The organism is Synechococcus sp. MIT S1220, assembly GCF_047303025.1.
In the GTDB taxonomy this organism is placed as follows: Bacteria; Cyanobacteriota; Cyanobacteriia; order PCC-6307; family Cyanobiaceae; genus Parasynechococcus.
In genome coordinates, this window is record NZ_CP138939.1 from 2,426,168 (window position 1) to 2,483,838 (window position 57,671).

Sequence of the window (57,671 nt, forward strand, 5' to 3'; positions counted from 1 at the left end):
TGCTGAGCAGAGGAGTTTGCCAGTAGCTTTTCTCAACGCGGGCACTATTAATCAAATGAAGATTAGAGACACCAAATTCAGCGACAGTACGAAAGATCCGGCGTAACATTTTTGGCCGTGGCAACGCAATAATCAAATCAAGACGATGACGTGGTGGCGGCAATAAGCTGAGCCGAATCCTCAAACAAACGCCATTTTGATCCACTGAAGTAACCAAACCCTCGCCGATGCGTCCGCCAACAACACCAACGTGGACCAACTGCCCAACATCCGCATGAAGGACATTGCGTAGGTGAAGGAAACGATCATCACTTAAACGAACGTTGGAAGGATCAATCCATTGATCCTTCGGATGCAGCAAAATTAAATTCATGAACGTTCACGTCAGCCTTTATCACTCCCCCCAATCAGCCTTAGCGGAACAGTCAACCGCTTGCAGATCAAAGGGCAGGTAAGCTGGTTGGATCAAAGGTGGACCCTAAAACGGAACATGGGGTTCGATCCACGGAATTGGTCTCAAGCACAAAAGGTCCGTGCCCGTGATCGGGTCACAGGCAATATTGAAGATCTGATTGCAGAGAACGCTGCACTCCAACGGGAGATCCAGCAACTCAAGCGACGTGTCCACGGCCTTGAACGTCGGCTGTTGAGCCAGGAAAATTCACAAGGGAGGACAGATCGAACTTGGGACAGAACAGAACCCAGTGTTGATCAAATCACAGCGGTACAAATTCAGCGCTGGGGTGAGATCCTTCAGCAGCAACCACATTGGATCACCCTCGATCAACAACGTTTGCAACACCTCATTGAGGACCTGAATCGACAAAGCTTCCATAGCGACCTCAGCCTGGAACAACGACTTGAGCGACTCCAACCAGGTCTGGGTCAAAGCCTGGGCCGGGCGATGGGAACACCACGAACCAAAGCTGATTGGGCAGTGAGGGCCGCTTTCGCTCTCTATGGTGTTCGCTCGATGGAATGGCTTGACGAAGATCCGAAAAGAGTCGTTGATGAACTCCAGCGAAGGCAAGGGCAACGACGAAGCGGACGTCGAACAAGAAGCGATCGACGTGCCAGTGATCGAGATCCTTCAATGGACGACAATCCCCAGATGCAAACAAGGGTTCGAAACAAGGCAGAAGCAAACGCCGTACTCGGCGTAAAAGAGGGAGCCTCAGAACAAGACATCAAACAAGCGCATCGAAAGCTGGTGAAGAAACACCACCCAGACATGGGCGGATCTGCCGAGCAGTTTCGACGTGTCAATGAGGCCTATCAATATTTAATCCGCTTAACAACAAAAGATTGAAAATCGCTTTTTGCATCAATATTAGAAGTTTGACAATCGAAAAGCAAACACAATTCATTTATGCAAATACCTGACAGCAGTTGACTCCAACAAGGCAGCAGACACATCCTGACAGTAAAAAACGAGGAACAATGACTTCTTCAAATTCATACAAATATGATCCAGGAAATTTTAAAAATAAATGCTTCTAACCATCACAACCTCACTCAATAATATAGAAGCTTTATTGAACCAATCCGATCCAGGCAATCACCAAAAAAACATGATTATTATGTAGATCGCGAATGCGGCTCTGAGTCAGCATCATTCGTGGGAGAGCCAGAAAGCTGTAACTGAATCGAATATGTGCTGTCCAGGACATCAGCATGAAGAGAATTTAAAAGGACATGGGAAACACCATCACAAGACCAATGAATCAACGTAATCGCTGATCGGTAGAACAACCTTCAAGGAACGAAGAGAAGTAGCTTGAACAAGATTCGACTCCATCAGAACATCCAGATACAGATCACTGGTCTTTGCATATTTGTTTCTCCTCACCAGAGGGTTCGCCCTATGGAACTTCTGCTTTAGTGGGCAGATTGAATTCAACATTCAAATTGTATAGATCGTTACGAAAGAGCCTATGGATTCTTTTAGTCATCATCTACCCACAAAACCATGTTTGCAGGGCAGATACGGTGACGCTCCAAAATGGGGATATTTTGCACGGAATGATCAACCTTGAGGAAAGCAGCGATGATGTGGTTGTGATAACACACCCCCAGCTTGGCAAACTAAAACTGGATCGGTCTCAGCTGAAGACACGTCCTGAATACAAGTCGTGGCAAGGAAGTCTAGCGCTTGGAATGAATGGATCGAACACAGGGGGTGATCGAAGTGGAAGCAGTTCACTCACCACAAAATGGATCTACAAAAAAGATGTGCATCAATTCAAGATCGATGGTAATTGGAATTATGGTTTATCCCGTGATCAAGGCGATTCCGATATTTCTATAGACACAAATAAAGGTGGTCTCATACTGCGCTACGACCAACAACTTAATGATCGACTGACTGGATTTGCTTCCTCGGACTATTTGATGGATGCGATGAATACAGTCGGCGTGCATGACCAAACAATATCCGTGGGATTGGGCTACACTCTGTTTAAAAACAATCGTACGAACATTAAAGTTTCAATAGGCCCTTCTATACAGTCGTTGTTCGGTGGTAAAAAGTGCAATGAAGATTCACACTGTGGACGATCGTATTTGGCGAGCACCCTCACGACTGAAATCAACTGGCTCATTAATCAATATTTCTCCATAAACATCGTTGACAGACTATCAGGAGCATATGTCAATGGCATTACGCCATCGAATGTATTATCGGCCGCATTAAAAATTCGACCTGACTCTAACTCAAAAATATTCACAACCTTAAATCTACAAACCACGTACCAACCACTGCAAAGCCCAATAACCGATAATCACTTTTCAGCACATATCGGCACAGATTTATAATAAAAAATGAACACAACTTTTTAGAACTCAACAAAAAGAATCCATTAATCTCGTGACTTATTTTTTCACTCGATTTCAGCAAAAAAATTCGTCAGTGCTTCAGATTGCAAACAATTATCAGCCCTATGCCAGCAGCAATTCAAGAATAGTATCAACGAACAAAGAAAATAGAAATGCTGAATTAGCCAAGTACAAAACAACTAAAACATCAAAAATTTCTCTTTGTCAAAAATCATGGGGTCCATGGTTCGCCAGGATCAAACTCCAAATCACGAGATTTGGAAATCCTAAATGTTAGAAAAAGCGGTTTTGAAATGACGTTATTCAATTTTGTTTCATAGGGCTAACCAAAGAGTATTGACAGATTCATCCAGAAATCGAAAAAGCACTAGTCTTCACTAGAATGCGTCTACAGAACGTTATCCTTGCAGCATAACGATCGGAAAGCCGTTCTCCAGAATCAATCCTCATGAACCAGGGCTGATCCCACCCTTGCTGGCCTGCAAGAAAAAGCCGACTTCTCTAGCACTATGAATTCGACATTTCAACATCAGCATTGGACAGTTAAAAGTGAATTAGATGGTCGTCTGCGAATTCATCATCCTGGGCTAGCAAACTCGCCCGGCTTGAGAAGGCACTGTGGTGAAACGCTGAATCATGCTCGCTGGTTATACAGTCATCGCATCAATGCTGTTGCTTCAACAGTTGTTGTACGTTTTCCAAACCATGAACGTTCGAAGTTATTAGAGTTATTAGAACGGTGTTTCGTTGATCCTTTCTCCGATACAAGCCTCGAATTTGTTCTGTCACAAGAAAACCAGTTTGCAGACATATTCCGCAGGAAGCCTTTTCAAAATGCAATTAAAGCGGGAAGCATCTGCGCAATCATTTTAATTATTGATACCGCTTTCATTTTGCCGCCGTTGGCCATGCTATCAGCGGCAATAATTTTAAGCGGGCCAACGATTGCAGAACTCTTCAAAGAGATTCAAGAGCATTATGTTAATCAAAAACACAAGAATATTATCTTGCCCCATTCCGTTTTGGAAATCGCGCTATCAAGTACATTAATCGGCAGCGGTCTAGCAAAAGAGACCCTTGTTGATGGGTTATTTGGTAGTTCAACAAATGCACTTCGTGCTTTATCTCAAAGTACAGAAGGGGGGAATCCTGAATTCCATCATTTTATTGATCGTATCAAAGAGAACGTAATGATCAAAAATATACAGGAAAACTCAAGTACAACTAAAGAGTTAAAGCTTGGAGAAGTAAAGGAAGGAATGCATTTCAAAGTGGAGGAAGGTCAACATGTATTGGTCCACTCAGAGATTATTGAAGGAGAAGTTATTGTTGTCAATAGTTTACTTGACGGTTCTACTTTGCCATGTAGATACAAAAAAGGAGATCGGGTTGAATTTGGTGCAGCAATCATCAAAGGACAGGCACTTTGTAGGGTGCTTGAGGATTTTCAATCGTGCATAGCGTTCAAATTGGATGAAACATTCCTCTCGGATTGCTCACCTGGCACAGTAGAAACCTTCAACAGCTCAACATACCAAGTTATTGCTCCCCCAATTCAACTAGCACTTGGACTTTGGTCCCTAAGCCTGGGGTTGACTGAACGAGCCATTGGTTTCTTTGCTTTTAATCCATTTAAAGACAGTCAACTTTCAAAAGATTCATGTGCTGAGACAGCTCTTGTTGATATGGCCATCAACAAAGTATTCATTTCAGATGTTAGAACTCTTGCTGAATTATCCAAGGTCACTCGAGTTCTGATAAGCATCAATATGCTTAAAAAATGTGGATCCTTCTCAACAACAGAGAATCACACCGACCAGAACCTGAGCCCTGACTTTCTGCACCAACTTTTGTATTCTGTCGTCAATTTTTTTAAAGCAGACCCAACATTAATCTTTTGGGGAATATTTACGGAATTCAATTGCGTGCCATTGGCTATCGTTGATGTAATTGACGAATTAAAGCCAGAAGAAAAATGCTGCATATACACAGTCTATTTAGAAGAGATCAAAAATCCATACATTATCCGCTTTTACCGATCACACCAATGCAAAGATTCCTTCAAGCCCAGTGCAAATTTTGTCGCGGAATTTACACACGACTCTCAATCAATTGGAACTCTTGAAGTTAATTTTACTGTTGATGAGATCTATTCGGTCGTCTTCGAGCAGCTAAAATCAATCAATATTGATTTGCAGGTTATCGGCGATATTCATCATTTCACACCAGAAATAACCAATGAAGAAGCCTTCTCCAGAGCATCAATGGTCAAGAATCTTCAAAATGAAGGTCATAAAGTGGCATATCTGGGTGATGTTATCCATGACATCGCAGCGATGGCAAAAGCTGATGTGGCCATCGGTTTTGCAGAGGATACAACTGGCTTCATTTCAAAAACTCTCTGTGATGTGACATTAGGCGGAAATATCATGTGGTTGTCTCGCTTGATGTTGCTCAGTCGAAATTTCGAGAAGGCCGCTAATTTAAATTCTATTTTAATTACTGGATCAACATTAACTGCTGCGATGATCTCATTTATTGCAGCAGCCACTCCTCTTCAATTGGTTGCATTATTTAATATCGCACCTGTCATTGCCGAAATCAACACTTTAGTCGCTCTCTCAGGGCCATCCAGCTCCCGTTTTCAACAGTTGCAGTAAGTGCTCATGAAATTGAAAATTGCGACCGACAAACAAAAAGATCAAAACAATTGCAGCTCGATCAAGTAAATTTATCATCTGACGTCCTTGACTCACATTGATGAATTGGTACTATTTCTAGACACTAAAAGCAATTAATTCATTACAATTTCAAAATCAGAACGAAGATATTAATGCTTGAATCCTAAGGTCAGATTTTCAGAGGCAATATCTAATTCTATTCCATACCCAACAATTCAAAGCGAGCGAGATATTTTTCTTGATCTCAGCAACCAAGTCAAGGTTTTTTGTAACGTTTTCAACGTCAAAACGCAAGCAGATTTGTTTCTCTTCTTAGATACTTTCAATTGGGAATTGAATTGCAATGGGAGTTGAAACAAAGTACGTACAGGAGCAATCACCTAACGAAGACAATCAATTGGTAAACAATAATTTAAAGGCCATACTGAAGTCTCAGGCGTATCAGCTGGCTCATCAAGACCAAAACCTGATGGAATCTGATTCGATGCGAGGGGTTCGGATGCTTCTTGAGATCACAAAACCACAATTGCTGTTGGAACAACACCAGATCAACTCCACTGTCATTGTCTTTGGCGGCGTGCATGTCATCGAGAAGAACACTGCGATAAATAATCTTAATCTCACAAAAACCAAGCTTGAACAGGATCCCAACAGTGAAACTTTAAAACGACAATTTCAACGTGCTGAACGACTTTTAAAACTGTCCCCCTACTACGACGCTGCACGGGAGTTCGCACAACTTGTCTCGTCCAATTCAGCAGCAGATGGTCGAAGGCATGTGATCGTGACAGGTGGGGGTCCAGGCATCATGGAAGCAGCAAACCGTGGAGCCTTTGATGTCGGTGCTCAATCAATTGGTCTGAACATCACACTGCCAGTAGAACAACATCCAAACCCATACATTACGCCAGAATTATGCTTCCAATTTAACTATTTTTCACTGCAAAAATTCCACTTTGTCATGCGTTCAGCAGCAGCTGTCTTATTCCCAGGAGGGTTTGGAACATTGGACGAATTATTTGAAGTGCTCACCCTCCGACAAACCAACATGAAACGCAGCATGCCAATCATATTGTTTGGTCGGAACTATTGGTCTCAATTAATTAACTTTGACTTCCTAGCTGATTCAGGATTGATTACCGATGAGCATCTCAATCTCTTTGATTACGCAGAAACACCACTTGAAGCGTGGGAAAAAATTCGTGATTTCGATTACGCATCCCCGACGTGACGTATCTCGCAGACAAATAGCCCAAAGCCGACTCAACGTTCAGGCGAGCCTAGGCATCGCCACGAGATAAGAAGCGCCTGAACAGTGGGGTGGCAAGGTGTGAAGCATCCTCTCCAATGGAGCTTGTGGGATGAGTGAAACCTTATGGGCAGGGCTTGTCTTTGCTGCAGGTGCTCTGGTCACCGCTGCCACGGCAGCAATGATCTTCCAAGGGCACCGGACGACGCAACGCAGTAATGCAACAGAACGGAGCTAAGCCTTGATGCTGTTTGCAACGACACCCTTCCTGGCCCCCGGAATTGCCTGGATTCTGGTCGTGATTTTTTCCGTTCTCTGGATCGCCTTGGGCATCGCCTGGGGAAAAAAGGGAGATGGCGGGGCCGACGACTTCATGCTTGCCGGGCGAAATATTGGTTTATCCCTCAGCACTGCAACGCTGATGGCCTCATGGGTGACAGGGAACACAACCCTGCTGGCACCTGAATTTGGTTATCGAAACGGACTTTGGGGAATGTTCAGTTACGCCCTGGCGGGACTTGGTTTAATCCTCTTCGCACCGCTTGCGCTGCGGATCAAGCAATTGATGCCAAAAGGGCGGACGAGCGGTGACTTCATCAGATTGCGATACGGGCGCCTTGCCTGGGTGGTGTTCATGGTGATCACAGCTTTCTACACGCTTGGCTTCCTCATGACCCAGGCCATGGGAGCCGGCATCTTGCTGGAAGCACTTTCTGGCTTTGATTACCGGCTCGGCATGCTGGTGGTGATCGGCGTGTCAACTATTTACACGCTCTATGGCGGAATGCGTGCGGTCATTGGCACTGATTTCATCCAGTCCCTTCTGATCATGGGACTGCTGGTGCTTGTTGCAGTGCTGGCGTTTCGACAATTTCCCATCGATCTTGTTCACAGCCGACTCGTGGACAGTCATCCCGAACGACTCGATTTACTGCTGCCGGCCGGACTGTTAATCGCCTGGAACGGTGCGCTCCTCTCCATGGGTGAGGTGTTTCACAACAACATCTGGTGGTCACGCGTCTTTGCCAGCCGTCAGTCCGTCGTGATCCCATCGTTCGTGCTGGGAGGGCTCGCCTGGATGAGTGTGCCTCTGGTGACCGGCTCGATCGGGTTGGTAGCGCTGGCAAGAAATCTCGAACTGGAACAGGTGAACATGGTGTTTCCCGTGATGGCAGCCGATCTGTTGGGAGCTGGTGGCGCAGCTCTTGTTTTTGTTGTGGTGTTTGCTTCTCTCACCTCAACCCTGGATTCACTCCTGGCCTCAACTGCCGATCTGCTGGCTGAAGATGTCTTTCTTGGCCTGATCAAGCCAACAGCGACGGATGCTCAGCTGAAGCTGGCCACGCGGGGGATTGTGATCGGCCTGGCTATTGCAACCCTTGCGTTGTCATGGCCACGGTTGGATTCACTTCGCTCCGTTCTGTTCTTCACCGGAGCGCTTGTGGCATCAACAATCTGGCCAGTGGCATGCGGCCTTTACTGGAGATCAGCGAATCGGTATGGAGCCATCGCTGCGATGGTGACAGGCAGTGCCGCCGGGATCATGGCCTACGTGCTGATCGCTGACTACAGCGCTGCCATTTTTTCAGCGGCGGTTTCAGCGGCAGTCATGGCTGGTTGGAGCCTATTGAAACCAGAGTCCTATGCATGGACCCAATTGAATGAGGAGGTGACGGCATGAACCCGTTCGCAATGAGCTGGATCACCAATGCGAGCCTCTTTGCTTGGATCATCAACGGAAGCCAGATCGTCCTGGCGACAGCGGTGCTCACGTTATTGATAATATGGTGGGTAGAAGTGCGCAATGGACGGGTTTGGTGAAGGCAACGCCGCCAGCCTCAAAAACTGTTTGTGACGTACATAATTCCGCGAAAACGTAGTAACGCGACACCAAAAAACCATGAATTTGGTAAAGAAGGCCACAAACAGTGGACGTGGCCTTCAGCATTGATTAACGGTGAATAGACATCGTTTCGTCCCCTCATCGACAGGTTGAGCCACGTGTTCAATTTGACCATGGGGAATGCTTATGCTCGAAATCCAAACCTGTGTGCTCGAACGGGACAGCTCGCCCATTCGATTTGCACCCTTGGGTCCGGACGTTTTCGGTCACAACCAACCGCAGCTGCTGCTCGGAACGATCGAAGAACATGGCGAGGCTCTCCTGGACCTCGTTGATCAGCATGTCGTCTCGATCATGCCGTTTCGGCCTGAAACGCTCTTGCAGCTGTTTCGGCTAGCCGCCAAATATGAAAGCAATCCAAGTCGTTACATCAGACACAACACGCCTCTGACCGGAAAAATATTAATCAACGCCTTTTACGAACCAAGCACGCGAACCAGGCTGTCATTTGACAGTGCCTGGCACAGGCTGGGTGGTGATTCGATCAACATCACAGACCGCAGTACAACTGGCTTGGCGAAGGGAGAAACACTTGAGGATGTTGCTCATATGTTTAACAACTACGGAGATTGTGTGGTCCTCCGTGACAGCGACCCAGATGCTGTTTACAAGATGTCGACGTCATTGAGAATCCCGATCATCAATGCAGGCAATGGCATCGATGAACATCCCACACAAGCCATGGCCGATCTCTACACCATCTTGAAATGGCGTCCACGATTGGCTTTGCCGGATGTTGATCCCGCTGATCAGATCAGACTGGGCATCATTGGAGTGCCATCACGAATGCGCACGCTGCGTTCACTTCTACGTATTATCTCAAAATTTCCTGGAATCATTAAAGAAGTGGTGGTTATTCACGATCCCCAAATGGATCCAGAAGAGAGTTTGTTTGATGATGGTGAAAGAGAGCAGCTGGAGCGCGCCGGATTAATCATTCGTGTCAGCGATGATCTCCATGGAGAGATCCCCGAATTGGATGTCACCTACATCAACACGATCGCTTGGGTCGGAGACAGCTACGAGGTTCACGGTAACCGTTTCCGATTAACCCGTGATCTCCCTTTCAAAGAGGAATCCATTGTTCTGCATCCACTGGCACGGGGAGCGGAATTAAGCACGTGTCTGGATGACACGCCGCACAATTGGTATTTCAGTCAGGCCCGTGGTGCTGTTTTCCTGAGAATGGCTTTGCTCACTTGCATGGTCGACAGGGCCGATCGTGTGATGGATGTGATCTGAGGAAAGAATTATGTGCGGTATTGGAGGAATTTTCAGAACACGGCCAGACGATTGCATCGACCCCCAACTGTTGGTGAACATGGCTGCCATTCAGGCTCACAGGGGCCCGGATGGATTCGGTGTCGAAACCCTGGATGAAAGTGGTGTCGGATTTTGCCATGCTCGTCTTTCGATCATTGATCTTGAGGGGAACAGAGCGCGGCAGCCTTTTCGAAGTGATGATGGTCAGATTCTTATGGCCCACAATGGTGAGTTTTACGACTTCCAGCGCATCCGCGCCGACCTCACAGCCTGTGGGGTGAAATTCAACACCAAAAGTGACTCTGAAATCCTATTGAGGTTGTATCAGAAGCAAGGTCTACAAAAAACTCTGCCCCTGCTTCGAGGAGAATTTGCATTCGCTTTGTTTGATCGTGACCAGGATTGTTTATACCTTGTACGCGATCGTTTCGGAATCAAACCGCAATATTGGTCCTTAACGGAAGATGGCTTGATTTTTGGCTCAGAACTAAAAGTCCTCTTCGCGCATCCAGCTGTTGAGCGCCGCTTTACATCGGTAGGTTTATTCCATCAACTCATGCAAACGATGGTGCCAGGAACCACCGCCTTTGAAGGGGTTCATCAAGTCAAGCCTGGACATGTTGTGAAAGTGCAGCGCACTAACGAAAAATTAGAAGTTTCAGAATGGAAATATTGGGATGTTGATTTTCCAAGACAGGAAGAACGAAATCAGAGTCTCGACGAACAGCATCATATTGCCGCAATACGTAAGGCTCTACTTGAGGCCGTTGAGTTGAGGATGGTGGCAGATGTCCCCGTTGGTTGTTATTTATCTGGTGGAATCGACAGTTGCTCCATCCTGGGACTCGCCTCCGCTGTGAGCCAGAGTCCAGTGAAAGCCTTCACGATTGGCTTCGACGACAAACGCTATGACGAATCACCGATTGCCAAAGAAATGGCAGATGCCACCGGTGCTCAACAGGATGTGATGCGTTTATCTGGACAAGAGCTGTATGGACATATGGAGCAAACGATCTGGCATGCAGAGCGCACGATTTACAACACTCTTGCCGTTGCCAAATATCTAATGAGTCGCCACGTCAATGCTGTTGATTACAAAGTTGTGATGACTGGCGAAGGTTCAGATGAATTGTTTGGAGGCTATCCAGCCTTTCGACGAGACATGTTTCTGCACGGATTGGATGACATGCCGTTGCAAGATCGCGCAGCGTGGGAGGAACTTCTGCAACAGTCCAATGCCCTAGTGCAGGGGGCCATGCTTGCAGCCGATGAAGTGAATGATCCGGACATCGCATCCGTGGTTGGCTTCACACCGAGCTGCCTGCAGCCATGGCTGGCCTGTGCTCCCGAGGTGCCGGCTCTGCTGTCGCAATCGCACCGCGACAACCTTGGGGATTACTCACCAGGGCGGGCCATCGCAGAGCAACTGGATCGCGATCAGCTCGAAGGCCGCCATGCACTCGACAAAGCTCAGTACGTCTGGATCAAAACGATGTTGGAGGGGCAGATCCTGACCTGGGGAGGCGACCGCGTGGATATGGCGAATTCAATGGAGGCCAGGCCTGCCTTCCTGGATCACCACCTTGCGGCCGTCGCGGTCCAGGTGCCCCCGGAGCTACGGATCAAGGGCAAAACCGAAAAATACGTGCTCAGAGAAGCCATGGCAGGACTGCTTCCTGAGGTGCTCTACCAGCGCGAAAAATTTGCCTTTATGGCTCCACCCGCTCACACCGAGCCTGAGAAGTGGGAGCAAATGAAAAGGCTCGCCGCTGATTACCTCAGCGATGCCTCGATTGAGGAAGCCGGTCTCCTTGACAAGGCTGGGGTGAAGGAACTCTTCGAACGCCATGAAGACCCCAAGACATCCGATGCAGATCGTGTGCAAATGGACGCTCTGATCAATCATCTCTTAGGTGTTCAGATGCTGCATCGCCTGTTCGTCGAGAACGACGTTCCCGCTCAGGCACAACAAATGGCAGAGGACTTGGACTGGAAAGTGCCAGTCAAGGCCTGAACAGGCGAAAATTTCCTTCGAGCATCAAGAAAGTCTTCTTTGATACCAATCCCAAGGGATTTTCAGGCGAAATTGTTACTGACCTGTAGGAACAATTCTTTGCCTGCTCAGCTGACTGAACTGAAACGCCCTACAAACACTCAGTCAGCGCAAGGATCTTACAAAATTAATGGCTCACGACTAGTCCAGTTTCTCGATGAGATGGCTTCCATCGGGGCGCAACCAGACGGCAGTGTTTCCCGTCGAGGGTTTAGCGAAACCGACATATTGGGCCGAAAGCGCATGGCGGAATGGATGCGGCAGAGCGGACTGGCCGTACGGATTGATCCCGCAGGAAACCTGATTGGAAGGCTTGAGGGCTCCGATGCTGGATTACCGGCACTCATGACCGGCTCCCATCTCGACACGGTGCCAACCGGCGGTCGTTTTGATGGAGTTCTCGGTGTTCTGGCTGGATTGGAAGTGGCAATGACCCTGCAAGATCTCGGCCTGAAACTGCGCCACACGCTTGAAGTTGTGGTGTTTGCAGATGAGGAATCAACCATGATCGGTTGCAAAGGGATGGCAGGAACCGCCTCATCCGATCCAGCGGAATTCGTCACCAGCAGCCGCACTCCAATTCAGACCAATCTTGAGAAACTTGGCGGCCAATGGTCCGAGCTTCCCTCTGCTCGGCGCTCAGATGGTGCGATTGCAGCCTTCCTGGAATTACATGTAGAGCAGGGTGCCGTTCTGCAGAGCAGACATGATGTGATCGGTGTCGTGGACGGTGTCGTGGGGCAACGGCGGTTCACAATCACCATCGAAGGGCAAGCCAACCATGCTGGAACGACACCGATGTCGGCACGCTGCGATGCCCTCGCTGCCGCTGCCCAGGTGATCCTTGGCGTGCAGACCATGGCCTTGAACCACCCGGGTGACCCAGTCGCAACTGTGGGACGGATTCAGATTGCGCCCAACGCCGCCAATGTCGTCCCAGGTTCAGCTGAACTCACCGTTGATGTACGTGATCTCGACCCAGGGGTTCTTGATGAACTCACTGAAACGTTGATGAACTTGCTCGAACGCATTGGGGAGACGTCTGGTTGCGCAATCTCTCTTGATCCACAATTCAAAGTTGAACCCACACCAGCTCACAGAACCGTCCAGATGGCAATCCGAGCCTCCGCCGAAGCTCTTGGCTTGCCAACATCAGATCTACCGAGCCGGGCCAGTCATGACGCACAGGAGATGGGCCGCCGTTGGCCCATGGGCATGATTTTTGTGCCAAGCCGTGATGGCTTGAGCCATTCGGCAAAAGAATTCACAGAGCCAGATCATTGCATTGATGGCACCAACGTTCTACTGAACTCTTTGCTGCGTTTGGATCGAGCACTATGACCTATTCGATCCTGGCGAAAGACCCGAAAAACGGACGTTTTGGAGTTGCAGTTGCCAGTGTTCATCTGGCGGTCGGCTCAACTGTTCCGCATATTCGTTCGGGCATCGGAGCTGTAGCCACACAAGCTCACACCAATCCTTATCTGGGAATTTGCGGACTAGAGCGCCTCGAAAACGGAGACAATGCTGAGTCGGTGTTAGCCAGTCTTTTGGATGATGATCAGGATCGTGAACGACGACAGTTTCATCTGATTGATGCAAACGGACGAACCAGCGGATGGACCGGACAAGACTGTACCGGCTGGGCAAATCATCTCTGCGACCAGAATCTTTCTGTTGCTGGAAATTGTCTCGCTAATAATGTCGTATTGGAACGTATGCAAAAAACCTTTCTTGACTCTGATCCCACCTGGAAACTTGGCCGAAGACTGATGAAAGCGCTACTGGCCGGAGAGCATGCAGGGGGAGATCATCGTTCGGAACGAGCCACTTCAGCGGCAATCCAAATCAGTGGTGAGTCTGCATTTCCATTGCTCGACCTAAGAATCGACTTCCGGAATAATGCCGTTGATGAGCTGAGCGAGTTATACCAACGAAGCCAAGATCAATGGGCCCAGCAATGGCGCAATGAACTAGCCGATCTCAAAACATTGAATCGTTTCGTCGCATGAACACAACAATCAACATAGATAACACTTACAAATGCCAAAAAAATCACCATAAATTCACCCCTCATCGAATTATCTATTGGGTGAATATCCCTCCCCATCTCTGACTACTTAAAAATCTACCAACCTAAGATTTCTACGTTCAATCCATTCTCTCCAAGGTCCAACCCTGATCCCTCGCAGGACGAAAGCAGCAAGATTGCCACTCAAGAATCAGCAATGCTCAAAGATGCCGGGTGTTGCGTGGTCAGGATCGATGCTGGGATTCGTCATCTTGTTCAAATAGGCACGATCAGCTTCTTGCATCGCCTGAAACTCATCTTGGAACCAGCAGCCATACATCAAATTCAGAACACGCTCTACATCCAATTCACGGTCGCCAACATCCTGCCAGAGCCTTCTGGACAGCTCATTGTCGGCCAACTGAAATTGAGCTATAGCCAAATTGCGTGCACAGGAGAAATACACCTCCTGCTCACGTTGGGCCGGCGATTCGTACCGCAGCAATCGGCTCTGAAGGGTGTGCAGGAATGACATAGCTCTGATTCATCTCTCACCAGACTGGGTAGCAACGACGACAAATTCAATCAGCGTTAATGCTGATGTAACCCATAACCACCGCCACCAGGAGTCAGAAGCCGAATCGCTTCCCCAGCTCGCAGCTGCAGGTGAACACATCCCGGCAGAACCTGCACATCTCCATCTTTGAGCAGCAACTCAGTGCGGCCACTGGCCCCTGGATCTCCACCCTCAAGTCCAAAAGGAGCCACACGACGGGATCCACAGATCAGCGAAACATCCATGGGTTCCAGAAATCGCAAGGTTCGGACCAAACCATCACCACCACACCACAGGCCAGGTCCGCCACTGCCCGAGCGGTACGCGAATTCCTCAAGCCGCACCGGATAGCGATCCTCCAGAACTTCCGGATCGGTGAGCCTTGAATTGGTCATGTGGCTCTGCAACCCCATGCTCCCGCAAAACCCTTTCCCCGCTCCGCCGCCCCCAGCCACGGTTTCGTAGTACTGGCATCGGCGATTCCCGAAGCTGAGATTGTTCATCGTGCCCTGGCTAGCGGCTTGAACGCCAAAGGCACCAAACAACAGATTGCACAGCACCTGGGACACCTCCACATTGCCTGCCACCACTGCTGCGGGAGGCAGCGGATTCAACATCGAGCCCAGTGGAACCTTGAGCTCAAGCGGTGCAAAACAACCCTCATTCAAAGGAATATCCACATCAAGCAAGGAACGGATCACATAGAGAACAGCAGCCTTGGTGACCGCAAGTGGTGCGTTGAAATTGTCGGATCGCTGATCCGATGTGCCCGTGAAATCCACACAGAGCTTCTGCCGTTTTCGATCCGCACTGAGGCTCACCGAGAGATGGGAGCCGTCATCGAGTTCTGCGATGAATTGAGCATCCGAAACACGCTCCAGCAAACGGATGACACTTGCTGACGCCTGCTGCTGGAGAGCATCCATCTGTTGCTGCACTTCCTGCTCCCCCACACGGCCCACAAGTCGAAGCAATCCGTCCACTCCGGCTTGATTGGCGGCAACTTGAGCCTGCAGATCAGCCAGCAGTTCCTTCGGATTGCGTGGAGGATGTGGCAAAGCTGAGCAAAGAGCCTCCCAGTCGGCCTCTAGGAGCGCACTGCGGCGCACAAACAGCACATTGCGCAGCAGCAGCCCCTCATCCTCGATGCTGGAACTGAAGGACGGCATCGAACCGGGAGTCATTCCGCCGACATCAACGTGGTGACCACGACTGGCGACGTAGAAGCTCGGCGCTGGGCCACTGCAGAACACGGGTGTGATCGCCGTGATGTCTGGCAGGTGTGTGCCGCCGTGGAACGGGTCATTGGTGAGAACCGTATCCCCAGGCTCAAGCGGCCCAAAGGAAGACGCGCCGATTTGACCAAGCAGGTCCTTGACGCTTTCCCCCATTGACCCCAGATGCACGGGGATGTGAGGAGCATTCGCAACAAGTTCACCCCGTTGGTTGAAGAGAGCGCAGGAGAAATCAAGCCGTTCTCGAATGTTCACCGAGCGGCTGCTCAGCCGTAAACGCTCGCCCATCTGCTCAGCGATCGCCATGAAACGGTGGCGAAACAACTCCGGGTGAGCAGGATCCGCGCGTTCACCCTGTCCTAGGGGCAAGGAAGGTGGATCCACAGGATCCCTGGTTAAGACAAGGGAGGCTCCTGGATCGACCCGCAATGTCCAGCCGGGCTCCAGAACTGTGCAACCGGTGGCTTCCGCGATCAGGGCAGGCCCCTCAAGGCAGGCACTGATAGGAAGGGCATGTCGTTCAAAGACAGGGACAGGCTGCCAGCCAAAGCCCCGGAGATACTGACTGATCTCGGTATCAGCGACCGGGGCCTGAACCCGCGGCGCCTCGCACTGGATCTCCGCTGGTGTGTATTGCTGTGGAGCAGCTTGATCCACACTCAGCATCTCGACGATCAGGCACTGATCGGCATCGATGCAGTAGCCGAAACGCTTTTGGTGGCTGCGTCGAAAAGAATCCAGCAGTCCATCAAGATCGCAATCGCTGGTCCAGGGGATCGTGAGGCTCTGATCTGATGAGGGGTAGCGAAGGTCAAGGCTGATCCAGCACCGCTCCAGAGACGCTCCGTTCGCAAGCAGATCGCCTTGCTCGAGAAACTCTTGATGGATCCCACGCTGCAGATGCTCCACCGTGTGCGGAATGCTTTGAAGCAACTGCGGTGTCAACGGTTGACCCAAGTGACGTTGCCGTCGCCGGCGCTGACGGGCCTGGCCCATGCCGTAAGCCGACAACACGCCAGCCATCGGATGCAGCAAAACAGACGCCAATCCGAGTTCTTCAGCAAGCCTGCAGGCGTGTTGACCACCAGCACCGCCGTAGGCCACCAACACACCGCCGCGAACATCCTGACCCCGATGCAAGGAAATCCTTCGGATCGCATCAGCCATCCGTTCGATCGCTAGCTGCAGGGCCGCTTCGGCCAACTGTTCAGCAGAGCGCTGCAATTGATTCGCCAACTGATTGAACCGATCACGGACCACATCCAGATCAGGTGGTTGGTTTCCCTGTGCACCAAACACAGCAGGGAAACGATCCACTTGCAACCGGCCAAGCAACAGGTTGGCATCGGTGATCGTGAGCGGTCCGCCAGCGCGATAACAGGCCGGACCAGGGCGGGCCCCTGCCGATCGAGGTCCGACCAACAATCGATCGTCTTGACAATGCAAAACCGAGCCACCTCCAGCGGCGACGGTTTCGATCGGCAAGCGAGTGGAAAGCAGCTTCAGACCAGCGATTTCGGTCTGCTCCTGGAGCTGCTGAAGCGCTCCGCCATCCGCACTGGACACGCAAAAGACGTCCGTGGAGGTTCCCCCCATGTCGAAACCCAGAACCGGCACGTCCCGAAAACCGGCGGACCGGGCTGCAGCGATAGCACCAACCATCCCAGCCGCAGGACCGGAAAGGATCGTGTCTTTGGCCAACAGCCCGGAAGCGGGCAGCAAGGCACCGCTGGAGGTCATCACCCGCAGGGGGGTGGAGCGACCAAGAGCAACCTGGACTTGGCGGAGATATGCATTCAAGACTGGAGCAATAGCTGCCTCAACAAGGGCCGTCTGACCTCGCGGGATCAACCGTGCTTGAACACTCACTTCATGGGAACAAACCACAGATGTGAAGCCAAGCGTCTTCAACAGCGCAGCAACCTCCCGCTCATGGCTGGCATTGCGATGGGCGTGGAGAAAGGCCACAACGCAGTGGTTAATGCCCGCCTCCAGTAGCGCCAGAAGACGGCGACGTCGATCAGCGTCGAACCGAACCGGTTCAAGCTCGTCACCCTGAGCATCGAGTCGACCGGGACACTCAAGAACCTCAGTGACCAGCCACGTTGCCGTTGGCTGGTCCAACGCGAAGAGATCGGAGCGGTGTTGATCGCCGATCCGAAGCGCGTCAGCGAAACCAACATTGGTGATCAGAAGCAAGGGAACTCCATTGCCCTCGAGCAACGCATTGGTGGCAACGGTGGTGCCAAGCCGAACGCCATCGACCAAGCCAATGGGCAAGGGATCGGAAGAAGGGCAACCAATGACACGACGCATCGCCGCCACTGCCGGGTCGTCCACAAGCCCCTCCGACAACACTTTCTGAACATGCAGTGAGCCATCGGGCGCACACCCGATCAAATCGGTAAAAGTGCCGCCTCGATCAATCCAGAAGTGCCACCCCATAACTAGGCGGGTGCTAAGTGAGACCATTCACTGGATAACACGACCGAGAAATCAACCGACAGACCGATCATTCAATCAAAACAACTAAAACGTCAAACATGAATGCAACGAAACTCGAATACGCATGACTGACCACCAAACTTAGAAACAAAAAATCTAACAATCAAAAACCAGGCAATTATGGAAAGCTATAAAAGCAAAACTTCAAAACATAGCATTAGCAATCACGCTTCCGAACCAGACAATTGGCGCAATCCGCGCCGAAGATGCTTCCTGATCTCCTCGACAACAGCCGGATTCGCATCCTGGGCATGACTCAAAATACCTAGATCCTTACAGATTCCCTCATTGCAGTAATAGGCAGAAAAACGACCATCAGACGTTGCAGTTATCCATTCCCAATGAATAGAGGATAGAAGAATGTCGTCAAAATGAGCCAAATACCACAAAGCCACAATCCTCCTCTAAATCAACTAAAAGACAACACCAAACCTTGTCAGAGAGGGCCTGCGCCAGCTTCACGGCGCTTAATACCTAGGCAAGAAAAAATACGGTAAGCCCGGAAACACCCAACAAAGAAGCGACCAAAGTCGGCATGATTTCCAGCTCAATTCACCAAGAAGGATGGCAGCTATTTCCGTTTACTCTTACGATCATCAACGTATCAGACAACATTAAACATAAAGCCTGCTGGCAAACCAAAAGCGCAAGACAAAACCAATCCAAAGAAAAAAATTGAATCAAAAGCTTTAATGTTTTATCAAAAAGGCAAATAAAACAAAGAGAGCAAACCGTCTGTCAACCTATTGAAAGCCAAAATAGATCAAATCGTCAACACACATAACAGGTATTCAGCAGCGATTCACCCAAAGCCAATAACAAAAGAGATGGTGCGCTTTAAACACAGCAATAAACAATAGAATGAGAATTATTCTGCAAAAATTATAGAACTCAAAGCTGATCAAAAAAACAACCGATCCGGCTCACAACGAAAAGCTGTAATGCCAATCACAAGGCAAAATAGGGGAGAGAGGCCTGATGACCAGCTTGGACAAAAAGCTCCTGCAGACGTGGAAAGCTCAACTGAGTTCCTGGGCACGGGAAGGGGATCTGCTTGAGGCATCAAAACGATCACTGCGACTGAAGAAACCGCCACGAGATCTCAAGCACTGGATTGAATCTGTCTCAACGGGAGACGATTTCAAGTTGCCTCGGATCACGCTGCTCTCAAGCGAGGCGATGCAGGGGGCCATCGGTGCCTATGCCGGCAGCACCAAAACGATTTATCTCAACCGTCAATGGAGTAAAACTGCACAAGCTGACGATGCTATTGCCGTACTGAATGAAGAGCTCGGCCATTATCTCGATGATAAATACAACCCAACAGACACTCCTGGCGATGAAGGACGTGTTTTTGCACAATTCATCCTTAATGGGAACAATGGAAACGAAAATGCCTTTGACCCAAAACAGGAAAACAACGGATGGATCCATGTTTCGGGAAACTCGATCCAGGTGGAGTTCTTAAAATGGAAAGGTACAACAGGGAACGATATTTTCCCAAATAACTTACAAAATAATGCCGATCATGACAAACTATCTGGGTTAGGCGGAAATGATACAATCAATGGTGGAAATGGAAATGACAAGATTGCAGGGGGAGCTGGACATGATTCGTTAGAGGGTGGTGATGGTGACGACACCCTGGATGGAGGGGATCATAAAGATACTATCATCGGTGGAAACGGAAATGACATAATATCGCTGAAAAAATGGGGTCACAAAGCAGATGGAGGGACTGGAAATGACTCTATTATTGGCGCAAATCAATCAGATATCATAGATGGAGGGACTGGAAATGACACACTTAAAGGCAGCGGAGGCAAAGATACGATCAAGGGAAACAACGGTAGCGACAACATCGATGGGGGAAGCGGAAATGATTTAATTGATGGGGAAAAAGGGAACGATAAAATTGAAGGTAAAAATGGTAATGACAAAATTACGGGCGGGAATGGAAATGACACTATCAATGGTGGCAATGACAATGACACAATCGATGGTGGTAACAATAATGACAACATTACAGGCGGGAATGGAAATGACAGCATCCTGGGAATGGGCGGGGATGATTCGATTAATGGAGGTAATAATAATGACGAAATATATGGTGGAGGCGGGAATGACATTCTCAACGGAGGAAAACATAACGACGAAATCACTGGCGGCCAAGGCAATGACACAATCAATGGTGGGCATGGCACCGACATAGCCATTTTCTCAGGTGATCGCTGTGAATACACAATCAAGTATTCCAATCCATCTGCCTCACTTAATGCCAACACCATTACAGTAAGTGGCCCAGATGGAACCGACAAAATTAAAGCAGTTGAAAAACTAAGCTTTGATGATGACGATATAGACAATGTCAACGCAAGCCCCACATCGAGTGATCATACCAAAACGAGTAAGGAAGATACACCAACCACTTTGGATCACGCTGATTTTGGATCATTTAAGGATGCGGATTGCGACACACTTCAGTCCATTAAAATAACCAGACTACAAGATGCCGGCACACTCGAATTTGACTCGACAGGAGCTGGAGATTGGGCTGATGTCAACCTCAATGATGAGATCACAATCGCCGAACTCGATGCGGGTCGCCTGAAATTCACACCTGTCAAAGATGAAAATGGAGATGATTACACAACGATTCGCTTCAAGGTAGGGGACGGGGATGTATTGAGTGAAGATGCTTACAGCCTGACCATCAACGTTGACCCTGTTAATGATCTCCCGGTTCTCAGCAATGCTGATGGCACTCTTGCCTTCAAAGAAGGCGATGGGCCGTCCGTCCTTGATGCATCACTGAGCCTCAGCGATGTCGATGACAGCACGATTGAATCTGCCATCATCAGCATTGCAGACAATTATCAGTCCGCAGAAGATGTTCTTGGCTTCATCGATCAAAACAACATCTCTGGCTCTTACAACAGCGCCACAGGAGTGCTTAGCCTTAGCGGTTCAGACAGCCACGAAAACTACAAATCCGCACTTGAATCGGTCACCTATAACAATATTTCAAGCAATCCAATCACAACACCACGCACCATCTCTTGGCTGGTCAATGACGGTACAAATTCTTCAACACCGGTTAGCACAACTGTCACACTCAATACCGTCAACAATCGCCCTGTGCTCGGCAATGCCGATGGCACACTTGCTTTTACGGAAGGTGATGGGCCGTCCATCCTCGATGCATCACTGAGCCTCAGCGATCCCGACGACAACACAATTGAATCTGCGAGCATCAGCATTACAGACAATTATCAATCCGCAGAAGATGTTCTTGGCTTCATCAAGCAAAACAATATCTCTGGCTCTTACAACAGCGGCACAGGAGTGCTGAGCCTAAGCGGTTCTGACAGCCACGAAAACTACAAAACCGCACTTGAGTCGGTCACCTATAACAACATTTCTAGCAACCCAACCGCATCACCACGCACCATCTCTTGGCAAGTCAATGACGGTACAAATTCTTCAACACCGATTAGCACAACTATCACACTCAATACCATCAACAATCGCCCTTTGCTCGGCAATGCCGACAGCACACTGACTTTCACGGAAGGTGATGGGCCGTCAGTCCTCGATGCATCACTCAACTTCAATGATGTCGACAGCAGCACGATCGAATCAGCCAGCATCCAAATTTCCGCCAACCACCAAGCAACGCAGGATGTTCTTGGCTTCATTGATCAGAACAACATCTCTGGCTCTTACAACAGCGCCACAGGAATGCTCAGTCTTAGTGGTTCCGACAGCCTCGAGAACTACAGAAATGCTCTTAGATCGATCACCTACAACAATATTTCTGAAAATCCTATAACGATGGCACGTACCATCACTTGGCTGGTCAATGATGGTAAAGATTCCTCCACACCGTTCAACACATCCGTCACCCTTAATGCCATCAATGATCGTCCTGAATTAAGCAATATTGATCAAGAGAGTATCTTCCCCATAGGAGATCAACCTGTGGTGCTTAGTACATCACTCAGCCTGAGTGACATCGACAACACCACAATCGAATCAGCCACTGTCAGTATTACTGATAATTATTATGCAGCAGAGGATCGTCTGGGCTTCAACGATGATCCCGATGACAATATCTCTTGGGATTACGATAGTGAAGCAGGAACCCTCACACTCAGCGGATCCGACAGCGTTGCAAACTACAGAGTAGCCCTTCAATCAATCACGTACAACAACACATCGAGGAACCCAACCACCGAACAACGCAGCATTTCTTGGCAGGTTGACGACGGTCAACATTCATCCGAATCAATAAAAACCCTCGTCAAAATTACAGCTATCGGGAGACAAGCGGCCTCACCAGATCGAGATCCTGATCCGATATTGTCTCGTCCCCAAGATTCCAACACCCCAACGGATCGTCCTGCATCGGAGCAACTGAATCCTGACAACGCTGTCGCCAGCAAACCAGCTCAAAATACACAACCTGATCAGCTAGCAGAACCGAACGAATTCACAGCTGTTCCCCAACGTCCACAGGAATCAACGGAACCAAACAGTGGTAGTGCTGCTGAGATACCGGCGCCGTACAAAACCATTCAACCCGCCGATCTCCTGAGCGATCGCTCGCAGGAACTCCCGATTCGTATTTCAACCCTGCAATCTGAAAATAGGGATGCGATTTACCATCTCAAGGCTGATTCCAAAAAAGGGACCAGAATTTTAGACCTGAACCATAAGACGACAGGTCGAGACCAAGATCAAGAAGGTACATCAATTCAATATTCAATTGTCAGCGGAAACAGAAAGAACCTTTTTTCAATGAACAAGAAAGGCATCCTTTCTCTAAACAAAGATTGGAAAAAGTTTGCGTCCAGACAAATATCTGAAACGATCACAATCAGTTGCTCAAAGCCCGAAAGCCAGGAGCCAACCTTTGTTCAAGCTGAAATTGTTTTCGGCAATTCATTTCAACCAAACAATTGCCTTTCGATCGGCCATATTATCCAACCGACAAACAACAAGTTTCAAGGATCTTCTTGTCCAGATCTCTGGACTGGGCATAATGATGCCGAGTGGATTCACTCAAAAGCTGGCCATGATCACCTGCGAGGCAAAGCAGGGAACGACACAATCCAAGCAGGAAAAGGCCACGACACAGTTCACGGAGGTCCGGGACTCGACAGTTTGAGTGGTAATAGCGGTAACGACCGGCTCAATGGACGCCGCCGTGCAGACGTCCTTCGTGGTGGGCCGGATCATGACGTATTAAAAGGCAGGCGAGGCCCGGATCTTCTTTTCGGGGAGCAAGGCGATGACACGCTCCGTGGTGGATCAGACAACGACACACTCCAGGGGGGGCCTGGCAATGACGTTCTGCAAGGCAGTGCAGGCGATGACATCCTTGAAGGGGGCACCGGTGCCGATTTATTCAGGCTCTCAACGGGGCTCGACAGAATTATTGACTTCGATCACAATCAAGGAGATCGCATCAGCTTCGGAGCTCACATCAATCTCAGTATTCAACAACAAGGCCCAGACCTCTTACTCTCAGATCCTAATCACAATATAAATACCATCATTGAACAAACCCTTCTCGATCAGTGGAGTAATCAATAAGCCATTCAATGATTCTTCGTTTAGAACCACCCCCTATTACTCGCGCCGCCTCTAGGCAGATAGACAAGCCATCTTCAGGCGAATCAAATCAAAGACGAACACTATCAAAAGCCAAATACAAAAGAACACCTCAAGCAATTAGAGTCAAGCAAAGTGCGCTGAATTTGCTACGACGTTTATCTTGTGCTCATCATCAAATTGCCAAGTACTTTTATGGTGGTTCATCTCAATCGTGTTTTCACAAGCTAGTTAGGCCCTCCAGCCCAAGATCCAGGCTCAACCATCACATTGGAAAAACTTGCTACCGCCTGGGCCATCTTTCAGGGATTGCTGCTTGAGGCTCTGCCATTCCTGCTTCTTGGTGTTGCAATCTCTGGTTTGGCGCGTTGGCTGGTGCCCCAAACCAACTGGGTGGATCGACTCCCCAGGAATCCCATCAGTGCCCCGATCATTGGAGCACTGATGGGGTTCGCATTGCCGGCCTGTGAATGCGGCAATGTTCCTGTGGCACGGCGCTTATTAGCGAGCGGCGCGCCACTAGGGACCGCCTTCGGCTTTCTTTTCGCGGCACCGGTGCTCAATCCAATCGTTCTGGCCAGCACCTGGGCCGCATTCCCAAATCAACCCTGGCTGCTGATCGCGCGTCCGCTTGGAGCCTTTCTGATCGCCTTGCTCCTCAGTGCGCTGCTGGTGCAACTTCCCGAACCACAACTCTTGGAAGGGGCACTGCTAAGCGAGCGGCGTATGAGCCAACCACTCAGCAAGCTTGGGCTGCTTGATCGCAGCAGCGGCCTGATCGGTGCAGCCCTGCCGGACACCAAGCCGAAACGGGTGGAACGGCCGTCCATGGGTTTGATCATCGATCAAAGCAGCCGCGAGTTTCTCGACCTCCTGGCACTGCTGGTGCTGGGTTGCATCATTGCTGCTCTTGTTCAAACCTGGCTGCCCCGCAGCTGGTTGCTCGCAGTTGGCGGAGCGCCAACGCTGTCCATCCTCGCGCTGATGATGCTTGCGGTGGTGGTGTCGGTCTGCTCCAGCGTGGATGCCTTCCTTGCACTCGGCTTTGCCGCCCAGGTCACCCCAGGGGCCCTCTTGGCCTTCCTGCTCCTGGGGCCGGTTGTCGATCTGAAACTCGCTGGTCTGTTCACGGTCCTGCTGCGACCGCGTGCCATTGCGATCACAGCGTTAGCAGCCAGCGTGGGGGTGCTCTTGATCGGTCAATGGGTCAATCTTTGGTTCCTGTAACCGGGAGGAAGGCATGATCCGCAGCCTGTTGCTTCTGCTCTGGGGCTGGATCGTGCTCTGGAGCGTTCACTCCGGCCGGCTGGATCTGCTGCTGCGCGGCGTGTTTCATAGTTTGGTGGGAGCATCGGGTGTTGCGCTCGTGCTTGCTGGAGTCGTCCTGTTTCACCGCAACATCGCTCGACGCGAGCAGCAGGTGTCATGGCCATGGATTGCCTCCGGTGCAATGGCCATGGCTGTGTTGCTGATTCCACCCAACCCATCCTTCAGCGACCTTGCTTCAACGCGCCCGCAAGGGCTGCCGGAACCTCCCGATCTGGCCTTTGTTCTGCCACCCGAACAACGCACACTCACCGAATGGGTTCGACTGCTGCGTGCACAGCCCGATCCAGATCTTGTCGAAGGAAGCCCCGTCAACATCAGTGGTTTCGTTCTGAAACGGGACAATCAAACCGCCCAGATCGCTCGCCTGACTGTGCGTTGCTGCCTGGCTGACGCAACCCCTGCCGGCCTGCCTGTTGCCTGGCCAACCGGCATGAAGCCGCAAGCCAATCAATGGCTCTCCATCCAGGGGGCGATGGCTGTTGAGACGCGAGATGGTGTGAGAGTCGCTGTTGTCATTCCAAGGACCATCACGCCGATTGAGCGACCTGATCGTCCCCTTGAGCCATGAAACGCCGGCTGTACGGACTGCTCATGGTCGCCACTCTTGTGCTGATCGCTCAGCAACAACTCCTGCAGCGACGCCCACCCCGTTTAGTAGAGATCAAACCTGAACCGATCCATTCCGGCAGTACCGCTCTGAATGTGCGATTCAGCCGGCCAATGCAGCGCAGCAGCGTGGCCACAACAAGTGTCTTAAAGCCATCGCTCAAGCATCGCTGGCTTGGCACCGACACACCGCTCCGTCTGATCGTCGATGCAGACCGGCCGATTGAAGCAGCTGTTGAACTCACGATTGCTGGAACAGACCAACGGGGAAACGCACTCCAACCCCAACGCTGGTGGTGGGACCCTCGACCGTGGTTGCTGGTGAGCCGGGTGACGGATGAAGGAGAGCAGCTGCAACTGCTGACCAGAGAGGAAAAGTGGCAACCATTAAGCCCCGTTTGGTCGCAGATCCAAACCATTGTTCCCCTCGGTAACGGGCGAGGCGTCGCCATGGTTAGCAGCGACGGCAATCGAGAAGAGAGGATTTGGTGGAAACGGCTCATACCCCATACGATTGCAACCGACCGGAGTGAACTCACCCAACCGACAGCACTGGCCCTCGAACCACTTCTGGAGAGTGATGTTCTGTTCGCCCATCTGAGCAGCAACCTGATCGGCGATCTACTCGTGCAATCTGGAGGGCTTACCCCAGGCAGTGAACGGTTCGAACTGATCCGATCCAACGGGAAACGCCAGCAACTCGACCTGCTGGCCTCAGGGCCGATGCAGCTGCTACCCGGTGGAGGTGGGCTGATTGTGCCGACCTACAACGGCCTGACACTGCGACCGCTGATTGATACGGACAAACCTGCCCAGGTGCTTCCCGGCAGCCGCGAGGTGGGTGCACTCTGCGCAGCCTCGGGCCGCGCAGTGCTGATTCGGCACTGGCCCGACTACCGACGGTCCATCGAACTGGTCATTCCAGGATTGGCTCCCAAACAACTTTGGCTCGGTGAACAGGCAGTGCTGGCCGTGAGCTGCAACAGCAGTGGAAACCAGATCTGGGCTGTCCTCGGCAGTTGGCAGGGAGAGGAGGGTCAGCACGAAATCATCCAAATCAGTGGGGATGGAACCATTCGTGATCGTATGAACATGAGTCCATGGACGCTCAAACCAGGAACACCTCTTCAGTTCGATCCGATTAGCCAGCGGCTCCTCCTGACAGTCACCAAGACAGAACTGGACAACGGCAGACCCGGATTGATCAATGCAACTCCCCTGTCATGGGATCGGATTCTTCCGGTTGCGATCAACGAGGCCCAGTGGTTGATCGCAGGTTGAGCATGATTCTGCAGCTGTTTTTAAAGTCTGATTGAGCTGCTGGATCCCCATGGGTCTGGAGATCCTTGTGCTCATAGAGATTGCACTGCTCACGCTGCTATTGATCTCGGATCAGGGCTCTGGTTGACCCCGATCCGAAGCGATCAGAAGCTGAAGGTCACGCCTGTACCGACGTGATGTTGCCAACCTTGCCCCCAGCCGGGAGCATCGACATCGCTATAGGTGGGCCTCCAGTGCGCGAAGACAACGGCATCTCCGATCGGAACAGAAACCTCCAGCTCACCTGCGAAATCGGTGCGCTGATCCAACCCCGAATAGCTACCGGGTACATAGAAACGGGGCCCAGCATCAAGGGTGATGTTGACCTGATCGACGTTGAAGCCAACACCAACTCTCGGGTCCGTGTAGTTCCCCATCCAGACACCATCGGATTCCCAGCCCTGGCGATGGGACAACGACAGGAACACTCCATCGATAATATCTTCGATGCCATCCCCTAGGGCAAAGTCGACATCACCATCGCCAAGGGCCCAAACCAGCTCAGCACCCACCTCGTTCTTCAGACCCTGAATGTCATCTCCTTGATCACGGGTGACGTAATAAGGCAACCAATCAACAGACAAACTCAGACGGTCGTTGGGTGCGTAGCGGACCTGCACGAACCCACGAACGTCTGATCTCTTCAGCCTGCTGTCATGGGATCCGTGATCGTCATGGCCGGCATGGTCGTCATGTTCTCCATGGTCGTCATGATCATCGTGCGCTTCGCGTGCCTTCCTGGCTAGGCGGCGTTTGGCCCGGTGGTGATGGCCATCATGGTCGTGATGATCATGATCAGCGTGGTCATCATGATCAGCGTGGTCATCATGATCATCGTGATCAGCATGGTCGTCGTGATCAGCATGATCATCGTGGTCGTCGTGATCACCGTGATCGGCATGGTCATCGTGATCGCCGTGATCATGGATGTGCACCTTTCCGTAGAAGTGCTCGGCTTCACCCCAAACGATGGAAGGCCCAACAGCCGCTTCGATCGTAAGGCTGCCACCATTTCCAAGCCCCCATTCGAAAACCCCACCAAACAGTCCGTCGAACGCGTAATGCGACGGACTTCCCTCCAAATTGGTTTCCAAGCCACCATGGCCCTCAATCGTGAGGACGGGAGTGAAGTCGAACTCACCGGCCTCCAGCGCTTCTCCACCACCACCGCCGTGGGAGCCATGGGCCAACACTGGAGACGGCGAAACAAGGGGAAGGGCGAGAAGAGCGAGGAGGGAAAAACGAAAACGAGACATTCGGGTCATCACAGAAGGGGGCAAAAGAGATATGAACAATCAGGTGGTCAACGGATCGCCTTCCATTGCGTTCCGAGTTGCTCTGCAACCACGCGATCGCAGCTACCGCCCTGCCCTTTGACGAAGGTGCAGATGTTCAGGGTTGCCGTCGAAACAGCCGATTGACCAGGAGCCAACCCCTCGGCATAGAGAGGTGTTGATGCGATCGGCAAACCTGTACTGCGGCTGATACGTTTCAGCGTTTTGGTTGTGGGAACTGAGCCTGCAAAAATTGTTTTGGCCTCAGACGCCTTCACGGCCTCCGTGATCTTTTTCAAGCTGGAGGGACGAAGAACGCCTCCTGTGGTGTAGCTGTCCAGCATCGTGATCTGCTCGATGCCGTAGCGGTCGGTGAGATGGCTGTAAGCCTTGTGGTCTGTTACGAGAACACGTTTCGGCTGGGGGAGACCATTGACCTGAGAGGCGCCCCACTGATCAAGATTGGCGAGGACGGCTTGAGCCTTCGATGCCCGTGCAGCCAGAGCTGAGCGTTCATCAGCAGGAAGGATCGGGGCCAGATTGTTAGCAACAACCTTGACGATCGCCGCAGTGTTGGCTGGCGAATGCCAAACATGTGGATCATTGCCTCTGTAAGCAGGTAAGGCGACTTCCCCAACGGCAACGATTTTCCCAGAACTCGAAATCTTCTTCGCAGACGGGGTCAATCCAAAGCCAATGTGCACCACGAGCGCAGCGCGGGACAAAGCCTGCCTGTCACTTGGTTTCAACCGATATCCGTGGGGGTCACCACCGGGCGGGATCAAGCAGGTCACCTTCGCCGAAGAGCCAGCGAGGGTGCGGGTGAGGTCACAGAGAGTGCCGTCGACTGCCACAATGCTGGGTTGTGCTGCATAGCCCGGAGCTGAAGCGAAAGTGGTTGTGATGGCAACCAGAGACAGCACGACACTGGCGCGAGACAAAACCTGAGCAGACAATGGACTTTTCAATGAGAATCATTATCATAATGTTCAAATTCAAGCCCGCCATCAACATCACTTGATCCGCATCACAAACTGAACCAAACCGTCTTTTGAACAATTCCCATTTATCCACTTGCACTGACTTGAAAGCACGCGATATGTGCTTCAGCTACGAGGGGCGGCAAACAATTCAGGATGTCAATTTGGATCTGAAGGCTGGGACTCTCACCGCCCTCGTTGGTCCAAACGGTGCAGGAAAATCAACCCTGCTCCATCTGCTTCAGGGTCGACTGAGCGGAACCAAAGGCTATGTGGATTGTCAATGCGAAATCGCGTTGATGCCCCAGCGAGCTGCGATTGATTGGTCCTTTCCAATCACGGTGAAACAGATGGTCAAACTGGGCCAATCCTGTCGAGCGAATCACGCCAACATCCTCAGCATTGAAGAAGCTCTGGAACGTGTCGGCATGGTGGAAATGGCTTCCAGGCGTTTAAGCCGATTATCAGGCGGACAACAACAACGTGTGCTCTTAGCCCGTGCACTGATGCAGCAAACAGGGGTGTTGCTGCTGGACGAACCGTGCAGTGCAATCGATCCTCCAACCCGTGCACATCTGCTCACGGTGATGCGGCAACAAGCCAAGGAGGGGCAAACGTTGTTGGTCAGCAGCCACGACTGGGGACGCGCCCTCGACAGTTACGACCAGGTTATTGTTCTGGATCAAAGAGTTTTAGCCTCAGGAACACCACAACAGGTGCGTGAAAAGTTAACAGATCTGACCTGCATGATGGGAAGTACTTGCTGTGATTGATCCCAATTTCTGGTGGCTAACACCATTGCTTTTGGCCCTCCTAATAGGATTGATCTGTCCAACCACTGGTGCATTACTGATCACTCAACGGCGGATTTTACTCGCCAACTTGTTGGCTCATTCCGTTTTACCAGGGCTGGTACTTGCGTTGGCATTTGAGCTTGACCCAACAATCGGCGGACTCATCAGTGGCCTGATTGGTGCCTTGCTTGCAGAAAAACTCAACCAACAATTCAAAGGCCGCGAAGAAGCCGCGATGAACACTGTCCTGGCAGGGTTCACAGCCTTGGGGGTGCTGCTTGTTCCATTACTGCAGGCTCGCGTTGATCTGGAAACCATTCTTTTCGGAGACCTGCTGGCCGCCAACAGCGCAGATCTCATCCGCACCTGCATTGCCACAGCAGCGCTATCGGTTCTTCTACTGAGCCGTTATGAGGATCTGGTCTTCATTGGTATCGATCCAGATGGTGCCATCGCGGCAAAACGACCCGTCAATCAAATTCGTTTTCTTGCAATTGTGATCACCGCTTTGGTGGTGATCAGTGCCATCACTGCCGTCGGAATCGTTCTTGTGATCGCCTTGCTTTGCGCCCCAGTCCTCGTCCATATTGAAGCCAGTAGCAGTTTGCGAAGCTTGATGCTTCGTTCTGCAGCCACCGGCCTGTTGCTCTGCGGCAGTGGCATGACAATTGCCATGGTGGCCGATCTTCCTCCAGGGCCATTAATTGGCGTCTTGTGCGTCGTTCTCCTCCTGGCCAAAAGCACGGCATCTCAATGGAATCCATCCAATTAACACCCAAATTATTCAAAAACTGAGCGTCAATTAGCTGCATACAAAAAACGAATTCTATACCTTCAAATCCCATGCCTAAAATCTCACCCAAAGACGAGATGATTGGCAATAAATCCTTAACATGACGCCACACGCATTTCTTAAGGAAATTAACGCGAAACTGGATAAGATACGGATAATAGGCTTTAAGCCATTTGCGACTGATTAGACAAAATATTAGCCAATAAAGCTTTCTTCGTGACAAAACTCTATCATGAGAGAAAAGAGATGAAGAGGTAGTCACCTCACCACCAAACCATGGCAAGTTTTGATGATCTGGCAAATGTACTATCAGGCAATGACGCTGAAAAGCAAGCAACAATAAAGAAAACTGCCAAAGATGATCATAACTCTGAACAAGCAATTCGCAAAGTTTGGGGTAATCCTGAAGCGAAGATTGACAGAACAGAAAGATTTCACGATGAAAGAGTGATGTGTGTTGAGTTTATTGGCAACTATGCAACCTCAATGGCAGCACTCTCTGCCTTTTGGTTCAAAGTTAATTAGGATAAATCAGCAGCAAAAGAGGTGTTCGATATATTGTAATCAAAGAAGAATTAGATTCACTTCAGAGTCAGATGAATGTTGAAGCGGATTCAATGATTGATACACTCTACGCTCTTGCGATGTTGGTGTGCAATAAGATGATCAAAAACCAACAGATTCTGCTAGAGAAGTGGAGAAAGAATAGAAACCCATTCAACCTTAGTGAAACTATAGAGCAAGTAAATATTTGTCAGCAAATTATTCGAGACTTCCAATCAATCAGTCGTGAGATTAAGATGACAAGACAAGAACTTCTCGAAGAACCTGAATCATGGTTTTCCTGATGGCGATACTACTCACCTGGTCCTAACGATCCCAATAAGGGAGATGATGTTGACGACATCCTGGAGAGGATGGGCGTTGACAATGAAAGCGTTGAAACAAGAGATGCTAGTGATAATGCTTGCGGGTTATTAACCACTCTCACTAACACTCTGTGGAAGAAGGGTCTCTGGGTTCTCGTTATTCTGTGGATCTTTGGAAGTTGCTTGCCCGACGATCCAAAACCATCAACCATTGCATCCTCTTCTTCCACGGATGAGATGAAACCAACACCACCCAAACCAAAACCAAAACCTCCAAAAGCATCTGCTCCACCAAAACCCGCACTCAAACCAACTCCGCCTGCACTTGCTCGTCGTCCTATAACCAATCCTGATCCACCAGCACCAGTAGTTGCTCCACCCCTGTTACTTTTCAGTCTTACAAAACACCAGGCAAGTTAGAAACCTTCGGGTATAAGAACAACACAAGAACTAATGTCAACGGACATAGGGTTGTGGATGTGAATTTCTCCGATGGATACGACGCCTCTTATGTTTTCTGGAGAACTGGCGCGGTTGAGATTTTCAGCAAAGACGGACAAGGCAAATTGGATATGACACCAGGAACCTGGGAAAGTAATACTGAAGGTCAGGTCGTGATTACATCCAAAACTGTATCTGTCACTACCTTCTCTGGATTAAATGTTCCCTCAAGCTAATGAAACTTCTTATCGCAGCACTTCTTTCGACTTCTTCATTATTGATCGCTACGCCTGCTGAAGCGCAATGCAGACGGGAATGGAATGAATGGTGCTTAGCAGGATGTTCTCAAAATGATGAATGTCTTCTTGTTAAATTCATCTCAAGCAATTATCCCTATGTCACATATTGGGTAAAAGATCCTTTTGGATAGCAAAAGCAGCAAGCGGATTGTCAGCAATTTAAATCGAGGATAGTTTATGATAGTGGGAACAAAGGTGCTTGGAGGGATGCGATACCTGGGACGCTCGGAGAAAGTCACATAGAAACAGCATGTGGTATGTGATAGTTCTAATGAAACGAGTGGAATGACTGACACTAATCAATCTCATGGTTATGAGGAATTTGACCAGCAGTGGAAGGATTGTGAGAAATTATGGACAGAAATAATTGCTGACAATAAATTCGGCGATGTAGAAACCCTTGCAATTTTGCAACAATATATCCACCACTTCGGTGTGCTGTGGCAATCATTGAACCAACATCCGAAGTTTGCTGCTCGTGGCAGAAGGAGTTCAGTGTCCTTCATCATCACTCCAAAAGGTTCGCAGGGAATCTATTTCACCAAGACAAATAGAATCCTTATCCCTTTGAGGGCGTGACTAAATATTGTCATAGTTGTGGTGGGTTTCTTAGATTTCTCCTATCGCAACAAAGGAAGCAGGTTTTACCTTTTCCCTGCTTCCTCAACTACTTCTGCTTGACTCCATCAGACACGATTTTCCAATCTCGTGTCTATTTTTGTGCCACATCTCTCTAATGGGGGGTTGCAGTGAAGGATATAGAGGTGAATAATCAGAGAGGTAATTCTCCTATCTTTCTATGAGACGCTTCCTCAGAGAGTTCGCAATGCCTCTTGCCATTGCTTTCCTTGGACTTTGTATTCTATTCCAACCAATGGCATCACACGCATTTCCAGACACTATCGAGGTGGATGCTGGTGATGGTTGGCGTAGATTCTTTGGCAATAATAGTTATATTGAGAGGGCAATTGAATCAGTTGCTGATAGCTGCAAATGATTAGATAAAGGGGTAGTTACTAAAACCCACCACTAGACTGACTTATAGTATTAGATAGAATATATGAATGAATAGTATAACAATACAAACAAAGAGAATGATATCTAATAAGAGAAGTATCATCGTATTCGTAAGGGGAAGAGTCACCTCATTCGTAGGGGAGAGAGGTAGGTGGTGAAGGAGGAGTGAGTGGGAATCCTCTGTGTCTTCCCCCTCAGTAACCCTCCACACCCCCTCTCAGTCCTCTACAGGTGCCTTGTATCCCGTCTCCACCGCCATCACATAGCGAAGCATCTGAGAGACGCTTGTTTGCCTGTCCTTCGCAACAGACTTCAAATGAGATAGAAAGCGCTTAACAATATTCCAAGCAAACTTCGTATCGTGCTTAGTTCGCTCCATCCATTCAATTGGTTTGTCACCTCTACGAGGAGAATCCTTTCCTAATGATTGCCATGCCATTGAGTTTGCCTCCAATGTATATACATACGCATATACATATACCTATGCATAGGTATTTAGAAAATGGAGGCGTTGTATTCAATAAATGATTGAATTTATGGGTGAATGCGTGTGGTAATGAGTGAGAATGTTAGGTAATGCGTATAGTAGTAGCAGTCCTGGCATGATTCTGATGAAGAATCAACTCTTCTGTGAAAACCAACGCACACTGAAGCAAACTGGAACCGGTGGGTTCACTCCTGTGATGCGTCTCTCTCTCCTCTCCCTGGTTCCGATCGTCGTTGCCAGTTTCTCCTCTGCAGCAGTTGCTCAGAAGTCTCACCACTATTCAATGTCTGTTGATGAGTGGAGGGATTTATTCAGCAGACAACCAACAATGGTTGAAGGAGCGTGCGAAAAGGGGAGAGAATACAACGGCATCAATAAGTCTTACTTTTGGGTTCTTGAACAGGCGATTCCTTACAATGGTGCTGCTTCGTTTTATGTGCTTTCTGAAGAGATTCTCAAGGTCTGCCCTGATGTCTGGTGAGGGGTTCTGCGTTGTTTTGTGACGAACCCAGAGATTCTTTCTGGTTCCACTCCCCCATCACTCTTTCACTGAAGGATTCTTTGGTTCCACTCCTCTGATTGGGTGAGGTATCTAATCAGTTTCCCCCCTCCCTATCTCATAACCCCTTCTGCGAGACACCCCTCAATGAGATAATATCAATCTGACAACACTTAACTAAAGAACCCAGTCGTTGCAGGGCATCCTGGCGAATCTTGCGACGCTTAGGTTTGACATGTATCCCCCATAACCCCTCCTAATAAAAAAAGATCACGCCATGACCACGCTCCCGTGTAAGGCGAATCTTCTCCCTGAGAACCGGTATTGTCGTGGTGCGTTTCCCAAAACCAGCAAGGATTCCAATCTGTGTAGGAATACGCCATTCACGCGCTTTGCGCAGAGCCGGTTGATCAAGATCACAAGTAAATCCTTTCACTGAATAGGCATAGTTTTGGACCACAAGCTCATCAATCAACTCAACCATCGCCCATAGCTCCCAATCCTGCAACCACAGGTTGTAGGCCTGACGGAACGGACCCGGTGACAGACTGATTCGAACTGGCAGCTGCTCCGCTGCCAAGGTGGTTCGTAACTCGCGTAAGAGACTTGTTAAGTGCTTGCGCCGCCAGGTCATCCAATTGCGATCGGTGTGATTTCTTGGCGGCGGTGTACCGAACTGTCGTCCATATAACTCTTGTGTATACGTGTCAGAGCCAAATTTCACAGGCCAGGCGAAGTGATCATCAAGCTACAGTCCATACATCGAACAGCGCTTGAGGGTTTCGACAACCAATCCGATCAACCGATTCCGCACAGCGGGATGGGCAGGATTAAGCCAAGCCATGCGGTGGTTCCCATGCATCTTCATCCAACGCTGACCATTGGATTGCGCCAAAACCCATTAAGGAGTGCGCTGAACAACCTCTGAATCAGAGGGCTCCATCAAGTCGTATTCATCAAACCAAGGCATCACCTTGATTCCACGTTTCAGGCCTTCTTCAGCAATCGCGCAAATCGGGTCCAGATCAAGTCCGGCTTTTTTGAGCTGTGGCTCAACTGGCGCATAGAAACTGACATGAAACGTGGTACCGCTGCTCCAGACGCTCGGCAGAACACGGTCAAATCCAGCTCTCTGCAGCTCTTGCATCGCCGCACGAATCTTCAGCTTGCTGTACTACAGCTTGCTCGGACTATTCGTAAGCCAAACCCCCATGGTTTGACGTGTCTTAAGCAAAGAGTCCAGTCGAGTCTGGGCCCGTAATGGAAGTATCATTCCCAGGCAACAAGTTGAAATAAGGCTGGAACATGCGCAGTTCCATAAAAACTTTGTGAGGCGTAAAGTAGCCGCATATTAATCCTTCTGATCATAGCCGAGAATGCACTACATCACTTCATTCCTTGCATTACAAAACGATCTTATTTAATCAAGAACGAATTGATCAAGGGCAAGCCCATCGCAAGCATCCATCATGGGGGATCGGGCATTCAAGATTAAAAACAATCCAGCCGCCTTTCAATGAAATCTCAATCACTGCCCATACTTAGCCCAAGAGGATTTTGATCTTGATGTACGCAATTCTTCTAAACTACCAACCAAATACCAACTGGCCTCTTAAACAATGAACCACCACAGCTCAATATTCCAAAAAATAAAATAGCTGAGCATTTAAATTGCCAGAGGCCGAAAGGATGGTTGCGAAAGACTTTCGAATTGACAAGGGAACCAACAACAGCTATCAAGGGAGAAACGACTGCATCAATGCTTGAACAAGGCAATTACTCTTATGCCACTATTCGAGAACTTGTTGACGAATATTTTTCTTTGCAGTGGTGCCGTGAAAATATTGTCGTACCACTTGGCATTGATTTCAACAAAAATATTGGCACAGAGAAGTTAACAGTTGCGATCGGCAACCTTGCATTTCTGGCCACGATTGGAGATTTCATTAAATATCGTGCAGAGGCAGGGGGCTTGGAGTGTCAGTTTATTGAATTAGCACCAAATACAATTGAAGATATTCTCGATCATGCAGCGAGAGAAAAGCGGATCCGAAATAACAATCCTTTTGGAGACCACATCGCCAAGAATGATGATTCAAAACAAATTGACGATGATGCGACTGGTCTAAATTTTTTTGACCATGACGATTTCCAATTTGACGACATTGAATCTGATCAGTTGGCTGATATCCTTCCGATTGATCTTTCCTCAGATCCATCCGAAAGCAAGGTTGAACATTCAGCGAAAAAAATACTAATTTACATGCATCATTCTGGGACGTCTGATCTTGTTATTGAGCCCGGCGTCGACGAATACAGACTCCGCACACGACACGACGGCTTGATGCAACATCCAATCAGCATGAGCCACGCCGCTGGCTTTCACGTGATCGCATGTATTAAAAAAATGGCAACCATGGATCATCTAGACCAGTTTTCTTTCCAAAAAGGAACGATTAATTGCACCCATGAAGGCCATAGGATGACCTTGCTTTGCTCAACGATTGGCGCAAAAAAAGGCGAGATTATTATAGTTAAAAAAATCCGAATAGCATCTAAAAAATTAACTCTTAATTCGTTGATTACAAACAATCAAATCTGCAATGATTTTCGATCAATGATCAACCAGGGTAATGGCGTCATTATGATCGCAGGCCCGAGAGGCGCCGGAAAATCAACAACTCTGGCGGCAGTTCTGCAAGATATTGATTCCGACGAACGACGCACTGTTACAGCAGAGGATCCGATCACTTACGATCTTGGCGGCCACATCCAACAAGTCTCTATCGATCGCTCAAAAGGACAGACTTATGCAGAATTGCTATCTCACTTTGTAGAACAGGATGCAGATACTATTTTTATTGGTGAAGCTGTAGATCCAGACACTGCTGCATCCTGTCTGGCTGCAGCTGAGAAAGGCCATCTGATCTTTACGACGCTGCACACCAGCAATGCAGCATGCGCCATCAAACGTTTAATCGATATGAAAATTCCGAGCCACAAAATTAATGCATCATTGCGTGGCGTTCTAGCGCAACAACTTCTGCGTAAAGTCTGCCCTGAATGCAGCTCAGAGCGTCCCATTAATGAACAAGAAGCACAGTTAACAACACTTCCTACTGGGACCATTGTGCGGTTTGCCAGAGCCCTGAATCGAGAAGAACAACAACAACGCAAAGACAGCGGCACACTCTGCGCGCTTTGTCATGGTCGGGGTTATCACGGACGCATTGCAGCCTATGAATTTCTTCAAATCAATCCATCGATGATGGAGGTTATTAATGCCAGTAAATCCACAATTAAAATCCAGGAAGAAGCCATCAAAAATGGAATGACAACATTGAGAAGTCATTCCAGTGAACTCATTCGACAGAAACTCACCACAATCTCTGAATTCACAAGAATCTATGGGGCTCAAATTTACAACTAACGGAACATGGAGCTCACTGAACTTTCCTCGTGAATGCGCCAGATCGCCTCTCCCAACATTCTGGCAACGGAGAGAACCTGCAGCTGGGCGAAGGTGCGGTCTTGTGGAATTGGGATGCTGTTGGTGACAACAACCTGTTCGAACAAACCCTCGGCTGATAAGCGTTCGGATGCCGGTGGTGAGAACACGGGATGGGTGGCACAGGCCAGGACGCGCTTGGCGCCCTGTTGACGCAGCAGACGCGCACCAGCGCAGATCGTGCCGCCGGTATCGATCATGTCGTCAATCAGAATCGCGGTCCGTCCTGCTACATCACCGATCACGGTCAGGCTCTCGGCCATGTTGTGGCCTGTTCGCCGCTTATCAATGATCGCCAGCGGAGCATCATGCATTTGCTTCGCGAAGGCACGGGCACGTGCCACACCGCCCACGTCGGGGGACACCACAACGATGTCACCGAGATTCTGCGTCGAGAGATAGTCCACCAGCACCGGTGATCCATAAATGTGATCACAGGGAATGTCGAAATAGCCCTGGATCTGAGCGGAATGCAGATCCATGGCCAAAACCCTGTCCACGCCCGACTTCACCAGCAGATTGGCCGTCAGCTTGGCTGTGATCGACTCGCGTCCAGCTGTCTTGCGATCTGCCCGGGCGTAACCGTAGTAAGGCACCACAGCGGTGATCTGGCGGGCAGAGGCCCGTCGGCAAGCATCCACCATGATCAACAACTCCATCAGGTGGTCGTTGACCGGAGCACAGGTGGGTTGGATCAGAAACACATCACAGCCCCTGATCGATTCCTGAATCTGGACGTAAAGCTCACCATCGGCGAACCGCTTGCAGACCCGTGGACCATCGGGAACCCCGAGATAGGTCGCGATTTCACGAGCCAGCCCAGGGTTTGAAGTACCGCTGAACAACCGCAGTCGGCGGGTATCAGGAGTGATCTTCTCCTGCTCAATGCGGGCTGCGGTCAGGAAGCTGGTCACGGCGCCCGCGGGACAAGTTCTGCTGTAATCCGATGGTAGTGGTGAGCTGGGGGGCCATGTCCACAGATTGTGTGGTGCTTGTGGGAGCAGGACCGTTGCCTGAGTTGCAAATGCGACGCAGCGCCGAAGCACTGGCGACGGGCGGAAAGCGCGCTCTGATCAGCCATGCCGCCGGCGAATCACCCCATGACGTCCTCCGGAACGTGGCGAATCAGCACGTGATCCTGCGTCTGAGTGGAGATGCAGCACGCTGGCACCCGCAAGCGGGCAGCTGGCTCGAGGCCCTGGCTGATTGGAACTGCCCCGTCCTTTTTCTGGTTGGTGGAGACGCCGATGGGGGGATACCCGGAACAGCGGCGTCGTACATCGCCCTTAGCCAAAAGCTTCGTGTTCCCCTGATTGGCATTGCCCAGGTGGATGGGGCCTGGGATACGACAGCACGACGACAGGACCAGCTTCCCTGGTGCGGATGGATTCCAGCAGCGAATCACCCAAGACATGACGATGGACGCACCGCCCTTGCGGATGTCATCCGCAGCGGTCGTCTTACGGCTTCTTCGGCCAGAGCGGCAAAGCCTGGCCAGGCTTGAGTTGGCGCAGTGGCTGGTTCTTAAGCTTTGGAGCCAGACGCAACTGGCTGAATTCCAGCGGAGGGGGACTGGCAATCACAGCCGCGGCCAGGCTGAGCATCTCTCCGGTGCTCAGGTTCGTCTCAAGCTGACCGCTCACTTCATCGAGCAGTCCGCGCATGCTGATGATGCCGCTGGGAGCCTGCATCTGCTCAACCACGGCTCGAATCAAAATCTGCTGACGCCTGCGGCGGTTGACGTCATCGCCACTGCCTTTGAGGTAACGAACGAGTTGCTCTGCCTGGGCTCCGTTCAGGCTCTGGCGGCCAGCCTGAAGGTCAACGCTGTAGCCCTGGCTCTTGTCACTGCCTTGATAGGTCTGATTCAGGATCACATCAACCTCTCCGAGGTTGTTGACCACGGTTCGCAGGGACTGGCGCGGCATCACCACATAACGCTGCAAAGACTGCTCGGGCAAACCGAGGATGTCCCGGATGGCATCGGCCATCAGTGCCACACCTCCAGTACGCCAGAGACCGCCCAAGGCCATCGGTGAATCACCTCCAGGCAACTTCACGGCCAGTTCCGTCGGCAACTGCAGGATCTGCAGTGGCTGGGACGCATCAATCCGGATCAACAACAGAGCATCCGCATTGGCAGGCCCCCTGGGTGCCGCCTGATTGCTGGGATCGCGAAGGTTGTCGGCATCTGCACCAATCAGCAGCAGCGTGATCGAGCCCTCTGGGTACAACGCCAGGCTGGAAGGGTCACTCACGCTCGGAGCAGCACCCTTGGCGACCCGATCCGGCTCAGGCCAGAGACTGCTCAGCAACCAACCCGTTGCCCCCACACTCAGCGCAAGAACAACAATGCGCAGCACAGCACGGAGCGGCGAACGGCCCAACCACCGGTTTAAACGCCCTTGATCGGAAGCGGTCATCGTCCGTGAGCACCGAAGCGCCGCCCAGTTTCGCTCAAGAGGCTCCTCCTTAGCTTGTGAAACCCACGTCTCAAATTCCATGACACTGCGCCATGACTTCCGCAGCCGTCCACCGGAACAGGTGCGCGTGGTGGTCTTCGGTGCAACCGGCTACATCGGCCGTTTCGTGGTGAAGGAATTGGTCCAGAGGGGCTACCAGGTGGTGGCGTTCAGCCGGGAGCGCAGTGGGGTAGGCGGTCGGGACAACCACGAGCAAGTCAGCGCAAGCCTGGCTGGAGCAGAGGTCCGCATCGGTGACGTCACCGATCCACAATCACTCGCTGCAGAGGCCTTCGATCAACCCACAGATGTTGTGGTGTCCTGTCTGGCCTCACGCAGCGGAGGCCGGCGAGATTCCTGGGCGATCGATCATGAAGCCACCCTGAACACCTACCGGGAGGGACGCAAAGCCGGCGTTGCCCATTACGTGCTGCTCTCTGCAATCTGCGTGCAGAAACCACAGCTTGAGTTTCAGAAAGCCAAGCTCGCGTTTGAGGCGGCTCTGAAGGACGACGCGGAGATGACCCACTCGATCGTCCGTCCGACAGCATTTTTCAAGAGCTTGGCGGGGCAGGTGGAGATCTGCAGGAAAGGCGGTCCCTACGTGATGTTCGATGGCGGAACCCTGGCCAGCTGCAAACCGATCAGCGAAGCCGACTTGGCCCGGTTCATGGCGGACTGCATCCATGACCAGACCAAGATCAATCAGGTGTTGCCCATCGGTGGGCCCGGCCAGGCCCTCAGCGCCCGTGAGCAGGGCGAGATGCTGTTCCGGGCCCTGGGACGCAAACCATTTCTTCTGTCCGTACCGATTGGACTGATGGATGCTCCGATCGCGCTGATCGAAGGCCTTGGTCAGCTGTTTCCCGGACTGCAGGACAAGGCTGAATTCGGACGAATCGGTCGGTATTACGCCAGCGAATCGATGCTCGTCTGGGATGACGACGCCCAGCGCTACGACGCCGATGCCACTCCCTCCTATGGGGAGGACACCCTTGAACAGTTTTTCGAGCGCGTGGTGCGGGACGGAATGGCTGGGCAGGAACTGGGGGATGCGGCGTTGTTCTGAACAGGCCATCCTGAAAAAGAATCAACAACCTGATGGATCAGCAGACGCCGCCACGGGCACGCACCAGCGGGGTGCTGGTCCATCCCACCGCTTTTCCCGGCAGTCCGGTTTGTGGAAGCTTCGGTGAGCCAAGTCGGCGCTGGTTGCACCTGCTTGCCGAGCACGGCATCGGTGTGTGGCAGCTCCTCCCCCTGGCCCCGCCTGATCACACCGGATCGCCCTACAGCTCCCCTTCCTGCTTTGCCTTGAACCCCTGGTTCCTGGATGCCGATGATCTGTGCAACGAGGGATTCATCACAAGGGAGGCCGCGGCCTCTCTCCCCGGAGCAGCTGCACCGCCTGAGGGGGGTGAAAGCCTCGATTTCGAACTGGCGACCCAACGCAGCCATGCCATGGCCGCTGCCCTACTGGTGGCATGGCCGGAACAGGACAACACACGACAAGAGGAGTTTGAGCAGTGGTGCCAGCAGCAGCGTTGGCTCGAGGATCACGTGTTCTTCGTGGTGCTCCATCAGCAATTCGGCGATGCCTGGTGGACCTGGCCGAATGACCTGGCCCGTCATCGCCCTGGACACCTGCGGCAATGGGCAAGCGACCATGGCGATGCGCTGCTGCAAGAGCGTTTGGTGCAGTGGCATCTCGACAGGCAGTGGCAGGCGATCCGGCGGTTGGCGAACGACCTCGGTGTACTGCTGTTCGGGGATGTGCCGTTCTATGTGAGTGCGGACAGTGCGGACGTCTGGAGTCACCGCTCGTTGTTCACGATTGAGGCCGATGGTCGACTCGTGACCCAGAGTGGTGTTCCGCCGGATTACTTCTCCGAGACCGGTCAGCTCTGGGGCTCTCCGGTCTATCGATGGGGACGCCACAGGCTGACGCAATTCCGCTGGTGGCGGCATCGGATCGGACGGCAGCTGGCGCTCGTGGATCTGTTGCGCCTCGATCATTTCCGGGCCCTGGCTGGCTTCTGGGCCGTCCCTGGGAGCGATCAGACAGCGGAAAACGGTCGCTGGGAGCCGTCACCGGGCCGATCTCTCCTGCACAAGCTTCGCCAGGACTGCGGTGGGGCGCTGCCGCTCATCGCGGAAGACCTCGGGGTGATCACCCCGGATGTGGAAGCACTGCGCGACGACTTCGAGTTGCCGGGAATGAAAGTGCTGCAATTCGCCTTCGATGGCATCCCAGACAACCCTTACCTGCCCGAAAACATCGTTGGAACCCGCTGGGTTGTCTACACCGGGACCCACGACAACCCCACCACGCTGGGCTGGTGGCAGAACCTCGATCACGACAGCCGATCCCGCATCCTTGCGAGGGATCGGCGCAGCGAGGATGCACCGGCATGGACCCTGTTCGACATGGCTTTCGCCACAAGCGCCGGGTTGGTTGTGGCACCGCTTCAGGATCTTCTACATCTGGACGATCAGGCGCGCTTCAACACACCGGGCACCAATACCGGGAACTGGATCTGGCGTCTTCCGTCCTTTGACGCCCATTTGATGGGGGCATTGAAGGGCTACGGCGAACGCGGCGCCGTCTGGGGACGCACCCTTGCAGGATCCGCCGGTCTCCGCGGAACAACCGGTTCACGCGAAACAGCCGGTTCACGCGAAACAGCCTCGATGCGATAAGTCCCCTTGCCGACCGCCTCCGGCTTTTGGGCATCGCCATTCCAGAGCACCTGATCGGTCGGAGCCAAAGGCGGTTCAATGCTGAGCAGCACCGGAGGCAACAGCTGGAGCGTCAATTCCCCAGCACCGCCTTTGAGGTTGATCCGATCCCCCCCTCGACTGGACACCACGAGTTGACGGGGCTCACTCAACTTGATCTGGAGCAGCCCGATCTGAGCCGGAAGGTCACCCTCAAGCCACTCGATCGGGCGGCGTTCCGCAGCCTGCTCCAGAGGCCGCAAACCCTGAACAACGGATTGACCACGGATCGATACGCTTTTCGATGTACCTCCCGATGCACCTTGCCGGGTGAGCTGTGCCAGATCAGCTCGTACCGGCTCCAGGGCCAAGCTGTTGCGTTGTGCCAGATCCTGCTGCTGACGGTTCAAGGCAAGGAGGCTGACCGCGATAACCAGCACATACACCAACGTGCCCTGCCAGGTAGTGAAAACGTCGATGCTCCCTGGAGTGAAGCGACGCAATCTCCCCGCACCATTCTGACGGGCCGCTGCCCGAGGGGGCAACACTGGATCCAGGCACCCAGGCGTCAGATCAAGACGCCGTTCAAGCTGCGGCAGCATGGATGCCAGATAGGCACGCTCGGGCAAACGGTCCTTCCAGCCTCGCTCCAACGCTTCAATCACCGGGGTGGTGATCCGGGTTTCATTGGCCAGATCGCGAAGCGTGAGACCCATCGCTTCGCGACGGCTTCGCATCAAAGCCCCCAAATCGCTGGTGCTCTGCACCGCAGAAGTCTCAGGATCTGAATCGAGTCGATCGTCGAGGCGAGAACGCCGCCACCAGGGCCGGGGAAGCTTCAGTCGCATGGTCTTGGCGGCTTGGAGCGGGACGCGCCGCCAACGAGCAGTGGCTCCCATTGTCTCTTGGGGAGCTCTCGCCAACAGCCCTCTTCCAAATCACCAAGCTGCACATGGGCAATGGCCGTGCGCTGCAGATCCAGGACGGGATGCCCCAGGGATTGGGCCACCCGACGAATCTGGCGGTTGCGCCCCTCCTGGAGCACCACCTCCAGAACACTGCTTGCGCCCTCTTGCGCGAGCCTCCTGACCGTGGCGGGACGGGTCAGCCGCCCATCAAGGAAGATCCCCCGTCGCCACTGCTCCAGAACCGACGCATGGGGTCGACCACGCACCCGGACGCGGTACGTCTTTTCATGGTCGTAGCGGGGGTGGGTCAACGCCAGGGTGAGTGCTCCGGCATCGGTGAGCAGCAGGGCCCCACGACTGTCGGCATCAAGCCGCCCCACAGGATGCAACCCCTGCCGATGGGCCCGAGGCAGCAGCTGCAGCACGGTGGTGCGCCCCTGGGGATCGTGACAACTACTGATCACACCAATCGGTTTGTTCAATAGCAGCACGCGGCGCTGGGCCGGAAGCGCCAGCTGACGGCCATCCACCTGAATGATCTGGCTGTCGGGGTCCGCCTGATCACCCAACTGAGCCGGCGAACCATCAACGGTGACCCTGCCGTCGAGAAGCCACTGTTCGGCGTGTCGACGTGAGCACAACCCAGCTGACGCGATCAGCTTCTGCAATCGCTGACGGGTCATGGAATCGGCATGCTTTTGGGGAGCAGCAACTCAACGCAGGTTCCGCCACCGGGGTGGTTGCGCGCCTCAACCCTGCCTCCATGATTCACGGCGATCTGTTGAACGATGGCCAGACCGAGACCACTGCCACTGCGGGCGGATCGGGCCCGGGACGGATCGCCGCGATAGAAGCGGTTGAACATATTGCCAAGGTCTGACTCGCTCAGCCCCTGACCATGGTCGCGGATGGACAGCATCCACCAGCCACCACTGGGGCGAATGACGACCTCGACGACAGCTCCATCGGGGGAGTAGCGAAGTGCATTGTCGAGAAGGTTGAGCACAGCCCGATGCAGTCGGGGACGGTCCCCCATCAAGGGGCCTGGTTCGGACTCGTCGAACCGCAACTCCACCTGGCGTGTCTCTGCAAGGGGGCGAATACTGCTCCAGGCGCCTTCGACAAGGTCGGAAAGGGAGAGGGCCGAATAGGTCCCACTGGCCTGAGGAAGACTGTTTTCAAGCCTTGAGAGCTCGAGGAGATCCTCCACCATCAGCTGCAGACGGCGCAGCTCTCGCTGAAGACGCTGAACCAAAACAGCATCCCCATCGTCAACAGCCAGCTCCAACCGATCGCTGACCAGCATCAGAGCTGTGAGTGGTGTTTTCAGTTCGTGGGCCACATCGCTCACCCAGCGCTCCTGCTGTTGCTGCTGGGCCTCCAGGGACTGACGGCTCTGAACCAGCACGAGCAACCACTCATCAGATCCAGGCAACACCAACGCCTCCAGGGGCTCACCGCGTTGATCCCACTCACTGCGGAGGGGGCGCTGTTGGTAACGCGTGCTGGTGATCACCTCATCGAGCTGAGGAATCGCCAGCACTTGCTGAATCGGCAGTCCACGAACGAGGAGATTGCGCGAAATGCTCAGCAGCCGCTCCGCCCTGGCATTGATGTAGGCGATGGTGAGATCCGGCGCCAGAATCAACCACCCCTGGGTGGCATCATCAATCCAGGCGAGGAGTTGAGGTGTGTTGATGGCGCCGGCTGAAAACTTTGGCGACCCAGGGCTAGGCGACGATCGTTTCGCCCTTTGGCGCTGAACGGCCAGGGTGAGCACCACACCCAGAACCAAGCCCAAAACAGTGGAGGAGAGAGTCAAACGCTCAGCCGAAGCGGTAGCCGAAACCCCGCACCGTTCGAATTAATTCAGGCGCTGAAGGTTGCACCTCTATCTTCTCGCGTAACCAGCGGATATGCACATCCACTGTTTTTGAGTCTCCCATGAAATCAATTCCCCAGATCTTCTCAAGTATCTGATCGCGGCTCCAAACCTGCTTTGGTTTCGTGATAAACAGCTCAAGAATCTTGTACTCCTTTGGCGAAAGATTCAGATCATTTCCATCACGAGTGACTCGACATTCGTTAATGAACAAGCAGAGATTCGCGTAGGAGTAGGTTGCCTGGACCGGATCATCAGTCCGCTGACGTGCACGGCGGAGGAGGGCTCTACAGCGGGCCACGAGTTCCCGCAGACCAAACGGCTTGACCAGGTAATCGTCCGCCCCTACCTCAAGGCCAAGCACGCGATCGGTTTCGCTGTCCCTGGCACTGATCACCAGGATTGGTGTGTTGTTGTTGAAGCGCCGCAGCTCTCGACAGAGATCAAGCCCCCCCAGACCTGGGAGCATCAGATCCAGGACAAGCAAGTCAACAGGCTGGCGAGGCTCCTCCATGAGCAAACCCAGCGCTTCGGATCCATCAGCACAGGTGAGCACATCAAAGCCCTCAAGACGAAGCGCCTCTCCGACGGTTTCGCGAATGCTTTCGTCATCTTCAACGACCAGAAGCCTGCTTGTCGCAACTGGACCGACAGGGCGCTCGGACAACAGAGAAAAGGAAAGGTTGCTCCAGTCTGGCCCGCCATCTCGAGTCAGTCAGGAAGCAGCGAACTTTGATCAAAAAAACTCGTCGAAGTTGTCGAAATCAACCGCCTTGAAATTCCCCTGCTCCACTTGCTGCATCAAGCGCTCGAGTTGCACCCAAAGAGCACCGCCGGTCAGCAGCGATAGGACCAGTGCCACCAGAAGCGCTGCACCAGCAGCGAAACCGAAGATCTGCAGGCAACAGCCAATAAACAGTGTCACCCCGATCAAAATTCCTGAGTAGCTGATGGTGATTTCCGGCGTCCCCAGGGGCAGCAAGGGCAGACGGTCCTGTTTCCAGCCATCGAGCTTCAACTGAACCAAACGGGAGAACGTGAGGCCGCAGAGAACTCCCATGAGCAGCCCGAGACCTGCCAACAGATAAGGGGGCTGGGCTATTACAGCCATCTGAAGCAGCATCTCGAACTGCTCAGCCGTCATCTCGTCGGGCATTCAGACCATGAATGTTGAGCCGCGACATTAGCGATGTTGGATCAAGGTTCCCAACTCTGTGAACCCAGGAAGGTGAGCTCCACAAAATCGCTGGCCTGATGATCGCTGCGATCCATCTGCAGCGTGAACCCTCCGACATCCAAATTCCGAATGGATTCCAACGCACCAATGAGGGATTGACGCGTTGGATTCGCACCGGCCCGCTCCAGGCCCTCAGTGATCAACTTGGCGGCGAGGAACCCCTCAAGGCTTGTGAAACCAAAGCTGGGGTCATCGGCATGACTGCGCATGAGCCTCTGATAGTCCGCAACCACTGGAATCCAACGGTTCCAAGGGAACGGCACAACCTGCGCAACACCGATCCCATTCGATTCCCCCGCTGGCATCGCCTGCTGCAAAGCCTTGGTGCCGACGAAGGACACATTCATGATCTGAGCCCAACTTCCCTTCTCCCGCAGAGCCGATGCCAATGCCGCAGAGCTGACGTAAGTGGAGACGACGATCACGCCATTGGGCTCAGCTGCCATTAATTGCCGTACGGCTTCAGACACCTGGTTGGAATTGCGTTGCACCGTGGCTGTAGCCACCGGTTTCAACCCATGGGATTGAAGCGCCGCCAGTGCGCCATTAAGACCATCTTGGCCGAAGGCGTCGTCCTGGTAAACCACGGCGATGCGGTGGTGGGCATCCCTCACCAACTCATCGACCATCGCCGCAATCTCCTTGCGGTAACTGGCCCGAAGGTTGAAAACCATCCGCAACTCGGGTTGACGGAGCAAGCTGGCGCCCGTCATCGGAGCAATCAAAGGAACATCCGAAGCCTCGATCATCGGCAACACCACCTTTGTTGTCGGCGTCCCCACGTAACCGAACAAGGCCAGAAGGTCGGGGCGTTGAAGCAGGGTCTCGGTGTTGCGCAGCGTCTTTTCCGGCTCGTACTGATCGTCAAGACTGACCAAACGAATATGGCGGCCATGGACACCACCTTTTCGGTTGACCTCTTCGAACCAAGCCATGGCTCCCCGCTGATAGTCAAGCCCCAACTGGGCGGACGGCCCGGTGAGCGGCAGAGACTGTCCCAAAACCAACTCAGCTTGATCAGCTGCGACAAGGCCTGAGGACGGCTCTGGACGAATGGCTGCCGCTGAAACGCGCCCAGAGTGCGGCGTCACGACTCGAAGCATCAGCACAGCGGTGCAGGCAAGCAGAGCACCCGTGGCCAAAGTGAAGCCAGTGCATGTCCGCTGATGGCCCCGAGGAAACAGAAGCACTGGAACATCCTTGCCGTCGTTTCAATTCTGCTCGCCGCTCTGCTGGCTGTCTCAGGGATCAACCAGCTGGATGTTGGGCGGGTACCGAGTCGTGACGCACTGCGCCTCGCCTCCTCCTCCCGAGCTCTGACCACCGATACGACTCGATTGCCGAGCGACGGCTGGAGCCCGTTGCGCGGCCAGAAGCTCACGGATCGAGAAACGGTCACGGATCAGCAGGCCCTCGAGCAGGCGAATTACCACGTACAGGTGGGGGTCTATGCCACCAGCACCTACGACCTTGATCTAAGTATCCCGAGCTTCTCATCCAACGGCTACGTGTGGATGCGCTGGGGGGAGGCACTGCAGCAGTACCTGGACGAACAGGACCAGACCATCCATGAAGGCGTCACTCTTGTGAACAGCCTGCTCTCGGATGCCGATCCGGTGCTAACGCCGCTGTCGAAGGCCCCGCTCAAGGAAAAGAACGGCTCCTACTACCAGCTGTTCACGTACGTGGGTCGGTTTTACATCGACAAAGCGTATTTTCGCCACTTCCCTTTCGTGACCGTAAGCCTGCCGTTAGTGCTCGAAATGGAGGATGTGAACGGCCAACTGGATTACCCCAACTTCCGCTTTGAACCGGACACCCAGAACAGTGGAATGGGATTGTTTGCCGAGATCATCGGCTGGTTGAACAGGGGCTGGTCAATCGCCGAGTATCGACACAACTACGCCACCAATTTCGGCTTGGGCGGTAGCGCCGATGGCTACAGCCTGATCGTCTACGACATTTCCTTTGGCACCTCATCCTGGTCCGCCTTCTGGAGGTTGATGCTTCCGCTCCTAGTGGTGATGGCGATGGTGCTGCTGGTGTTCAAGGTTCGCGCTGATGAGCAGGATGCCAGGGCTGGGATCCCGGTCACCGTGCTGCTCACCCTGGTGTTCCTGCAGCAGACGTATCGGGAGGAACTTCCCGACCTTCCTTACCTCACCTTCCTTGATCAGGTGTATGTGGTGGCCTATATGGTGACCTTGCTTGCCTTTGTGCTGGTGATCTTCATCGGACGTCGTTACGGTGAAATCGACGAAATGCCTGAGGGACCTCAAAAAGAGATCAAGCAGAATCAACTACAACGGCTTGATGAAATCTGGCCCTTAACGATGGTGATTTTCAGCTCGATCAGCATCCTGGCTTGCTGGTTCACCCAACCCACAGTGAGCTGAACTTGACCAGTGAGCTGAACTTGACCGGTGAGCTGAACTTGACCGGTGAGCTGAACTTGAGCGATGACGGAGTTCTTTCATGGCTGGACGGAACCGCTTCAATGTTTTCAGGCGGTGCATGGCGATTGAGACACCCAACGATGAAACTCCTTCTGCTCATGCTGCTTGCTGGCGAAGCAGCACTGGCGCAACAAGCGGAACAACTTGTATCTCCAGGGCTGAACCAACCCAATCATCGCGCTGCTGAACATCCACTGGCGATGGAGGAGGTACCACGATTGCTGCCACTGCCGCCGCCGCTGGTACCGCTACCGGTTGAGCCGACCCGAACGGAGCCACCAGGCTCGATTCAAGTGGTGCATGGGGCAGCGAGCTGGTATGGGCCTGGCTTCTACGGACGGAGTACCGCTAATGGTGAACGACTGCAGAAAGGAAGCCTCACCGCCGCCCACCGCACACTTCCCTTCAACACCTTGGTTCGTGTTACGAATCTGGCCAATAATCGGTCCGTGGTGGTGAGAATTAATGATCGTGGACCGTTCAAGCACCACCGAGTAATCGATCTTGCCCATGGAGCAGCCCACGAACTGCAGATGATGCAGGCAGGAGAAGTTCCCGTAAAACTAGAAATCCTGAAGTAAACGCTACTTCATCCAGAGGATACATTTGCAACATAACATCTCCAAGAACTAAATTCTAAAAGAATTAGCTTTTAATCTTGTACGAAAACAAGATCACAACCATGTCCAAGGAAGTTAAACAGACGTGGAGTTTCGATGATCAGAGTTGACACGATAAAAGAAAGATTGAGCAGATAAACAGAGGTTCAATATTCCATTAAAAAGTTGACTATTTTTCTTTTAACATTCATTCAATTTTGAGCACATCTGTTCAAACAGCTGCAAGCGGATTCAGCTGCTGGAGCAGGCCACCCGCCATTCGAGCCGGACCAAAAGTGCGGGCAATCAAACCGGCAAGAGCACGGGCATCGTCGGTGTGAAGACGGTTGTCACGAATCAAGGTCAGGAGCAGTCGGCGACGCAGATCGGCACCATCACGACTGAACAGCAAGCGCAAACCGGCACCGGCAACAGGAATCAAATCCTTGCCAGGGGTCGGCGCATCTTGACCAACAACCTGCAACAGGCTTTCAAGGCGATCGATGCGCAGACGACCGTTGCTATCAAAAATCACCTCCAGCAACTTGTCACGCATCTCGCGGGTGTCGCCGGCTAGAAGTCGTCGTGCGACGTAGGGGTAGGCAACGGCAATGATCCGGAATTGCGGATCAAGACGCAAAGCCAGGCCCTCCTGGCTGACGACAGCACGGATGATCAGAGCGAAGCGTGCCGGCACGCGAAAGGGGTAATCGAACATCAGCTCTGAAAACCGATCCGTGATCGCCTTGAAATTGAATGACCCCACCGAATCGCCGAGACTTCCCCCCAGCACTTCTTCCAGAGCAGGGACGATCGGATCAAGCTTTGCCGTTGGGCTGAGAAAACCAAGATCTTGGAAATCCTCGGCAAGAGCAACAAAATCCTTGTTGATCAGATGCACGACCGCACCTGTCAAGGTCAGACGATCGTGGTCGCTGATCGAATCCATCATGCCGAAATCGACATAGCCGATATGACCGAGATCTCCACTGCGTCCGTTGCGAGCAAACAGGTTGCCTGGATGGGGGTCGGCGTGGAAATAACCGAATTCAAGAAGTTGCTGCAGACCGCTGATCACACCTGTTCGGATTAGCGCCGTGGGATCGAGATGCTGGGCTTCGAGCTCTGAAGCATCACGCATCTTGGATCCTTCCACCCAGGCGGTCGTCAACACCCGCCGCGAGCTCAGCATCCGTTCAACGCGAGGAATATAAACGGCAGGATTGTCTGCGAAAAGAACAGCGAAACGCTCAGCATTATTGGCTTCAAGTTCGTAATCAATCTCCTCAAACAGACTGCGTCCAAACTCATCGATAATGCCGCCAAGACCAAAACCAAGATTGAGTGGGAGCAGTGGCGCCGTGAGGGTTCCCAGCAGCCGAATCAGAACCAGATCGCGGCGGAGAATGAAGCTCAGACCAGGCCGCTGCACCTTGACGGCAACCCAGGCCTGACCCTGCAGGCGTGCTTTATAAACCTGGCCAAGGCTGGCCGCGGCAACAGGCCGATCGGGAAACTCCTCGAAAAGCTGATCGGCAGGGGCGCCGAGCTCGTCCTCGATGCGTTGCAGTGCGATGGAGTGGTCGAAGGCAGGCAGGTCGTCCTGCAGTCGCGTCAGCTCCTCAAGCCAGTCGCGTCGCACGAGATCCGGCCGGGTTGACAGGGCCTGTCCGAGCTTGATGAAACAAGGACCGAGATTCGTCAAGGTATTGAGAATCCGCCGAGCCAGACCCTTCTGAACATCCGGATTCGAACTGGACCCCTGGAGAAGCAGAACAAAAACGAGCCCCCCAAGCGACCACAACACGTGGACCAGTCGCGGAATAGCGATCCACGGGCGTAGGAGCAACCACAGGAGATCGCGACCGGGGTCGTAACGCATCAAGAGGCTGAATTTGATCCCAGACTTTAAGGAAAACTGCAGGGGATGATGCGCCTAGTGACTGACACTTTTTCAAATGTTTTAAGACGACTGAAGTCAAACAACTGGCCATGAGATCGAACAACATCCAGGTATTGCCGAATCTGAGGCTTTGTGCTTGAAACTGGCGAGCAACTAACAGAACAGGCAAGAACGATCGATGCGCCAAACCAGGAACAGCTTTTAGACCGATCACGTTTCACCTCAACAACCCTCAGTGATTTGGGTCGGCACCCCCTTCCAAAGGGAAACCATCTGGTTTAACCACGGCCAAAAGGACTTCATCCAGGTCACCAACAAGAGCAACAATGAATTAGTTGGAGACGATGGTGACGACTTTTGACATAGGTCAAGTCAATTCAAGGATGACCTGAATGGAGGTTCTGACGATCACACGGTGTTTGACGATCACACGGTGTTTGGCGATCACACGGTGTTTGGCGATCACACGGTGTTTGACGATCACACGGTGTTTGGCGATGGAGGAAACGACAAACTGATCGGCGATATCGGTGATGATCGAATGCTTGGCGGGCCAGGCCAAGACCGGATCAGTGGAGCAGAAGGTGATGACAACCTTCAAGGTGGAGACGGAAACGATCTACTCCTAGCGGGGCATGGATCAAACATGCACTTCGGCGATGCAGGTTCTGATCGCTTCGGCCTGATGAAACAACATAATTAGAATATAATGAGTGATTTTAATCCCAGAGAAGGCGATTAACTTCGGATTCGTCAAAAATATTTTAACGCTGTTGAAATATTTTTGACTGGCAGAGGCAACAATAGAAAAGCACAATTCTGACTCAAATCAAAATAAGGACTCACCGGCATCCAAGCAAAAACCAATACGACCACTGACGAAATCATGGGAGCAATTGAACTGATTTGAAACACAGAAAAACACCGAAAGCAGACAAAATACACTTCTAAGTTTTGCACTAAGCAATCAACGCCATGCTGATCGATCGATGTTCAGCAAGGAACAAATCTGACCCTCACGGCACAGGGAACGCCCCTAAGCCAGGGGGGCATCGAGAACACAACCCTGCAGGACGACAGTTACGAGGCGATGACGTTGCTCCATAGGAACAGACTGTCGCCTCGGTAGTTTCTGATCAGAGACACTCTCGGTTGCGATGGGGCTGCTGTCATCCCTGCAGCAGGACGTAGGACGATGTCTGTTCCTTCCCGCCCACGGCCGCGGTGCAGCGCTTCCCAACTCCTTTCGACGCCTTCTTCAGAGAAGGGCTGGGTATTGGGATCTGCCGGAACTCCCACACATCGGGGGGCCTCTTGAGAGCGAAGGCGCTGTAGCGGAAGCGCAGCAGCAGGCAGCTGAACAAGTTGGGGCACAGCGTGCCTGGTTCGGTGTCAACGGTGCCACAGGCCTGTTGCAAGCCGCTCTTCTGGCCATCACACGACCGGGCCAAGCGGTGCTGATGCCCCGCAATGCTCACCGCAGCTTGCTCCAGGCCTGCCTGCTTGGTGAGCTCACCCCTGTGCTGTTCGATCTGCCATTTCTGAACGATCGAGGCCAAGCGGCTCCTTTAGATGCGGAGTGGCTGATCAATGTGCTGGGCGCACTGCCCCTGCCAACCAAAGCCATCGCCGCTGCCGTGTTGGTCCACCCCACGTATCAGGGATATGCAGGCGATCTCAAACCGCTGATCCATTTGCTGCATAACGAGGGATGGCCTGTGCTGGTCGACGAGGCGCACGGCAGCCATTTCCTGACGGATGTGGATCCGTTGCTGCCGCGTTCCGCCCTGCATAGCGGCGCGGATCTGGTGGTGCACTCCCTCCAGAAATCCGCAGCAGGCCTCGCCCAAACCGCCGTCCTCTGGCAGCAGGGTGATCGGGTGGATCCCACTCGGGTGGAACGCAGCATTGGCTGGCTGCAAACCACAAGTCCAAGCGCACTGCTGCTGGCATCCTGCGTTTCCGCCCTGAATGAATGGCAGCAGCCGCAGGGCCGGCGCCGACTGAAATGCCGGCTCGATGACGCCAGGCACCTCACCAAGCGCCTGCGTCGCTCAGGACTGCCCCTTCTCAGCAATCAGGACCCGCTGAGGTTGGTTCTGCACACCGGAGCGATCGGGATCAGCGGGCTTGACGCTGATGCATGGTGGATGCCACGTGGGCTGATCGCTGAGTTACCGGAACCCGCCACCGTGACCTTCTGTCTGGGCCTTGCGAAGCATCGTGGCCTGGAACAGCGGTTGCGCAAAGCCTGGACATCCCTGCGTTCCGCCCATCCGGATCGGGGCGCCCAGGCAGCGTTCGAGCCGGCACCGCTGCCCCTGGTGGGGATGCCAGACAGGTCCCTGGCCATGGCCTGGCGTGCAGAGGGTGAAACCGTACCTCTGGATGCTGCGGAGGGTCGGATCGCCGCTGAGCTGGTCTGCCCTTATCCCCCAGGTATCCCCCTTCTGGTTCCGGGCGAACGGCTCGACCGGCAGCGTCTCGAATGGCTGCGACGGCAGCGCATCCTTTGGGGAGATCAACTACCAGAGCGGATCCGAGTGGTTCGTGCCTCAGAACCCGCCCATGAACCAGTTGCGGGACATGGGTGACCCATGGGTGAACTGTGAACTGAAGCGATCAGATCGCCATGGAGCGCAAACAGAGAGAGGGAGTGCAACTCAATCACCGTCAAAACACCAAAACATCGCGCCGCCCAAACCTGACAACACAGCGAGGAACGTCCAGGTCGCGTGAAGACCATTTGATCGAACGAGGGCATAACCGCGCGTGAGGATCATGCGCTGATCAGAAGCTGACGCGATTGTTACGCTGATTTCATCAGCTCCAGGGCCGCCGTAGGTGCACAGGTGATCAGCGAGGCCGTTCCCTCTACGCCGCATCGGCCTCAGAAAAGAGGTTCTCTCCGCAAACGCCTGATCAGTGGCTGCGCAGCCGGGGGCTTTGGATTGCTGGTGGTGGGATTGGGTGGTTGGTGGTTCACGCTGGCAGTGTGCGTGATCGTGCATCTGGGCCTGCTTGAGTTCTTTCGGATGGCCCAGTTCAAGGGGATCCGTCCAGCCACAAAGACAACCCTGGTCGCTTGCCAAGTTCTGCTGCTCAGCACGCAATGGGCCGTTCAGGGCGGCCTCCCTCAGGTGTTGGCCGATGCCGTGTTGCCGCTCTCCGGTGCAGCGATCTGTGCCTGGCTGTTATTGCAGCCGATCACCGGATCCATTGCCGACATTGCAGCGTCAATCTTCGGACTCTTCTATCTGGGCTTTCTTCCCAGCCATTGGGTGCAGTTGCGCAACTTGAGCGACCCCCTGCTGACACCAGCCCTGGCCCAGCTTCCAACAGACTGGACGTGGTGCAGCAGCGGCCTCGCCATCACGCTCTCGACCTGTTTGATGATCGTGGCCAGCGACATCGGCTCCTGGGGTTTTGGCCAATGCTTCGGGAGGCATCAACTGTCGCCGATCTCCCCAGGCAAAACCGTAGAAGGTGCCCTGGGTGGCGTGATCTGCTCCATGGTGCTCGGTCTGCTGAGTGGTCGACTTCTGGGTTGGCCACTGATGGGGCTGCCGGGGATGCTGCTTGGTGCCCTCGTCGCCCTGATCGCCCTGGTCGGCGACCTTACGGAATCGATGATGAAAAGGGACGCTGGCGTCAAGGACTCCGGCGATGCACTGCCTGGGCACGGCGGCATCCTTGATCGGATTGACAGCTATCTCTTCACCCCTGCTGTCGTGGTCTATGCCATCACCCTGGTGCGCTCCATCCCGGGGTGATCAGCCCGGGATCAATTCGGAATGATCGTTAGGGCGTGACATTGGCATCCCCGGAAAGATGCAACATGCCCCCCTGAAGCTGGGCTTCAACGATGCGGATCGTTGGATCCATCGGGAGAGCTGTTTCTTGATCGCCATCCACAGGACGCAGCACCACTGTGTTGTGACCGGCCTCCAGAAGAAAACGTCTCCGAGCCGGATCCTTGTGGGCGGCAACGGGAGCCTGCAATTCGAGCACGTCGTTGTCGATCACAAGCCCGCCCAGTGTGGTCAAGCCCATCAGTTGTTCCGAGAGCCAATCCCCTAGCCAGCGCCAAGGCTCACCGAGCAAAGCCTGATTGAGATCACGCCCTGTCAGTGTCACCTGGCCTTTCAAGGCAAAGGGCTCCTGCAGCGCCACCATTTTGTCGGGACGCAGCAGTGAGAGATCAATCTGAACAGGACCGCTCGTCAGTTCCGCGTGTTGAAGAGGCAAACCCTGAAACAGAACGTCGCGGGCGGTCAGGCTTGCCCCCTCCAACCTGCCCCGCAGCAAGCCGAGCCCTGAGCCATGCAATTGCAGTTGCAGATCTCCAACGCTGTCGCAGCGGCTGCGTATCCACAGCGTCAGACCGCTGGCGATTAGCTGCAGAACAGGTCCTGAACGGGGGGAGTCGGCTGCATTCATGGGCTGAGACGATCCACACAACAATCGGCGACACGCTGAGGATTGTCGAGATGGGGAAGATGACCGCAACCTTCAAGGGTTTCCCCCGGTTGCTGAAGGATGGCGAGGGCCTCCTCCTTCAGGGCGGAGCGGAGAATCCGATCGCTATCCCCCCAGATCACATGCAAAGGCTGGCGGGGCAGCGGCTCGCCGCAGCCTCCAAACCCACCACTTCGAGCAAATGCAGCCAGCGCCAAGGCCCAGTTCGGACATTTCAAGTGCAGCGAAGCAATCTGCTCCTCCGCCGGTCCGACACTCGCATCTGGATCTGCAAAGGCCTGGCGGCAGAGGCCACGACGCACCCCGGGCCGACCCAGGAACCAGGCCCCGATCCGGGCCAGCAAAGGAGGAACGGGCATCGGCCGACCCGAGAGGCCTGCTGGGGCGAGAAGAAGAAGGGAACGAACGCGATCCGGCTGTCGACGGGCCAGTTCTACGGCGACCGATCCACCCATCGAGGCACCGATCACACCAACACCGGCAGCATCGGACGCAGGCATGCGCTGGAGCAAAGCATCCAGATGGCGCATCACAGCGTTGGGTCCATAGACCGAGCCTGCGGGTCGCGGTGAAAAGCCGAATCCAAACAAATCGGGAATGAACAACTGAAACGTGGACGACAGCAGAGGAGCGAGACGCCGAAATTCCAGGAAGCTGCTATCGAATCCATGCAGCAACAGAAGCGGTGGTCCTTCACCGAGCACAGCCACCGGGAAGGGGTCCTCGACATCGAGTTCGGTCATTGACCACCACTGAACTTCGCCAACCAGAGCTTTGGCCTGAGGATCGAGCAGGCCAGGACGAAGATCCTCGAGCAGCTGCTTCAAGGGGCTGCAGGGCTGAGTTCAGCAGCACCCACCAGGGCTTCAAGCAAAGCACCTGGGGTGACAGGGAATGGGAGATG

At 52.7% G+C, this 57,671-nt stretch carries 50 protein-coding genes and 1 pseudogene (2 of these 51 running past the window's edge); 31 read left to right on the forward strand and 20 right to left on the reverse strand.

The window, feature by feature from the left end; translation table 11 throughout:
• Positions 1 to 373, reverse strand: partial view of a 16S rRNA (uracil(1498)-N(3))-methyltransferase gene (locus SIB64_RS12220; RefSeq protein ID WP_413440470.1) — the 5' portion only. It extends 338 nt beyond the left edge of the window; the window shows 373 of its 711 coding nt (coding positions 1-373); the start codon lies at positions 371 to 373; the stop codon falls past the left edge of the window.
• Between the two features lie 117 nt (positions 374 to 490).
• Here SIB64_RS12220 and SIB64_RS12225 point away from each other — a divergent pair, with 117 nt between their 5' ends.
• The 11 genes from SIB64_RS12225 to SIB64_RS12275 all read left to right on the forward strand — a co-directional run bounded on the left by SIB64_RS12225 (position 491) and on the right by SIB64_RS12275 (position 13,996).
• Positions 491 to 1,309: a J domain-containing protein gene (locus tag SIB64_RS12225; RefSeq protein ID WP_413440471.1), complete on the forward strand. Its 819-nt coding sequence runs from the start codon at positions 491 to 493 to the stop codon at positions 1,307 to 1,309.
• A 680-nt stretch (positions 1,310 to 1,989) separates the two neighbouring features.
• The gene (locus tag SIB64_RS12230) at positions 1,990 to 2,814 is read left to right on the forward strand and encodes a DUF481 domain-containing protein (RefSeq protein WP_413440472.1); all 825 of its coding nucleotides are present in this window, start codon (positions 1,990 to 1,992) and stop codon (positions 2,812 to 2,814) included.
• Positions 2,815 to 3,344: 530 nt separating this feature from the next.
• Positions 3,345 to 5,495 (forward strand): hypothetical protein, encoded by a 2,151-nt coding sequence (locus SIB64_RS12235; RefSeq protein ID WP_413440473.1) that lies wholly within the window; start codon positions 3,345 to 3,347, stop codon positions 5,493 to 5,495.
• A 364-nt stretch (positions 5,496 to 5,859) separates the two neighbouring features.
• Positions 5,860 to 6,747 (forward strand): LOG family protein, encoded by an 888-nt coding sequence (locus SIB64_RS12240; RefSeq protein WP_413440474.1) that lies wholly within the window; start codon positions 5,860 to 5,862, stop codon positions 6,745 to 6,747.
• 130 nt (positions 6,748 to 6,877) lie between these two features.
• Positions 6,878 to 7,003, forward strand: coding sequence for a hypothetical protein (locus SIB64_RS12245; protein ID WP_413440475.1), 126 nt, complete (start codon positions 6,878 to 6,880; stop codon positions 7,001 to 7,003).
• Positions 7,004 to 7,009: 6 nt separating this feature from the next.
• Positions 7,010 to 8,446 (forward strand): sodium:solute symporter family transporter, encoded by a 1,437-nt coding sequence (locus SIB64_RS12250; protein WP_413440476.1) that lies wholly within the window; start codon positions 7,010 to 7,012, stop codon positions 8,444 to 8,446.
• A complete protein-coding gene (locus tag SIB64_RS12255; RefSeq protein WP_413440477.1) occupies positions 8,443 to 8,586 on the forward strand; it encodes a hypothetical protein in 144 nt (47 codons plus the stop codon). The genes SIB64_RS12250 and SIB64_RS12255 overlap by 4 nt, the downstream gene beginning before the upstream one ends.
• Before the next feature lie 208 nt (positions 8,587 to 8,794).
• Positions 8,795 to 9,910: an aspartate/ornithine carbamoyltransferase family protein gene (locus SIB64_RS12260; RefSeq protein WP_413440478.1), complete on the forward strand. Its 1,116-nt coding sequence runs from the start codon at positions 8,795 to 8,797 to the stop codon at positions 9,908 to 9,910.
• 10 nt (positions 9,911 to 9,920) lie between these two features.
• Complete coding sequence (gene asnB, locus SIB64_RS12265) at positions 9,921 to 11,945, forward strand: asparagine synthase (glutamine-hydrolyzing) (protein ID WP_413440479.1); 2,025 nt, start codon at positions 9,921 to 9,923, stop codon at positions 11,943 to 11,945.
• A gap of 99 nt (positions 11,946 to 12,044) precedes the next feature.
• Positions 12,045 to 13,325 carry a Zn-dependent hydrolase gene (locus SIB64_RS12270; RefSeq protein WP_413440480.1) on the forward strand — a complete coding sequence of 427 codons (1,281 nt, stop codon included), beginning with the start codon at positions 12,045 to 12,047 and terminating at the stop codon, positions 13,323 to 13,325.
• The gene (locus SIB64_RS12275) at positions 13,322 to 13,996 is read left to right on the forward strand and encodes a DUF1028 domain-containing protein (protein ID WP_413440481.1); all 675 of its coding nucleotides are present in this window, start codon (positions 13,322 to 13,324) and stop codon (positions 13,994 to 13,996) included. The genes SIB64_RS12270 and SIB64_RS12275 overlap by 4 nt, the downstream gene beginning before the upstream one ends.
• A 210-nt stretch (positions 13,997 to 14,206) precedes the next feature.
• Here the strand turns inward: SIB64_RS12275 and SIB64_RS12280 are convergent, their stop codons facing one another.
• Together SIB64_RS12280 and SIB64_RS12285 are read right to left on the reverse strand one after the other, a co-directional pair.
• A complete protein-coding gene (locus tag SIB64_RS12280) occupies positions 14,207 to 14,530 on the reverse strand; it encodes a hypothetical protein (RefSeq protein ID WP_413440482.1) in 324 nt (107 codons plus the stop codon).
• Between the two features lie 56 nt (positions 14,531 to 14,586).
• Positions 14,587 to 18,258 (reverse strand): hydantoinase B/oxoprolinase family protein, encoded by a 3,672-nt coding sequence (locus SIB64_RS12285; RefSeq protein ID WP_413440483.1) that lies wholly within the window; start codon positions 18,256 to 18,258, stop codon positions 14,587 to 14,589.
• 1,011 nt (positions 18,259 to 19,269) lie between these two features.
• On the opposite strand from SIB64_RS12285, the gene SIB64_RS12290 reads away from it, so the two are divergent.
• The 4 genes from SIB64_RS12290 (at position 19,270) to SIB64_RS12305 (ending at position 27,123) form a co-directional block, all read left to right on the forward strand.
• Positions 19,270 to 23,889 (forward strand): hypothetical protein, encoded by a 4,620-nt coding sequence (locus SIB64_RS12290; RefSeq protein ID WP_413440484.1) that lies wholly within the window; start codon positions 19,270 to 19,272, stop codon positions 23,887 to 23,889.
• Between the two features lie 288 nt (positions 23,890 to 24,177).
• Positions 24,178 to 25,134 carry a permease gene (locus SIB64_RS12295; RefSeq protein WP_413440485.1) on the forward strand — a complete coding sequence of 319 codons (957 nt, stop codon included), beginning with the start codon at positions 24,178 to 24,180 and terminating at the stop codon, positions 25,132 to 25,134.
• A gap of 13 nt (positions 25,135 to 25,147) precedes the next feature.
• Positions 25,148 to 25,804, forward strand: a complete 657-nt coding sequence (locus SIB64_RS12300; protein WP_413440486.1) for a TIGR03943 family putative permease subunit — start codon at positions 25,148 to 25,150, stop codon at positions 25,802 to 25,804.
• A complete protein-coding gene (locus tag SIB64_RS12305; protein WP_413440487.1) occupies positions 25,801 to 27,123 on the forward strand; it encodes a hypothetical protein in 1,323 nt (440 codons plus the stop codon). Before SIB64_RS12300 ends, SIB64_RS12305 begins: the two co-directional genes overlap by 4 nt.
• Positions 27,124 to 27,266: 143 nt before the next feature.
• On the opposite strand, the gene SIB64_RS12310 is transcribed toward SIB64_RS12305, so the two are convergent.
• Both SIB64_RS12310 and SIB64_RS12315 read right to left on the reverse strand, forming a co-directional pair.
• The gene (locus SIB64_RS12310) at positions 27,267 to 28,418 is read right to left on the reverse strand and encodes a hypothetical protein (RefSeq protein ID WP_413443014.1); all 1,152 of its coding nucleotides are present in this window, start codon (positions 28,416 to 28,418) and stop codon (positions 27,267 to 27,269) included.
• Between the two features lie 47 nt (positions 28,419 to 28,465).
• On the reverse strand, positions 28,466 to 29,377 hold the full coding sequence (locus SIB64_RS12315) for a metal ABC transporter substrate-binding protein (RefSeq protein WP_413440488.1): 912 nt from the start codon (positions 29,375 to 29,377) through the stop codon (positions 28,466 to 28,468).
• A gap of 158 nt (positions 29,378 to 29,535) precedes the next feature.
• Between SIB64_RS12315 and SIB64_RS12320 the strand changes: the two genes are divergently transcribed.
• The 7 genes from SIB64_RS12320 (at position 29,536) to SIB64_RS12350 (ending at position 34,597) form a co-directional block, all read left to right on the forward strand.
• Positions 29,536 to 30,189, forward strand: coding sequence for a metal ABC transporter ATP-binding protein (locus SIB64_RS12320; RefSeq protein WP_413443015.1), 654 nt, complete (start codon positions 29,536 to 29,538; stop codon positions 30,187 to 30,189).
• Positions 30,182 to 30,982, forward strand: a complete 801-nt coding sequence (locus SIB64_RS12325) for a metal ABC transporter permease (protein ID WP_413440489.1) — start codon at positions 30,182 to 30,184, stop codon at positions 30,980 to 30,982. The genes SIB64_RS12320 and SIB64_RS12325 overlap by 8 nt, the downstream gene beginning before the upstream one ends.
• 297 nt (positions 30,983 to 31,279) lie before the next feature.
• A complete protein-coding gene (locus SIB64_RS12330; protein WP_413440490.1) occupies positions 31,280 to 31,528 on the forward strand; it encodes a hypothetical protein in 249 nt (82 codons plus the stop codon).
• Between the two features lie 71 nt (positions 31,529 to 31,599).
• Positions 31,600 to 31,851 (forward strand): hypothetical protein, encoded by a 252-nt coding sequence (locus tag SIB64_RS12335; RefSeq protein ID WP_413440491.1) that lies wholly within the window; start codon positions 31,600 to 31,602, stop codon positions 31,849 to 31,851.
• Between the two features lie 69 nt (positions 31,852 to 31,920).
• Positions 31,921 to 32,292 carry a hypothetical protein gene (locus SIB64_RS12340; protein WP_413440492.1) on the forward strand — a complete coding sequence of 124 codons (372 nt, stop codon included), beginning with the start codon at positions 31,921 to 31,923 and terminating at the stop codon, positions 32,290 to 32,292.
• Between the two features lie 605 nt (positions 32,293 to 32,897).
• The gene (locus tag SIB64_RS12345) at positions 32,898 to 33,191 is read left to right on the forward strand and encodes a hypothetical protein (protein WP_413440493.1); all 294 of its coding nucleotides are present in this window, start codon (positions 32,898 to 32,900) and stop codon (positions 33,189 to 33,191) included.
• Positions 33,192 to 34,240: 1,049 nt separating this feature from the next.
• The gene (locus SIB64_RS12350; RefSeq protein WP_413440494.1) at positions 34,241 to 34,597 is read left to right on the forward strand and encodes a hypothetical protein; all 357 of its coding nucleotides are present in this window, start codon (positions 34,241 to 34,243) and stop codon (positions 34,595 to 34,597) included.
• 274 nt (positions 34,598 to 34,871) lie between these two features.
• Here the strand turns inward: SIB64_RS12350 and SIB64_RS12355 are convergent.
• The 3 genes and pseudogenes from SIB64_RS12355 to SIB64_RS12365 all read right to left on the reverse strand — a co-directional run.
• Positions 34,872 to 35,351, reverse strand: a pseudogene (locus SIB64_RS12355) (family 10 glycosylhydrolase); the annotation flags it as partial.
• A gap of 12 nt (positions 35,352 to 35,363) precedes the next feature.
• Positions 35,364 to 35,510 carry a hypothetical protein gene (locus SIB64_RS12360; protein WP_413440495.1) on the reverse strand — a complete coding sequence of 49 codons (147 nt, stop codon included), beginning with the start codon at positions 35,508 to 35,510 and terminating at the stop codon, positions 35,364 to 35,366.
• A gap of 6 nt (positions 35,511 to 35,516) precedes the next feature.
• Positions 35,517 to 35,780, reverse strand: a complete 264-nt coding sequence (locus SIB64_RS12365; protein WP_413443016.1) for a family 10 glycosylhydrolase — start codon at positions 35,778 to 35,780, stop codon at positions 35,517 to 35,519.
• Positions 35,781 to 36,374: 594 nt separating this feature from the next.
• On the opposite strand from SIB64_RS12365, the gene SIB64_RS12370 reads away from it, so the two are divergent.
• Entirely contained in the window at positions 36,375 to 38,045 is a 1,671-nt protein-coding gene (locus SIB64_RS12370; RefSeq protein WP_413440496.1) for a GspE/PulE family protein, read from the forward strand.
• Here the strand turns inward: SIB64_RS12370 and SIB64_RS12375 are convergent.
• Positions 38,042 to 39,037, reverse strand: a complete 996-nt coding sequence (locus tag SIB64_RS12375) for a ribose-phosphate pyrophosphokinase (protein ID WP_413440497.1) — start codon at positions 39,035 to 39,037, stop codon at positions 38,042 to 38,044. The genes SIB64_RS12370 and SIB64_RS12375 overlap by 4 nt on opposite strands.
• A 56-nt stretch (positions 39,038 to 39,093) precedes the next feature.
• Between SIB64_RS12375 and SIB64_RS12380 the strand changes: the two genes are divergently transcribed.
• On the forward strand, positions 39,094 to 39,627 hold the full coding sequence (locus SIB64_RS12380) for a hypothetical protein (protein WP_413440498.1): 534 nt from the start codon (positions 39,094 to 39,096) through the stop codon (positions 39,625 to 39,627).
• Here SIB64_RS12380 and SIB64_RS12385 read toward each other — a convergent pair.
• A complete protein-coding gene (locus tag SIB64_RS12385; RefSeq protein ID WP_413440499.1) occupies positions 39,584 to 40,627 on the reverse strand; it encodes an LCP family protein in 1,044 nt (347 codons plus the stop codon). The genes SIB64_RS12380 and SIB64_RS12385 overlap by 44 nt on opposite strands.
• On the opposite strand from SIB64_RS12385, the gene SIB64_RS12390 reads away from it, so the two are divergent.
• A complete protein-coding gene (locus SIB64_RS12390) occupies positions 40,626 to 41,654 on the forward strand; it encodes an NAD(P)-dependent oxidoreductase (RefSeq protein WP_413440500.1) in 1,029 nt (342 codons plus the stop codon). The two genes, SIB64_RS12385 and SIB64_RS12390, sit on opposite strands and share 2 nt — an antisense overlap.
• Positions 41,655 to 41,686: 32 nt before the next feature.
• On the forward strand, positions 41,687 to 43,285 hold the full coding sequence (gene malQ, locus SIB64_RS12395; RefSeq protein ID WP_413440501.1) for a 4-alpha-glucanotransferase: 1,599 nt from the start codon (positions 41,687 to 41,689) through the stop codon (positions 43,283 to 43,285).
• On the opposite strand, the gene SIB64_RS12400 is transcribed toward malQ, so the two are convergent.
• The 6 genes from SIB64_RS12400 to SIB64_RS12425 form a co-directional block, all read right to left on the reverse strand.
• On the reverse strand, positions 43,171 to 44,202 hold the full coding sequence (locus SIB64_RS12400) for a helix-turn-helix domain-containing protein (protein WP_413440502.1): 1,032 nt from the start codon (positions 44,200 to 44,202) through the stop codon (positions 43,171 to 43,173). The genes malQ and SIB64_RS12400 overlap by 115 nt on opposite strands.
• Positions 44,142 to 44,894, reverse strand: a complete 753-nt coding sequence (locus SIB64_RS12405; RefSeq protein WP_413440503.1) for a pseudouridine synthase — start codon at positions 44,892 to 44,894, stop codon at positions 44,142 to 44,144. The genes SIB64_RS12400 and SIB64_RS12405 overlap by 61 nt, the downstream gene beginning before the upstream one ends.
• Entirely contained in the window at positions 44,891 to 46,033 is a 1,143-nt protein-coding gene (locus tag SIB64_RS12410; protein ID WP_413440504.1) for a sensor histidine kinase, read from the reverse strand. Before SIB64_RS12410 ends, SIB64_RS12405 begins: the two co-directional genes overlap by 4 nt.
• Positions 46,034 to 46,037: 4 nt before the next feature.
• Positions 46,038 to 46,760 (reverse strand): response regulator transcription factor, encoded by a 723-nt coding sequence (locus SIB64_RS12415; RefSeq protein WP_413440505.1) that lies wholly within the window; start codon positions 46,758 to 46,760, stop codon positions 46,038 to 46,040.
• Positions 46,761 to 46,829: 69 nt separating this feature from the next.
• On the reverse strand, positions 46,830 to 47,249 hold the full coding sequence (locus SIB64_RS12420; protein WP_413440506.1) for a hypothetical protein: 420 nt from the start codon (positions 47,247 to 47,249) through the stop codon (positions 46,830 to 46,832).
• Positions 47,250 to 47,290: 41 nt separating this feature from the next.
• A complete protein-coding gene (locus tag SIB64_RS12425) occupies positions 47,291 to 48,421 on the reverse strand; it encodes an ABC transporter substrate-binding protein (RefSeq protein ID WP_413440507.1) in 1,131 nt (376 codons plus the stop codon).
• Between SIB64_RS12425 and SIB64_RS12430 the strand changes: the two genes are divergently transcribed.
• Both SIB64_RS12430 and SIB64_RS12435 read left to right on the forward strand, forming a co-directional pair.
• Complete coding sequence (locus SIB64_RS12430; protein WP_413440508.1) at positions 48,410 to 49,726, forward strand: hypothetical protein; 1,317 nt, start codon at positions 48,410 to 48,412, stop codon at positions 49,724 to 49,726. The genes SIB64_RS12425 and SIB64_RS12430 overlap by 12 nt on opposite strands.
• Positions 49,727 to 49,728: 2 nt before the next feature.
• Entirely contained in the window at positions 49,729 to 50,367 is a 639-nt protein-coding gene (locus SIB64_RS12435) for a septal ring lytic transglycosylase RlpA family protein (RefSeq protein ID WP_413440509.1), read from the forward strand.
• Positions 50,368 to 50,617: 250 nt separating this feature from the next.
• On the opposite strand, the gene SIB64_RS12440 is transcribed toward SIB64_RS12435, so the two are convergent.
• Entirely contained in the window at positions 50,618 to 52,267 is a 1,650-nt protein-coding gene (locus SIB64_RS12440) for an ABC1 kinase family protein (protein WP_413440510.1), read from the reverse strand.
• 436 nt (positions 52,268 to 52,703) lie between these two features.
• On the opposite strand from SIB64_RS12440, the gene SIB64_RS12445 reads away from it, so the two are divergent.
• The 3 genes from SIB64_RS12445 (at position 52,704) to SIB64_RS12455 (ending at position 56,061) form a co-directional block, all read left to right on the forward strand.
• Entirely contained in the window at positions 52,704 to 52,991 is a 288-nt protein-coding gene (locus SIB64_RS12445; RefSeq protein ID WP_413440511.1) for a calcium-binding protein, read from the forward strand.
• A gap of 454 nt (positions 52,992 to 53,445) precedes the next feature.
• A complete protein-coding gene (locus SIB64_RS12450) occupies positions 53,446 to 54,882 on the forward strand; it encodes an aminotransferase class I/II-fold pyridoxal phosphate-dependent enzyme (RefSeq protein ID WP_413440513.1) in 1,437 nt (478 codons plus the stop codon).
• A 258-nt stretch (positions 54,883 to 55,140) separates the two neighbouring features.
• A complete protein-coding gene (locus tag SIB64_RS12455) occupies positions 55,141 to 56,061 on the forward strand; it encodes a phosphatidate cytidylyltransferase (protein WP_413440514.1) in 921 nt (306 codons plus the stop codon).
• Positions 56,062 to 56,089: 28 nt separating this feature from the next.
• Here SIB64_RS12455 and SIB64_RS12460 read toward each other — a convergent pair whose 3' ends face one another.
• The 3 genes in view from SIB64_RS12460 to SIB64_RS12470 are tightly spaced (each overlapping or abutting the next) and all read right to left on the reverse strand, a layout consistent with a single transcriptional unit that may run on beyond the window.
• Positions 56,090 to 56,728, reverse strand: a complete 639-nt coding sequence (locus SIB64_RS12460; protein WP_413440515.1) for a DUF2993 domain-containing protein — start codon at positions 56,726 to 56,728, stop codon at positions 56,090 to 56,092.
• A complete protein-coding gene (locus tag SIB64_RS12465) occupies positions 56,725 to 57,594 on the reverse strand; it encodes an alpha/beta fold hydrolase (RefSeq protein WP_413440516.1) in 870 nt (289 codons plus the stop codon). Before SIB64_RS12465 ends, SIB64_RS12460 begins: the two co-directional genes overlap by 4 nt.
• Positions 57,591 to 57,671, reverse strand: partial view of an iron-containing alcohol dehydrogenase family protein gene (locus tag SIB64_RS12470; RefSeq protein ID WP_413440517.1) — the end only. It continues 1,020 nt past the right edge of the window; the window shows 81 of its 1,101 coding nt (coding positions 1,021-1,101); its start codon lies beyond the right edge, outside the window; the stop codon is at positions 57,591 to 57,593. Before SIB64_RS12470 ends, SIB64_RS12465 begins: the two co-directional genes overlap by 4 nt.

Coding starts and splice junctions, on each gene's coding strand:
- asnB (WP_413440479.1), top strand. CDS start 9,921: ATGTGCGGTATTGGAGGAATTTTCAGAACACGGCCAGACGATTGCATC.
- SIB64_RS12400 (WP_413440502.1), bottom strand. CDS start 44,202: ATGGGAGCCACTGCTCGTTGGCGGCGCGTCCCGCTCCAAGCCGCCAAG.
- SIB64_RS12300 (WP_413440486.1), top strand. CDS start 25,148: ATGATCCGCAGCCTGTTGCTTCTGCTCTGGGGCTGGATCGTGCTCTGG.
- SIB64_RS12340 (WP_413440492.1), top strand. CDS start 31,921: ATGGGCGTTGACAATGAAAGCGTTGAAACAAGAGATGCTAGTGATAAT.
- SIB64_RS12285 (WP_413440483.1), bottom strand. CDS start 18,258: ATGGTCTCACTTAGCACCCGCCTAGTTATGGGGTGGCACTTCTGGATT.
- SIB64_RS12260 (WP_413440478.1), top strand. CDS start 8,795: ATGCTCGAAATCCAAACCTGTGTGCTCGAACGGGACAGCTCGCCCATT.
- SIB64_RS12280 (WP_413440482.1), bottom strand. CDS start 14,530: ATGTCATTCCTGCACACCCTTCAGAGCCGATTGCTGCGGTACGAATCG.
- SIB64_RS12310 (WP_413443014.1), bottom strand. CDS start 28,418: ATGTCTCGTTTTCGTTTTTCCCTCCTCGCTCTTCTCGCCCTTCCCCTT.
- SIB64_RS12460 (WP_413440515.1), bottom strand. CDS start 56,728: ATGAATGCAGCCGACTCCCCCCGTTCAGGACCTGTTCTGCAGCTAATC.
- SIB64_RS12450 (WP_413440513.1), top strand. CDS start 53,446: ATGGGGCTGCTGTCATCCCTGCAGCAGGACGTAGGACGATGTCTGTTC.
- SIB64_RS12240 (WP_413440474.1), top strand. CDS start 5,860: ATGGGAGTTGAAACAAAGTACGTACAGGAGCAATCACCTAACGAAGAC.
- SIB64_RS12350 (WP_413440494.1), top strand. CDS start 34,241: ATGAAGAATCAACTCTTCTGTGAAAACCAACGCACACTGAAGCAAACT.
- SIB64_RS12390 (WP_413440500.1), top strand. CDS start 40,626: ATGACACTGCGCCATGACTTCCGCAGCCGTCCACCGGAACAGGTGCGC.
- SIB64_RS12335 (WP_413440491.1), top strand. CDS start 31,600: ATGAATGTTGAAGCGGATTCAATGATTGATACACTCTACGCTCTTGCG.
- SIB64_RS12290 (WP_413440484.1), top strand. CDS start 19,270: ATGACCAGCTTGGACAAAAAGCTCCTGCAGACGTGGAAAGCTCAACTG.
- SIB64_RS12225 (WP_413440471.1), top strand. CDS start 491: ATGGGGTTCGATCCACGGAATTGGTCTCAAGCACAAAAGGTCCGTGCC.
- SIB64_RS12275 (WP_413440481.1), top strand. CDS start 13,322: ATGACCTATTCGATCCTGGCGAAAGACCCGAAAAACGGACGTTTTGGA.
- SIB64_RS12385 (WP_413440499.1), bottom strand. CDS start 40,627: ATGGAATTTGAGACGTGGGTTTCACAAGCTAAGGAGGAGCCTCTTGAG.
- SIB64_RS12330 (WP_413440490.1), top strand. CDS start 31,280: ATGGCAAGTTTTGATGATCTGGCAAATGTACTATCAGGCAATGACGCT.
- SIB64_RS12370 (WP_413440496.1), top strand. CDS start 36,375: ATGCTTGAACAAGGCAATTACTCTTATGCCACTATTCGAGAACTTGTT.
- SIB64_RS12380 (WP_413440498.1), top strand. CDS start 39,094: ATGTCCACAGATTGTGTGGTGCTTGTGGGAGCAGGACCGTTGCCTGAG.
- malQ (WP_413440501.1), top strand. CDS start 41,687: ATGGATCAGCAGACGCCGCCACGGGCACGCACCAGCGGGGTGCTGGTC.
- SIB64_RS12345 (WP_413440493.1), top strand. CDS start 32,898: ATGACTGACACTAATCAATCTCATGGTTATGAGGAATTTGACCAGCAG.
- SIB64_RS12320 (WP_413443015.1), top strand. CDS start 29,536: ATGTGCTTCAGCTACGAGGGGCGGCAAACAATTCAGGATGTCAATTTG.
- SIB64_RS12245 (WP_413440475.1), top strand. CDS start 6,878: ATGAGTGAAACCTTATGGGCAGGGCTTGTCTTTGCTGCAGGTGCTCTG.
- SIB64_RS12420 (WP_413440506.1), bottom strand. CDS start 47,249: ATGCCCGACGAGATGACGGCTGAGCAGTTCGAGATGCTGCTTCAGATG.
- SIB64_RS12305 (WP_413440487.1), top strand. CDS start 25,801: ATGAAACGCCGGCTGTACGGACTGCTCATGGTCGCCACTCTTGTGCTG.
- SIB64_RS12235 (WP_413440473.1), top strand. CDS start 3,345: ATGAATTCGACATTTCAACATCAGCATTGGACAGTTAAAAGTGAATTA.
- SIB64_RS12440 (WP_413440510.1), bottom strand. CDS start 52,267: ATGCGTTACGACCCCGGTCGCGATCTCCTGTGGTTGCTCCTACGCCCG.
- SIB64_RS12250 (WP_413440476.1), top strand. CDS start 7,010: ATGCTGTTTGCAACGACACCCTTCCTGGCCCCCGGAATTGCCTGGATT.
- SIB64_RS12405 (WP_413440503.1), bottom strand. CDS start 44,894: ATGACCCGTCAGCGATTGCAGAAGCTGATCGCGTCAGCTGGGTTGTGC.
- SIB64_RS12255 (WP_413440477.1), top strand. CDS start 8,443: ATGAACCCGTTCGCAATGAGCTGGATCACCAATGCGAGCCTCTTTGCT.